Genomic DNA, 57,671 nt, shown 5'->3' on the forward strand with positions numbered 1-57,671 from the left:
AAGAAAAAGTAATAATGTGTATAGTCGGTCAACATTTCTTCCACTGAATTGCCCCATTCATACGATTGGCCATAGTGTTTTTTTTCATATTGATATCTTTCCATCAGCCATCTTGAGTTTTCAACCCGGTACACCCAGGTGCCTACCTCAAAATCTTCCCAATTTTCTCTGGGATCGTGATAAGGTGGAATTTCCCCACGGCAGATTCTGATTCCATCCATTTTTTGTATGGTGATTCTACCAAACTGTTTATCCTCCGTTTCAAAGCAGATAGAGGTTCCATTTTCATCGTATAGGACGGTGGGACTCAGTACTAAATCTGCAACGATGGGAACTTTAATTACTTGTATAAAGGGAATATTCTCTGTCATATATGTTTTGTTCTCAGATTTCTGAAAAGCGTTTTAAATTTCACCTCCCTATTTCCTTCGTTCACCGAGTTTTTATACCCGTTGACCTAAAGACCATAGGCGGAGGGGCTATCGTACTATAATTTTGAATCAACAAATAAGAACAATAAACCACCGAGAGTATAAAGCTTCATCACTAATAATGGATGAATTATTTAGATGAAAAGCTAATATAATAAAATAAGAATATTATGAAAACATTCGTAAAAACATTCGTGGCAGCAGCGTTGATCGCAATAAGTACTTTCGCTATGGCCGCAGATAAACCATCTTCAACATCAGAGAAAGCTATTGTTAATCTATTCACTGCAGATATCGCCCTTAGTCATTATGTTGCGGTTATCACCGAGGGAGAGTCGGCCGGAGTAGATCAATTATTTGCTGCAGATTTCTGCCAAAAAATCCAATCAGGAAATGCAGCAACGAATAACCGTAGGGAAGTCATCAAATTTTTGAAAAAACAAAAAGGGGAGAAGCTCAACTGTAAAGTAAACACCCAGATCATCGAAGAATCGTCAGATTATATGGTCGCAAAGGTAACAATGCAATTTGCGGATTTCACCAAGACAGATCTTGTGACTTTGGTCAATGAGAATGGAAGCTGGAAAGTGTCCAGTTCTGTAAATGCATATAAATAGGACAAAGAATCAATAACTAGTGGTGAGTCAAGTTAGCTCATTGCCTGACTATTAGTGAATCATAAGTTTATAAGTTTAGTTTAGTAGCCACGTCGTGAGATGTGGCTTTTTTGTGTTTCAGCTACTCCTAATCGCAGACACGGACTTTATAAAGTTTCAGGGTCGGTATATATACCTTCTGATTTGGATTGGTCGCATAGATATTATATGTCCACCAACTTTCTTCTGCTTTTGTGTATACCAGACGGTTTATTTTTGCATTCCAGTTTATGGATTTTATATGATGAGCATCAGCTAAGGGTGAGAATGGATCGAATTTTCGTTCTTTTATAGAAAAAATAACTACGCCATCTGTAAACGAAACCAATAAACGATTGTCATCTATCCGAGAGAGATCATGCCCGCCTTGTCCGGGAATTTTTATTGTATTGACGAGAGTTAAGCTTTTTTTAGCATCAGTTAATTTATACGTTCGCAGATCGTCATAGCCAAGTACAAATAATTGCTGTAATCTGTTGTTCCAGACTACACCATGTCCCGAATAAAGTGTGTCCTTGTAGATTGGTTTCTCCGGTTGGTCTAATTGATAAAGCTCCAGAGAGTTACCTTTTGGATGAGTTGAGTTTGCCACAGCTACAAGTTTTCTGGGCAATATGTCCGCTGAATGGGCCATGGGTGTCTTCGCGTAAAACTCAATTTTTTTATCGGCGATATTCAATAAACAGGTTGCACCAGTAGATGATGTAATCAGGATTTTTTTATTCGAAAACACGGGCTTGCATTCATCTATTGACTTGAAATAGTTACTATATTCCTTCGGTATTTGATTGGCGCTTTCTCCGAATTGCCATTTCCAGACCACAGCTGAGCTATCGGAACCAATTGCGGGATTGATAATAAGCACTTTGTCATCTCCACAGGCAACCCAATACCCCTTTTGGATCTGCGTCAATTGTTGGCCATTGCCTAGAAAAGGTATTGCTAAGATGATCCACAACACCAATGTGTCAATTATTCTACCAGGTTTCATGCTTCGTTCGGTTTTAATTTCGTATTTAAAGTTAATTAGATAAGTTGTTTGAAAGCGAATATGATTACAAAAATAATTAGCTTTACTTATGATCATTGATGTTTTACAGATGAAAGAGATTTATTTTTCGTGCCTCAAACCATATATTGAGGATATATACCTATTGGAATCTTGCTGGAATGATGTAATCGTATCATATTCCGATCAACGAAGAGCATATCATACTTTGGTACATTTGCAGCATTTTAGCAATCAATTAGATCTTTGCAAAAATAAATTGTCAGATTATTCCACAGCCTATCTAGCTATGATTTATCATGATATCGTCTATTTTATGATGGATGGTACTAATGAAGAAAAGAGTGCACTTGTGGCTGTGAATCATCTAAATAGACTACAATATCCATCCGATTTGATCAGCGTATGTAGCGAGATGATCTTAGCAACAAAGACACATGCGGGCAATAGTTCGTCTGATATCAATTACTTTATAGATGCCGATATGTCAATACTAGGGGCTGACAGTGTATCTTATGCTAAATATGCCGCCGGCATCCGCAAAGAATATGGAGATTCTATTTATTTTGACCAAGGTAGAAAACAAGTTCTGCAGAGTTTTCTGAATATGGAAAGGATCTTTAAAACAGATTTGTTTTTCGATAGGTATGAAAAACAAGCCCGTTTAAATATTCAACTGGAGATTGTGAGCTTAAGCTAAATTTCCTGTCGCCGATTTACCTCCCCATTTCCGCCATTCACCGAGTTTTCCAGTCCATTAGTCTAAAGCCCGTAGGTGAGGGGTGTATTGTGTTGTAGTTTTGAATCAACAAATAAGAACAACAGAACTAACACAATAGAATAAAGACATTATGAAAACACTAGTAAAAACATTCACAGCAGTCGCTTTAATTGCATTATCTACTTTCGCTATGGCAACGGAAAAAATAGTCGGAAAAACAGAGAAAGCATCAGTTAATCTTTCCACAGCAGGCTTAGCCCTTGACCATTATGTTGCGGTGAAAACAAAGGGCGAATCAGCAGGAATAGAACAATTGTTTACTGAGGATTTCAGCCAAAATGTTCAATCTTCACAGGCAGCAACCAATAGCCGTAATGCTGTGGTCGATTTTTTCAAAAAACAAAAAGGAGAAAAGTTGAATTGTAACGTGAGCGCCCGGATCATCGAAAAATCAGCAGACTATATGATCGCAAAAGTAACCATGAAATTTGAAAATTTTACCATGACGGATCTTGTTACTTTGGTTCGCGAAGGCGTCAGCTGGAAAGTATCCAAATCTATTAACTCGTATAAATAAGCAGGTCGTTTAAAATAAATATATATGTTGGAGAGCCACATCGCGAGATGTGGCTTTTTAGTCGACCTGTACTTATTAATCGGCTACTAATGTTCCGGGTTGACTCAAAATTTTTTGGTTATCTTTTTCTACATCAAGGGTAATATCAGACGCATTTTTTTCGGCAATAATATTCCGATATATTTTGTAAGTATAGTTTCTGTTTGTGAATGTAATGACGTGATTTCCTCCGCTTCCGCCAAACTCCAATTTGCCATTATTAATTATAATATCAGGTTGCGCGTTCTCTTTGTTGCCAATCTTCCAAGAAGCATATCTGTACTTTCCGTTAGCAAGTTCATCTACTCTAATCAGATATTTTTCGGTTCTTATTGTATATACCGGATTTTTAAATTGTTTTAAAGAACTGTGTACGTAATCTTTTTGTTGTTGGATCAATGTTTGTTTTAATTTTTTTTCAAAAGAGCTCTGATAGTTTATGGCGGTTATTTTCCCAATATCACTATCTATCCAAACAGTGCCGTTATCGAGCATGATTCCCCGCCATCCAACTTCCGTCCATTGTTCAGTTTTTGAACCTGCAATCAGATTGAGGAGCTTCTGATCAAAAACTTCATGAGATCGTTGCTTAAATTCTTTTGGAGTTTTAATATCCGGAATGGGATTTTCTCGTTTCAAAGGGTAATTTATTATGGTTGAAATAACATCGAAGTTCTTTTGTTTGAAGAGCGAGATCATATTGTTAATCTTGGCTTTTTTTGAAGCGTTAATTTCGGTATCCTGTGCCTGGCCCAAACCATAAGTCAGTAACAATAGAATTAAAAAGCTAAATTTCATCTGTTGTTTTATTATGCTGTATATATCACCTTTGAAATTACTAAATTATATTATTCATGATCAATTGAGTCCTCTTTCTCTATTTTATTTATTCCATAAATAATAATGTCTGAATTATCCTCATCAATTTTACCCACTACCAATTTAAAGCCGACTCGCTCCAAGAGTTTTTTGGACGTTATATTTTCGCGATGCGTATATGCTTCAATGTATTCAAATCCTGCTTCATTGAAGGCATAATCTAGTATTGCCTTTACGGCTTCACTCATTAATCCTTTCCCTTGAAATTGAGGAAGCAACTCGTAGCCTATCTCCGCATAATTTGTACTTCGGTCGATATTCCATAAGGTTATCGTTCCAATAAATTCACTGGGAGCTATGGTATTGATCGTGAAGTAAAAATTATTTTTTCTGACTAGCTCTATAAACTGCTTGATCTCTTCGAGATTTTTATTGACATCCCGCTCAATATATTTAGCAACTTGTGGATTGGTCCTAAGATAATACATGTCTTGGAGGTCGGACAGTTCGACAGGTTTCAATACTAGTTTGTCTGTTGAAATTTTAGTTCCCATAGCAAATCTGTTTATAATGAATTGACTCAATTTATGAATAAAAATTGTCATTTTATTCGCCAGTGGAGCATCTATTTTCTGCGTTTGATTTCAGCTTTGGTCGATATCTGTAAGTACACTAAAAAGACTGCTTTTCCTATATTGTCAAAAAATTATAAGAGAAAAAGAATACTAGATTTCTGAAGTTGTTAAGCCATATTTCTCTTTGAATGATGAATAAAAATGACTTAAATTTTCAAAACCAAGATCGAGATAGAAACTCGTTGGTTTTTGTCGTTTGTGTTTGATCAAATAATAAGCTTCTTCCAAACGTTTATTCTTTAGCCACAATTTGGGACTACAATCAAAGATCTGAGCAAAATCACGTTTGAAAGAAGATATACTGCGTCCGGTAAGTTTTGCGAATGATTCTAGAGGAACATTAAACATATAGTTGTTGTTCATAAATTCTTCCAGATCGATTTTATAGGTTTTAATGAAATCGAATAGGATATATTTTAAATCAGGGTTACTATCAAGCAAGAGCTCGATGGCCTCCCTGACTTTGATATCAGCAAGTCTGGGTGTTGCCTGTTTTGTTTTATTAATATAAGGAGCAAGCGAAATAAAATAACTGTTGAGGAACTCATTGGGCTCAAAAAATAATTTCTGCTTTCCTCTATATTGTGTATCTATGACAATTTTATTTTCAAAAGCATAACGCTGCAAGGTTTCTTTGTCCAATGTTATTGCAATGAAATTATATTTTCCAGATTTTGAAGGATATTTTATTGTACGGATAAGCTGATTTTTTTTGACCAGAACGACCATATTTTCATGGATAACTGTAAATCCCTGATCATGAAAAGCATGTGTTTCACCGCAGAGCTGAAATCCTAAAAAATGATCCGGATAAAACTCCTCGGATCCCCTATGTTTTTCAAATGCACAGGAATACACCAGCCTATCAAATATGATCTCGTGGGTTGCAGTCATGACACAAATATCATTAAATTAAAGGATTATCTGACTACCCGCGCTTGCAATTTCTTTATCCTGCTCAGGAGTACCTCCGGAGCAGCCAATAGCTCCAATAATGTTGTCTTTCGCGTCTTTAATGACTATTCCTCCAGGTATTGTTAATAAACCATCATTGGAGTTGATCATGCCATAGGAATGGATATCAGCGCCAGCGATAATACTCCCCATAGTGTCACTGTCTACACCAAACATGACCGCAGTTTTTGCTTTTTTTATCGCGAAGTCTATGACACCAAAGACACTGTCAAGTCTTGCTAAAGCCATTAAATGTCCGCCATTGTCTACTACTGCTATGCAGACAGAAATACCTATTTCGTTTGCTTTCACAATAGAAGCATTCAATAGTTGGGTTGCTTGATTATAATTTATATTCATCATATTGGTCCATTATTTTATGAAAAGAGCACAGCAAGGTAGCTGTGCCCATAGGATATTGTTTATTTAACTAACTTTTTGCAGTCCAGGCTTCGACCTGCAGCTGTTTTACAAAATCTTCGGTTTCCTTAGGATAAACATTCCTAAAATTAGAATTTTCGTCCAGCGCTACATCTACAATGCAATCTGCCATGCCCTGTGGATCCAATTGATTATTCAACGATTCAGCGATGCCATCAAATACAGCAGACGGTGTAAAATTGATTTCAGGATCGTACCAGCGGAATATGCTATCCACTCCACGGTCATTGAACCCTGTACCATATACACCGGGATTACATGTCGCGATCTTAATGTTAAAGTCTGCCAGTTCAGTTTTTAATCCTTCTGCAATCGCTTCCATCGCGTGTTTTGATGCACAATAAGCCGCCACATAAGGCACTGTCCAAAGACCGCCCATCGAAGTTGTGAAGACAATCTTGCCCGGCTTTTTCTGGGCAATAAATTTTTTGATAAAGCCTCGTGCGAGTTCAAGACCTCCAAATACATTGACATCAAACATAGCACGGATTAAGTCCATTGGCTGTTCAGCAATTGGTCCGCCTTCCATGATGCCAGCGTTGCTGATCAGGATATCAATATCATATTTGTTGTGGATATAAGCCATATCCCGAGGGTCGGTCACATCTAATTTGTCAACAATAAGATTGATTCCTTTTTCGGTAGCCTCACGTATTAAGTCACTCACCTGTGGGTAAACCTGCGCAGTGGCAATTACTTTGTAGCCCTTGCTTGCCAGATCAAATGCAGCAATTTTTCCAAAACCGCTTGCAGCTCCTGTAATTAATATTGTTTTACTCATTTTTTTAATCTAAATGGTTTAGGCTAAATTACCTGAGTTTGCATGTTGAAAGTGTTTCTGTACGGTTCAATTTTATATTGTTAAATGGTTCAATCTTCCAATGTAAAAACGTATAGCCGTGAAGACGCAGCTAAATTCGGCGCCATCCTGAGATCTGGCTTTTTCTATTTTTCAAGGGAGCAGGTAAGAGATTCTTTTCTAAATAATACTTATTTCATAGCTATATTATTCGTATTTGAAACAGACTTTATTCGCTTTTATCCGAATGAGGTCCGAGTAAAGTCCGTTTAAAGTCCGTTTAAAGTTCCTATGAAATCGCTAGATGATAGGAGCCAATCCATACTTTGTTTCCTCGTTATTTTAAAAAAAGGACAATTTGTAAAATCCACGGGAGGCAATTGCTGCGGCCTGCTCATTTTTTAATTTTCTTCTGAAATAAGCAAAACCGTTTTAGTTTTTTTATATTTGTTTTATTCAATCTTATGGATGTATCAATAGCTAAGCTGTAGACGTGTTGGAGTTTCGATTTTTCGGAATACCGACGCGAATTTATTATCGGATTTTATGGTGATAATAAATGTATTGAATGAACCTAAGATGGATAGAGGATAACCAAATACGATAAAGCTATAGCATTTTTACTTTTCAACGAAGGGGATAGTTCTTGCTATTTTGTCATTACTATGAGAGAAAGGTCCAAGATTTGGTGACCCATTTTTTATATTTTCACCAGAGTGACAATGTATAAACCGAGATATGATCATATTGAAGAGAAGGAAAACCTGTTGGCCCTGCGTTCGGGCTGCCAAACAGCTTTTCGTCAAATTTATACCCTCTACAGTGGCCGAATCTATCTCAACATTCGTAAAATGGTCAAGTCCGAACAGGATGCTGCCGAGCTTTTACAGGAAGTTTTTATAAAAGTATGGGATAAGCGGGAGCTAATTGATCCCGAACAGTCTTTTCGATCCTATCTGTTTCAGATTGCTAAATACACCGTATATAACTTTATCCGTAAAAATAATCTGGAGAAACAGATTCAAGCCTACCTTAGTCAACATAATACGCAATTGTACAGCCATGTAGAAGAGCAATTAGACGAAAAACAGGATGAACAATGGCTCTCCCAGACGATTGAACAGCTTCCACCCCAACGCAGACTGATCTACAAGCTTTGTAAGATCGAAGGTAAAAGCTACGCTGAAGTAAGTACCTTATTAAGAATATCGACTTCCACAATCAATGACCATATTGTAAAGGCTACCAAATATATCAAAGAAAGACACGGTGTTTTGGATAAATCCACGCTGCTAATAGCCTCTTTTATACTTCTCCAACATCATTGATCCCTATTATTTTCTTTAGGCTGAAAAAATATAAAATAAAATTGCAACGGGAGCAGATGATCATTGCTTTTGAAGTGTATTAGCTAAAAAGAAGATAACCAATTGTGGAAAAAAAAGTACTTCAATATACGCTAAGACAGTATATACATGGGGAGCTCAGTGAGGAAAATTCTCGCGCTTTTCTGTCTTATATAAAATCGGGTGAAGACCGAATACTGCTGCAGGAGCTGATCCAGGAAGTCCTGGATGATCCTGTAGATCAGATCTTGCTTCAGGATCCCGAACTTCTGCTGGTATTGGATAACACTTGGGAGCAATTACATCTTCAGATAAATAAACCAAAAGCGAAATCATTGTGGTCCTGGAAACGTATTGCCGCTGTTGCCGCTACTGTCATTGGAATATCGTTTGCTGGCTGGTGGTTTTTTGATGGTGTAAGTGATTCCGTAAATCAACAGTCTAAGCAAGAGTTGATATCGCCAGGAAAACAATCCGCGACCTTAACCCTGGCCAATGGCGATCAGATTCGCTTACAGGAGACCATGAATGGACAGATTGCAGATGAAATGGGCATCAAGATTTCTAAAAGTAATGATGGACAATTGATCTACGAAGTAGGAAAAAATGCGGGTGGTGGGGCTGGCAATCACATATTATCAACAACCAAAGGAGAAACTTATCGGATTAAGTTACCAGATGGTACACAGGTATGGCTCAATGCTGCTTCAGCCCTTAAGTATCCAATGCAGTTTGCCCATAAAGGGAAAAGGGAAGTGGAACTGGTAGGAGAAGCCTATTTTGAGGTAGCAAAGGATCCCAAACATCCTTTTATTGTCAATACATCCGGTCAACAGATCAAAGTACTGGGTACTCATTTTAATGTAAATAGCTACACTGATGAACCTGCATTGCGAACTACACTTTTGGAAGGGAGTGTCGAAGTATCCTCCAGCAACCAAAAACTGCGGTTACTTCCTGGACAACAATCGAGCCTTAACGCCAATGGAACGCTTAAATTACAGCAAGTAGATACAGCTCCAATAATTGCGTGGACCAATCACGAATTTATGTTTGATGAGGATGATATCGAAAGTGTAATGCGCAAAATAGCACGCTGGTATAATGTGGATGTAATCTATCAGGGAAAAAAAACAACAGAGAAGTTCGGCGGAGGGATATCCCGCTTTGATAACGTAAAGCAAGTCTTAAATCTGCTTGAAAATACGGGGGCAGTCCATTTCAGGATTGAAGGGAAAACCCTATATGTTCTTCCGTAATTATTTAATAAATAATTTGATTATAAATACCTAAAAAAGCAACTGATGAATAGAAATATACAAAACGAATAGTCACCACGGTGGGCTATAAGAAAGCAACCAAGATCCCGAAGGACTCGGTTGCTGTTTGGGACAATTAAATTTTAACTATCCAATCTGCATTATATTTCTGTTTTGGACGACTCAAATATACTGCAAATCAAACCTTGCAAATGTATCAAAATTATATCAGAAAAAAGGTGATAGCATATTTGCTATTCCGTAAACTATGGCTTATTATGCGATTGACGACCATAATTATCTTGGTTACTTTTATGCAGGTTAGCGCTTCGACTTTTGCACAAAAGGTAACATTGGAATACTCCAATATGAGCCTTAAAAGAATATTTAAGGACCTCAAGTCACAGACAGGGTACAATTTTCTCTATACAGAACGGCAAATGTCGGCGGCTAAACCTGTCAATATAAAAGTAAAAGACCGCATGTTGTCAGATGTATTGGTTCAGCTTTTTGCAGATCAACCGCTGTCGTATCAGATGGACAGCAAGACAATCGTCATTCGGGACAAGCCCCGGTCTACAAGCATAGGCCCATCAGTACAGCAAGCGACGGTGCCAGTTCAGGCAATGATCAAGGGACGGGTGACCAATGAGCGTGGTGAACCGCTTGCCAACGTTTCCGTTCGCGTAAAAGGAAATGAATCAGCTGGCACTTCCACTGCAGCTGATGGTAGTTTTACGATCAGTAATCTTTCTCCAAAATCCACGCTGATATTTTCCTCTGTCGGGTACGATCAGCAGCTTGTGGAGTTGGCCGCTATGCGTACAGAGGAATTGGGACAGTTACATGTGCTGATGAAAAGTAGCAATAGCCAGCTGGAAGAAGTTATCGTTATCGGATATGGTACCACGACACGGCAGCGCGTTGTCGGTGCCGTCGATCAGATCGGTGCAAAGACCTTTCAGGACCGACCGGTCGGCAACGTCACACAGGCCCTTCAGGGCGCTTCCCCAAGTTTGACCATTCAACAGAAAAGTATGGATCCAAACGATAATTCAATGAACATCAATATCCGGGGAATATCTACGGTAAATAGTAATGCCCCACTAGTAGTGATTGACGGAATTATTACCGAAGGTGGAACACTGAACAAGATCAATCCGGACGATATCGAAACAGTATCTGTACTCAAAGATGCAGGTTCCACAGCCATTTACGGCTCACGATCAGCAAATGGTGTCATCTTGGTAACCACAAAAAGGGGACGCCAAAATCAGAAACCCTCGGTTACAATTGGCACGCAATGGGGTGTGCAACAACCCAAAATCTTGTTTTCCCCAGTTGCTGGCTATGAAAATGCGACCTTACGTAATCTTGCGCTCACCAACTCAGGAATGGATCCACAGTTTTCACCAGAAGCGATTGCTGATCTGTATGCACATCAGGATATCGAAAAATGGAATTTGCCAGAAATCATGAAAAATTCGTTTCAACAAAAATATAATATCAACGTCACGGGTGGTGGTGAAAAAAGTTCTTATTTATTTTCAGGAGGCTTTTATAATCAGCCTAGCAATTTTGTTGGACAGGATTTTGGGATAAAACGCTATAATCTACGGACTAATCTCAGTACTGAGATCGGCCGTTTTAAACTCACCTCAATTTTAGCGTATACACGTAACAACAATATGAGCAATACAGCCGGAAGTGCTATCATCAATGCTTCTCGCCTCCCTTCTTATTATTATTATCGAATGCGGGCAGATAATGGAAAATATCTGGTCAATAACGCACTCACAGATCAAAATCCACTGGCTGAACTTAATGAAGGTGGTTATATTAAAAATGACAATGATTATTTTAACATCAATCTGAATCTCGAGGCAAAGCTGTTCGACGGTCTGAAGCTGCGCGGTATTTTTGGAGCAGATATCTACGCAGACCATCGTTTTATCAGACGGATCCAAGTACCCCTGTATTCCAACCCTGACGCATTGCAGCCACAGGTGTTCGTAAATTCAGATCGTAATACAGAAGATTTTAATGAAAAAGCTTCTTTACTGAATTTTCAGTTATTGCTGGATTATGACAAGACCTTCGGGAGTCATCATGTTTCAGGTTTGATTGGTGCATCCAATGAGTCCTATACGCGTAGACAGAATGAACTTAAAATGAAGTTTACCGATCCAGTGCTGGGAACACCGACTACCGGAACAGTTATCGATCCCGCCAGTGCCCGTGTCACACCAAATGGAACTTTACAGAATAGCATCAACTCAATCTTCGGTCGTGCCGGATATGACTTTGAAAGTAAGTATTTTGCCGAATTCAGCTTTCGCTACGATGGATCTTCCAAGTTTTCAAAAGCAAACCGCTGGGGATTCTTTCCCTCAGGATCACTTGGATGGCGAGCATCGGAAGAGCTTTTTATGAATTGGTATAAGGAGCATGTCGGTAGCCTCAAGATTCGGTCAACCTATGGTGTACTGGGAAATCAGGCCGTGGATGATTATTCATATTATTTTACTTATGAATCCTATCCAAACAGCTATGGATTTAATAATAAGCCAGTAGCTGCCGCGGGATTTAATTATGCCAGTTTGGATTTGCGCTGGGAGAAAACCTATAATTTCAATGTTGGCCTTGATGCAACTTTCTTTCAGGATAAGCTGACAGCAAGCTTTGATTACTTTAAGAAACGAACAGTAGATATTCTGATGTCACCACAAATTCCATCCGTGTTTGGGACCTCATTAAAAAACCAGAATTTGGGCGAAATGAACAATGAAGGCTGGGAGATCAACCTGACCTATCACGCTAAAACAGGCGAGTTTCAGCATCAGATAAACGCCAATATAGGTGACAGTCACAATAAGATTGTCTCCATGCCAGGAGATGACCGGATTTCAACAGTAGATAATATTACCAAATTGACACGTGTCGGTCTACCGTACAATTCCTATTATGGCTACAAAATGGCTGGACTTTTCCAGAATATTTCGGATATCGAGACCTCGGCCCTGCCAAGTGGTATCACAGCCGCGGACTTGCGACCAGGAGATGTCAAATATGTGGATCGCAATAATGATGGAATGATCGATGCACGGGATAGATTTGTCCTGGGTAATGGTTTTCCACGATTTACATTCGGCCTGACCTATAACCTTAGTTATAAGGATTTTGATTTTAGCATGTTCTGGCAAGGTGTTGGTAAACGGGATATGATGATCCGCGGTGAACTGATCGAGCCCTTTCACCAGAATTATTCGTATGCTATTTATCAACATCAACTTGATTACTGGACGCCGACAAATATTGATGGGCAGTGGCCTCGACTTACAGCCAATGGATCTACAGCCTCAACAAACAACTTTGGGAAAGATTCTGATCTCTATCTTTTCAATGGGAAGTATGCACGTCTGAAAAATCTCCAAATAGGATATACATTACCAAAGAATGTCACATCCAAATTGGGGCTACAACGGGTACGCTTTTTTGTTAATGCCCAAAATTTGCTGACATTGAGTAAAAACTCCTGGATAGACCCCGAATCTTCCGAATTTGACTCCAATATGGGAGGTTCAGCCAATAGTGCCCGCAATTATCCAACGTTGAAATATTATGGCGGCGGATTAAATATTCAATTCTAACCATTTATGTGATGAGACTATATAAATTACTTATAGGAGGCTTGAGTTTAATGGCTGTTGTTCATTTCACTTCCTGCAATAAGTTGGATACCTTGCCAACAGATAGATTTACTGATGAGAACTTTTGGGATTACCCAGAAAACGCAGAAAAAATGGTCAATATGGCTTATAATCAGCTCTTCTCAGCCGACCGATTATGGAATGATGAAGCGCTAAGTGATAATATTTTTGAAGGACGGTCAAATACCGACCAGCGCGCTATCCGCAATGGAACTGCTGACCCTACCTTGGGACGTTTTGCTTCGGAATGGTCCGATCTCTATGGCGGGATCAAGACCTGTCACGTTTACCTTGAAAATGTAGATCGTGTCCCCGGAATGGATGCTGTGCTCAAAAAACGTCGGATTGCGGAGGTACGATTTATCCGAGCATTCCTCTACTTTAGATTGGTCAATTTTTACGGCGATGTTCCTTTCTTTACCAAAGACATATCCTTGGAGGAATCTAAAATCGTTCCAAGAACGGCCAAGGCAACCGTCATGGCATTTATCCATCAGGAATTGGATGAATGTATGGCTGATCTGCCCAGCAAAGATGTGTTGCCTACTGATGATAGAGGCCGAATTACAAAAGGCGCGGCTTCGGCTTTTCAGGCACGGGCTTTTCTCTATGAGAGCAACTGGAACAAAGTATTGCAGTATTGTGAGAACTTGATCAAGAAACAAGGGGAATTTGGGACATATGCGCTTTTCGATAGTTATCCGGAATTGTTTACTGCAGCAAAAGAATACAATTCGGAGGTTATTCTGGATTACGGCTATGTACCGCAGTTGAAAACCTGGAATAAACTCTATGATGCCGCCCCGATCTCTGCTCAGGCGCGACTGAACGGCTATGCCCCTTTGCAGAGCCTTGTTGACAACTATATCACCCTTGATGGAAATACTATAAGCACGGATCCTAACTACAACAGTGATAATCCTTACATAAATCGAGACCCACGGATGGCGGCAACTATTGTTTTTCATGGTGGCCAATGGACTGACTTTGATGGGACAGTCCGTAAGATTTTTATCAAACCGGGCTCCGGAGGAACAGATAAAGAGCGCTTGGATGAGTATCAGGGAGCGAGTGCTAATGCTTCTGCAACCGGCTATTATGTAAAGAAATATTACGATGTGACAGCAACGGTAAAATACGATGCCGGGCTCAATATTATTATGTTCAGATATGCTGATATCTTACTGATGTATGCCGAAGCGAAAGAGGCGCTGGGGCAGCTCGATGCCGCAATTTGGGATATGACAATTAAACCTATCCGCAAAAGAGCTGGCTTTGTGGTGGGCACAGCACTGGACTTTCCTATGATCGGTGATCTGAAAACGATCGTACGAAATGAACGAAGAAGCGAACTCGCTTTGGAGGGGCTGCGTTATTATGATATCGTACGTTGGAAAGCAGGTAAAACCTTTCTGGACGGACAGGTAACTGGTGCTAAATATGGTGGTAACAATAGCTATATCAAATTGGATATTAGACGATTTGACGAGAGTAGAGATTATCTATGGTCAGTGCCAAGGACACAGATTGACCTGAATAAAAACCTATTGCCCAATAATCAAGGCTATTCAAACTAAAATTTAATCGAAACAAACCGTTGCAAACGATAACGTGAACAACGTCCGTTTTGAACTACAAAATTAAAGATAAAGACATGAAATGGTATTTTAAAGTTATAGCAATGCTCGCATTGGTTGCGAACATCGTTTCCTGCAAAAAAGACGATATGAAATACTCGGATGCGGATGTAACCGCTGTGGAGAATTTATATGCACCGACAGATGGGAAGGCAGTCAAATTATTGAGTTCGAGTTCTGCGGCTCTGTATTTTGAATGGGAGTCTGCGCTGGTCGCCGATGGGGGAGCGGCCCAATATGAAGTTGTTTTTGATAAGCTAAATGGCGATTTCAGCAAGCCGCTATATACCGTTACTTCCGACAATAATGGGAATTCAAATGGCGCAAATATCAGTCACAAAATATTAAATCAGGTGGCTGCCAAAGCTGGGATAGAACCCGGTGCAAGTGGCGACATCAGTTGGTCCGTATATTCCATACGGGGCATGAAACGAGTGCTGAGTAAAGTGAAAAAAAATCTGAACATCAAAACGCTGGAAGGGTTTGCAGATATTCCAGACGAACTGTTTATTACCGGTGAGGGTGCTGAGAACGGTACAGCCATTGCTCAGGCAATACCGTTTAAGCTTGTTGGTAATGGTGAATATGAGATCTTTACAAAATTGGAAGCCGGTAAAAAATATATCTTTACAGATCGCAAATCGGCGGATGGACGTATATTCTATTCCGAAGATCAAACTAAGATAAAAGAAGAAACGACTGGCAGCAATACCATTGCCAAGACTGCGGTGTATCGAATTCGAATTGATTTCAACGTTTCGACGATTACCTATTCTGAAATCAAAAGCATGGGCGTTTATTTCTCTCCTTCCGGTGCGGTGGTACTGGATCTCCCTTATGAAGGTAAAGGCGTCTGGTCGGCAACAGGTGTTATCAACTTTAAGCAGGAAAGCTGGGGTCGCGACCAACGCTATAAGTTCCAGATGGAAACGGTCAAGGCAGGAAAGGCAGAGACTGTACAATTGGGGACCCAGACAGGTACCGATAGCCCACCAAATAGTTCTTCATCCCCATCGTATTACTTTGTCCGTATATTACCTAATCTTTCGCAATGGGATGACAAATGGAAATTTATGGATGCTGTAGATGGGCGTCCGACCAAAATCTCCATGATCTTACAAGGGGACAAAGATTATACACATGCAGTAGTTCCAAATTAAAAAGAGGAAATGATGAAGAAAATAGTGATAATCTCATCCATGCTGTTCTTACTGTTTGGGTGCACAAAAGTCGAGGATACATATTTATACGACGATACGATTCAGGAATCTTGGACAGAGATCGCTACGCAGGTGTCCGACAAAATGATCTCTGGTTTCTGGAATGAAGCTGGATATTTTAACAACGCCATCAACCAATCGGATCAGGGCTTTCAATACTGGCCCAATGCCCACGCGATGGATGTGGTTATTGACGCCTACCTACGGACGAAGGACGCTAAATACAGCGCCTATTTCAGTAAGTGGTTTGAGGGTGTCAAGGTTAAAAATGGCAACACTTACTATAATGTATTCTATGATGATATGGAGTGGAATGCCTTGACTATGCTGCGACTATATGAGACGACTAAGGAGCAAAAATATCTCGATGCGGTACTACTTTTATGGACTGATATTTTGAAAGCCTGGAATGAACAATATGCTGGCGGTGGATTGGCCTGGCGCAAGGATATGTTATACAGCAAGAATGCTTGTTCTAATGGACCTGCTAGCATTCTTGCGGCTAGACTTTATAATTTAACAAAAAATGAAAACTACCTGACCTGGGCCAAAAAGATCTATGAATGGCAGAAAGCTACCTTATATAACCCTTCTTCAGGTGCTGTGTACGATAATATCAATGGAGAGACAGATGCGGTTGATGTAACCACATTGACCTATAATCAGGGAACTTTTCTTGGTACGGCTGTGGAGCTTTTTAAGATTACCAAAGATCAGATCTATCTGGTGGATGCGCAGAAAATAAGTTATTACACCATTACCCGCTGTGTAGATGTGGGGAATAATATTTTGCGCGATGAAGGTAATGGTGACGGTGCGCTGTTTAAGGGTATATTCATCCGGTATTTTGTTGAATATTTGAATCTGGAGGGAATAGATGCAGATTATCGCACAAAGTTTGAGAAGTTTTTGGTTAACAACGGTAAAATTGCCTGGACCAAAGGAACCAGCTTACCGACGCTATTATTTGGCTCTTCCTGGTCTCAGCCGCCGATTGGTAATAGCGAAATTTCGGCCTATGCCAGTGCTGCTATGCTGTTTGAAGGGCTGGCACGCTATCAGACAAAGTTAAAATAACAGATTGGATACCCTGAAGCCATTAGATGAACATTAGTTCCTGATGGCTTCATTAAAATAATAGATGCAGATGAAACAAATAAACCGGATAACGACGACATTACTTTTGACAGGATTGTGCTATCTGACGGCGCAGGCACAAATAAAAAAAGGCCAATTTTCCGGTCGTGCGCAAAAGACCCTAGATGTGGTCTACGACAAATATGGGGGTGCTGAAAATAAATTATTGATCGAAAAATATCCTTTTGATGAAAATTTTAAAGCAGATTATCTGAATAATAATGAACAAGCAGGGCAGCAGAAAAAATACGCCTATCTCTGGCCCTTCTCGGGGAGTTTCTCTGCCGTAAATGCATTGATGGAGCTGTCTAAGGATAAAGCTGACCATCAGAAAGTATTGGATCAAAAGGTACTGGTAGGACTCCGTGAATATAGAGATGAACAGCGTACACCTGTGGGTTATGCCTCTTATATCAATTCCGCACCAGCGTCAGACCGTTTTTATGATGACAATATATGGTTGGGTATTGATTTTACCGATAGCTATATCCAGACAAAAAAAGCTGATTACCTCAAAAATGCAAAAGAAATATGGGCTTTTGTGAAGAGTGGTGAAGATAACAAGCTTGGCGGTGGTATTTATTGGTGTGAGCAAAAAAAAGAGTCCAAAAATGCCTGTTCGAATGCTCCAGCAGCTGTGTTTGCCCTAAAACTGTTTGAAGCAACCAAAGAGAAGAATTACCTAAATGAAGGTCGACGTCTATATGAATGGACAAAAACAGGTTTGCAAGATCCAGATGACAAGCTATATTGGGATAATATACATCTAAATGGTAAGGTAGATAAAGCTAAATATTCCTATAATTCCGGCCAGATGTTGCAGGCTGCGGCCTTGCTTTATAAACTGACGAAGGAAAAAGAGTATCTGATGGATGCGCAGCAGCTTGCTGAAGCTTGTTTAAGCTATTTTTTTCAAACTAGAGATGGAATTGATTTTCCAATCTTAAAAAATAGTAATGTCTGGTTCCATGCAGTAATGATGCGGGGATATATCAGTTTGTTCGAACAGGATGGGAATAGAAAATACATGGACATTTTTGCGAAAAATCTTGACCTGGCATGGCATAAGATGCGTGATCAGGATGGACTGTTTGATGCTGATTGGACATTGGAGAAACCAAAAAAATCCAAGTGGTTGTTGGATCAATGTGCTTTTGTGGAGATGTACGGCCGCTTAGCAAAATTCGGGTATTAGAAGTTTTTTTTATAGGTGTTGATGTCAGTTTTATTACTGAACAAAAACAAATCATTGCGGCTGATCACAGATGGGTCGTAAGCGTATTTAGGGCCACATTGTGAGATGTGGCCTTTTTAGAGTGCGTAAACATTACTTTCCAATGGTTTTATAAATGAAAGAATAATATTTTATAGTTTTGATTATTAGGGTTATAGGTTTTTACTCAAGTCTAAAGGAAAATATATTGATCTTACGGGGCAGCTCCACGAGGTCCATTAAATTAACCAATTATGAATTCGGAGATTTTAAAATTGAAAAGACAAGTTAGGCTGCTATAGGAGTATGCCTAGTACTTTTTTTGAAAATTCTTGAGACTATAGATACACTCGGACATATAACAGTGAAATCCGATTTCCACCGTCGACTCCGTTTATTTTTGTTAATTCAAAAGCCATCACCTAAGCGCTTATTTATAGGGTTCGTAGGCTTGAGCGTTATTGGATCGATTAAACACTTATAGTCGTTGGCAGGGACTATATTATGTGTTTTACATTGCTTGGTAAGAGTTTTATGTTCAGTTTTTAATTGATTATTGCTGGGTATAAAAGTCATAAGTAGCTTTTGCAATGTCGGCAATAATTTTCTCGTTTGCATCGAAATTTTCCTTTGATTCACTCACAAAAACACTAATAATAAAATGCTCACCATTTGGTAAAAATACAATACCAATGTTGTTTACAGCTGCAGTAATGCCAGTTGTTTTATTTGTTCCGGACCAACCGGTTTTATGAGCCACAATTGTTCCTTTGGGTAATTGCCCTTTTATTCGATTTACCCCAGTTGTTGTTTCTATATTAGTCTTCCAAAAAAAATCATAACTGCTTTTTGAAAGTAAATTGTTCTTATTCTCATAAAACATTTTTATCGTCTCACTTGCAGCTTTTGGGGTAGTCCAATTTTGAAACATATTTTCCCACTTGGCCTGCATCTCTTCTTCATTATATGTGATTTGTATTTCTTTGATATTGTTCTTTTTGAAATAATCTTCAACGGTTTTGGGCGTTCCGATCAGCCGAATCAGTACATCACAAGCCGTATTGTCGCTATGGGAAACGGTATATTGGATTAATTTTTCAATTGTAAAACTTCCACCATTGGGATTTTCATCTCTCAATGGACTCCAAAAATCTGCAGGTAAAAGTTCATCCTTACCTATCTCTATTTTTTTATCCAGAGAAAGGTTTCCTTTGTCAATTTCAGACAGTACAGCCAATGCGATATGGAATTTAAACACACTTTGCATTGGAAACCGCCGATCTCCGTTTAAGGAGATTGTGTCCTGACCATTATTGCCAATGATTGAAACACCAACAATTGCGTCTTTATCTGAAACGATCTGTGCTATTTTATTCCGTAATAAATCTGTCTTTTTATTCGATGTATAGCAACTTACCAATAATAAGAATAAAGGTGCCAATTGTAGTAGTCTTCTCATATTCGATTGTGTTTACATTTTGTTAGTTAAACTTTTACAAGTCAGTTAAATGATTCTTGATGACTCTAAATTATCAAAAAATTGACATACCCTGAATAAATAGTATGTTTAATTCGGATCCTTTCTCTTAGCGTTTACTCGTACAGTAATTATTCTGGAACAAGTACATTGCTGTTTTTGGGATAAATGTTATTTTCGTATAAATGAAAGTAACATGAGTATAGCATTGATATTGAATAGTGGTCGGGCTGAAGAATGGAAGTTCGAGATCAATAAACATTTACCCGAAATAAAAGTTGAGATCTATCCTGAGATCGAAAATAATGACGAGGTTGAGTTTGCACTTTGTTGGAAGCCTGAGGCAGATTATTATACTCATTTTCCCAATCTAAAAGTTATCCAGTCTGGAGGAGCTGGGATAGATCATTTATTCCCTGAATCTATACCTTCACATATCCAGACCTGTAGGATTGTAGACCCCATGTTAAAAAGTGATATGTTTGAGCACGTTTTGACATGTTTGATGCATTCGATGAAGAATTTTTCGGCTTATGCCATAGAAAAAGCGAAACAACATTGGCAGCCCCTGGTATATAAATCTATTGGTCAAACTTGTGTAACGATTTTAGGGTTGGGTGAAATCGGCGGTTATGTAGCTGAAAGGTTAGCCCGGTTGGGTTTCAAGGTAAACGGGTGGTCCTATTCACCTAAAAATCTTCAAGGGGTAAGCTCTTTTACGGGGATTTCGGGACTTAACTTGGCTGTTGAGCAGACGGATTTTATTGTGAATGTTTTGCCATTGACTGATGCGACAAGAGGATTTCTAAATCATGATCTTTTCAGTTTATGCCCCAAAGGAACAGTTCTACTTAACGTCGGTAGGGGCGGACATCTTGTTGATGAAGATTTATTAGAAGCAATCGCTGAGAAGCAAATTGCTAAGGCTTACCTCGATGTATTTCATCAAGAACCATTGGCCCAAGATCATCCGTTCTGGAATAGCAGTTCTGTTTTTATAACTCCACATGTTGCAAGTAGGACAAATATTAGTTCTTCGGTCTTACAGGTAGTGGATAATTATAGAAGAATGACTGAAGGACGACCTTTACTCAACGAAGTTTCTTTGGAAAAAGGTTATTAAAAGTTTGCGCTATGTTCGGAGTGCTCACCGCTCCATTTTCGCTATTCGCCGAGTTTTCCGTAATGTTAGTCTAAAGTCGGTATGCTATGGACCTATTGTGTTGTAGTTTTGATTCAGAATCAACAAGGAAAATGATGCAACAATATCAATATCCTTGCGACAATTAGAAAAGAAACTAAAAAACTAACAATATAAAATAAAGACATTATGAAAGCATTAGTAAAAACATTCGCAGCAGCAGCCTTGATCGCAGTATCTACTTTCGCTATGGCAGCTGAAGGACCAGGTTCAAAATCAACAAAAGCAAACGTTAATCTTTCCACCGCAGACTTTGCCCTAGAACACTATGTTGCGGTCACTACCGAGGGAGAGTCGGCCGGTGTAGAGCAATTATTTACCGAAGATTTCAGCCAAAAGGTTCAATCTTCTTCTAATGGGGGAACACATAGCCGTGAAGAAGTCGTTAAATACTTGAAAAAACAAAAAGGTGAGAAGCTAAACTGTACAGTAACGAGCGATATCATCGAAGAGTCAGCGGATTTTATGGTAGCCAAGGTTACTTTAGCTTTTGAAGAATTCACGAAGACTGATCTTGTGACTTTGGTACGTGAAGGTAATAGCTGGAAAGTATCCAAATCTGTCAATTCTTATAAATAAGAAGCGATCTAGAATAAATATATAAGATGTAAGCCATATCGGAAGATGTGGCTTTTTTACGTCAAAAGGGCCTGATGTTAATCAGACCCTTTCTCTTAGCGTTTACTTGTACAGCAATTTTTATGTTTCCTATCGTTTCCTCTTTTTTGTTTCCTCATCCAATGTTTTTTGGTACCATTGGATTTTCACTGTACTACGCCAAATTGTATGTTGGACCTTTTTCTCGAAAGGTAGCTAATAGCCGTTTTCTACTATAAGAACAGTTGTCATTTTAAAATAGTTTGAGAAATAAATATTTTTTTGAATCGATATATTTAAATTGAAATAGATGTAATTTTACTATGGTATACAAACTGAATTTTTAGGCCAAGGACTGTTTTAAGTTTTACAATATCAAAATCAATAAACATTGTTGTTTAAATTTAGCTCAAATAGGAATATTAAGGTGGAATTATCTTTTTCAAAACAGTATTTCGCGGGAAATATAACAAATAGTTGGGGCAATTGGACTGCTGTTCGTCTGTGCAACAATGTAAAGGATTATTAAATTTTATGGTAAATAGAAATGTTATCAAAAAGCTTTCAGACAATGAGCTTGAAAAGTATATAAAACCGGATAGTAGATCAGTAGCTGATGCGGTTCAATATGCTTATGAGATTTTAAAAGAAAGGGGACGGATCTTTACTCCAGATGAATCAGGGCAGATTGAAGCACTGGTGAATAAGAAGAGAGATGCGGAGTTTGCAGAGGAGAATTCTTGGGACGAAGGAGCTACAACCGATGAAAATGCCATCGAACTATATAAAAATAGTGCAATATTATTTTTTAGTCTATTTTTTGGAGTTATTTTCGGGGCTATACTTCAAGCGCTAAATTTTGTAAAAATAAAAGACATCAAGGGTGCAGTCGCCTCTTTGTTATTTGCAATAGGTTTCACGGTGTTACAGATTTTTATTATTGATTATATCGGCGGAAACTATATGGATATTAGTGACAGTAGCTTTTATATCAGGTTGTTTCTTTCGGGAGTTGGTGCAGTCGGCTTAGCTCTTATTCGCCAGCTAATGTTTCCAAAAGATCTCAAATATAGAGCTAGATCTACCGTAGCAGCGGTTGTGATATCAGTTTTAGTATTGGTGGCTATTTTTATAATTTACACGACAGGCTAACCTAAGTAGAGTAAAAATGACTACGACGGAAATTATTGAATTGATAGAATTTGAATTGAAATTTAAAGAATGGGGGATAACCGAGCAATTCTTGGAAATTCATGCACCAGCTTTATTTGAGAACAAGATACAAATTGGTAATATCGTGATCAACCAAAGTGGAATCAGTGTTTATATTCCAATAGAAAATGAGCGCTTTTATTTGGTAATGTATATAGATTCTAACAAAAAGGAAATTATCAGAATTTCTATAGAACCGCATATTACAATCTATTTTAAGGCGACCTCTGCCGAATTAAGTGAAACCGAACTAAGAAATTATACAAATCTTGAAATCACAGAAAGTTGGAATAAAGGTGATAAAAAAGCATCTCGCAAATCAACTTATAATTTCAGCGGTATTATTATTGAACCCAGTAAAAAGCCAAATGATTTTGCATCTAAATTAGATGAGTTAATTTCTGAACTAAAAAAAGATAAGGTAGGAGTTCGAAAGTTATCGAAGATTGCTGATGGGTATATACAAGTGGATATGGATTCCCATTATGGTAATGGCATGATTGGAGGACCGAACTTGAATGAAGTAAATATAAGAGAATTGAATAATCTGGGGTTGTCAATAGACTTCTATTTTTGTGTATCTGGCTCTCCCTACAAATCTTAAATGATTAACCAGATTGTGAATATTTTACGTTACAGAACTTGATTTATTATTTTTTTTTCGAATAGCTAATACATAACCGATTAGACCTAATAAAATTGAAAAAGATATCTGTAAAATGATGATAAACAGCCATCCGACAATGCCATACTCATATATTTTTTTCTCAAACCCGTCAAAATGAGCTTCCAACCATAGTGGTAAGAGTAATCCGATGATACTATCATATAATCCTAATTTGATGATAGACCACAAAGTTGTTTTGAGATTTTCTTTGGCTCCAATTAAATACGCTAATCCGATATAAATAATTATTGATATGATGGAAAACCATCCATAATCAAAATTAAACCATCTGGATAGGAGCGAACCGACTATTGCCAATAGCGTGACAGCAAATATTGCTTGTTCCAAGTTTTTTTTATATGATTTTTCTATTGGTTGTACTGGTATTTCCATTGTTATCAAATTAATCCCTTAAATATAATAAATCCACCTGCCCATTCCCGTCATTCACCGAATTTTCCTGTCCGTTAGTCTAAGGCCTATAGTGTAAGGGGCTATTGAGACTTAGTTTTGATTCAGAATCGACAAGGAAATAATGCAACAATATCTATATCCTTGCGACAATTAGAAAAGAAACTAACAATATAAAATAAAGACATTATGAACCATCATGAGCGCTTTCAAATGGCGCTCATGATAGCTTTATCGTCAATAAAAACAAGGTCATCAGTATTCACCAGATCGTTAATCTCTTGTTAGACTCTTGATGCGCTGTACGTATGCGTACAATATGTTTATAAACTGTTCATATGCGTACATTTCTTTTTAAAAGAAGATCTTAAAAAAGGCTATTGTAGAGCTTAGGAAGCACAAATGGCCTCGTTGCGGCAACTGGTATAGTATTTGGCACGCGGTTGATAAAACGGATTCTATGTGCTTTTCACCGAGTTTCACCGATCATCGGTCTAACTTCCGTAGACGAAATATATATAGGATCTGATTTTTAGATTAACAAGTAAGAATATATACCATCATGAGCATAGATGGAAACGCTTATGATAGCTTCATCGCAAATAAAAGACAAATTATTTAGATGGAAAACCAACACAACGAAATAGAGACATTATGAAAAGATTAGTAAAAACATTAACAGCAGCAGCCTTATTCGCTGTATCCACATGCACAATAGCAGCTGAGGGACCGGGCTCCAAATCAGAGAAAGTAAGTATCAACCTTTCTACGGCAGACTTCGCCTTGGATCACTATGTTGCGGTAACGACAAAGGGAGAATCAGCGGGTGTGGAGCAGTTGTTTGCCGAAGATTTTAGTCAAAAGATCCAGGCGGCCAATGTATCGACCTACGGACGTAGTACAGTGATCAAATCGTTGAAAAAACAAAAGGGAGAAATCCTGAACTGCAAAGTGAATATCAAGATCGTCGAAAAATCGGCAGATTATATGATTGCAAAAATTGTACTAAAATTTAACAACTTTAGTATGACTGATCTGGTGACTTTGGTCTACGAGAATGACAGTTGGAAGGTATCCAAGTCAATTCATTCCTATCAATAAGAGCCATCTCAATAAATATATAAATGTTGTAGAGCCACATCGCGAGATGTGGCTCTTTTACGTCAAAAGGGCCTGATGTTAATCAGACCCTTTCTCTTAGAGCATGGTCGTACAGCAATCAAAGACTTTTTATCTTCCATAATGAGTTTTGCTTTCGGAAAATAGTATTTTTTATAAAGCAAAAAGTGACTTGATCATTATACGCAAAATGATGTTTCTGCTGTCGGTGGATTCATTGACTATTGCAATACAAAATCCATATTTAAAAAGGGATGGATATTTACTTAAAACATTTTCACGCATTTTTAAGTTCTTATAAGAAAAACTATCATGTGGAAACTATTTTTGGTACTACCGACCTGTTTAATTTTCTGTACATGTTCCAATGCAGCTCAGAATAATAGGAATTATAATGCTAGCAAGGACAATCAAGTTACATCAGCCTCTTTTGAAAAGACTCCTTTACCTGATAGTGCACTCGCATTTATTAAGGAATATTTTCCAAATGTACAGATACTTGAAGTAAAGACAAAGAAATCACCCACCGTTACGGGGACATTTCACGAAGTGATATTGGCTGATCATACAGAAATTGACTTTGGCAAGTTAGGCAACTGGATTGAAGTTCAGGCACCAGAAGGTATTGCGCTGCCTAAAGGTTTTTTTCCAGAGTCCATTCAATCTTATCTGAAAGAAAATTATAATGATATAGGCGTCGAAAGCATAGATAAATCCAACAAAGGGTATAAATTGGAATTAACCAATGACAATAAATTATATTTTGATACCAAAGGACAATTTTTGCGCAGTAAAAAATAAGGCTACTGTTTCCTTGATGACTATATGTAGGTTCAACATGTATCATCAGATCAAACAAGGATGCAAGTATTAGTTCTATTATATAAAGATAAGGATAGGGAGATGGTTACTTAAGCACCAGACCTATTGCAGATCAGAATAATTTGTCGGACTTGGTCTTTTTAATCACTCTTTTTCGAAAATGTATTGATTGAATTTAGTGCATAATAAGCGATTCCATTGTCAGGATATTCTTTTAGGATTTCTTCATAGGTTGACTTTGCTTTTTCTGCTTCCATTGTCTGTGTATAGCAGAAAGCAATATTGCAAAGTGCAATTTCCCGATAGTACATTTTTGAAGCACTTAAAAATGTTATAGCACGATATTTATCTACCCACGCATACTTTGTGAAAAAATCAGCACTTTGCTTAAAATATTCTAGGGCCACTTTGAAGTCCTTTCGTTTTATAGCTTTCATCCCTTTGTTGTGGCTTGTCGGAATTGTCTGATTTAATAGGACAGCTAAGGCCCAAAAGAAAGCTATCCCTATAATAATCCCATGTTTTTGAAAGAAAAATACGGAAATAGCAATAAAACCGGCCAATACTAATGAGATGATTAAGACCGCTGGCCAAGAGACTTGTCGAACAATAGGAACATTTGCGCTCATTGAAGTAAAATATATTGTTGGTTTATATTTTTTTAAATGTACCAAAATTCTATAAAAATACCACGCAGCTGAATGGTTAATTTATGCCGTAAAGCTATATAGCGAGATACGGCTGTAATAAAGACTTAAAAGTTATAGTCTATCCCAAAGCTTATGTACCAGGGCAAGAGCCGGTATTCGGTGGAGGAACGCGAAATGTCTGTGAGCAGCATGTTTCTGAAAGAGCGGGTGTTAAAAATGTTTTTAGCCGTTATGTCAAAACGGGTTTTGTATTTTTTAAGGTCATAAAACACTGAAAAATCCGAAAAATAATAAGTTTGGGCTTTTTGTTGGGGCATGGCTCCAAAGCGATAAGATTCGTTCTTGAGGCTAAACTGCAGATCGTCACTAAAGCGCAAAAAGAGATTCAAAAAAGCTTGACCATTTTTCAAGGTGTTTGTGCTACCTTCTGTACGGTAGCTGTTGGTTTGCAGAAGATATCCTGTATATATATTGAAGCTAGATTTCCAGGAACTCCTGAACGACAGCCCATAATCATATCTGTTTGTGCGAATTCGCCTGCGTCCCAAGCCGGTCACCAAAGTTTCGTAATCAGCAGTGTTGAAGCCTACATCCAAGCGTATATTTCCTTTTAAGGGTTTTAGATAATAATTTAGCTCTCCTTTGTAAGAGGTCAAGGTTTTGTTTTTGAGCAAGAGCTGTTGCACAAGGTTAAAATTGGGGTTGAGGTTGCTTTCTGTTCCAATATAATCAAGCAAAATCTGATGGCCGATATGGAGGTTGGCAAAAAAACGGTCGCTCATATTGCCGTAGGTGTACAGGAGTGTTCCGCCCGAACTGCTCAAGGTAGCTAAGTTATCCATACCCTTTATAAAATTGCGTACACCGGTAGTGTAATAGTTGGGTATAAGTTCAGTAAGTTTGGCGTTCTGCTGTTGAAAAAACAAATCAGTTTCCAGCCGTCCTTTGCGGTGTATGGCCCATTTGCCCGATAGGCCAGGAGAGAGCTGTAGGTTGTTTTTGCGTTTTTGTACCTCAAAATTAACCAACCCACTGTTTACCATACCCACTTGCAGGCGAGGAGTAACTTCCCAGGAGCGATGTTTTACCGTGTATTTGGAAATAAGGTTAGTCTGAAACAAGCGGAGGGTCATTTCATTGGCAAACTTTGGCGGGTATAGCGCCGTGTTGCGCTCCACTTCGGGGTCGGGCAATAGCTGTAGTTGGGTGTTGAGCTGCTGCTGTTGATAAGTTGAGCTTAGCCCAAGTTCAAAAAAATTACCGTTTTGTTGTCGGCTTACATAATGTGTTGTAGCCCCCAGGTAGCGTAGGTTGTTATCTATATGCTGTTGTACCTCGCTCACCGAGTTGGACCCGAAGAGACCTTCGTAATAGTATTGATTGATGCTGTAATCAACTGGCGACCGCTGGTTTATAAAGCGTATGGAGCTGACCAGCGCTTTCCGCTCCGACAATTTGTAGCTATACGTTAGGTTGTGGTTGGTGAGATAGCCTTTGTTTTTGGTGGTTTCTAAGCTGGCTATGTTATTAAAAAGCAGGGTTCCCACCTCGTGGCTGTTCAGAGACCCCAGGGTACCACTATAATTAAGTGTGGTATGGGGGGTGGGTTCGTACTGCAGTTCCAGTTTGGTGAAATAATTGTCAATTTTGCGTGCAAATTCATAGTTTTCGGTGGTGGTAAATTGAATATCCTCTAGGGTATACTCCTGCACGCTATTGCGGTAAAACGACTTTTTAGTGGGGTTGACAAAGCCCAACCATTTGATTTTGAATGCCGATGTAGGATTTAAAATTGTATTTAGTGAAATGAGCTTGTCGTTGTTGAAATTCGTGCGTCGATAATCGAAATTGGGCAGGTTTGGCGTATTGTCAATAAGGGTAGGTGTGCTTACATCCATACCAATTTGCCCAGGTTCGTTGGCCGAACCAGACTGAATAAGGTGGTTGATACTGCTTACGGCATCGTAACCATTGTTGTTGGCGCTGGCCAAGAGGTAATATTTGTTGCGCTTGCCAAAATTCATGAGATTGGCGCTAGCTTGGTAATATTTTGGACCAATTGGCGAACCCTGCAGCCCTACCGAACCCAGCCATTGGTTTTTGCTATCGGCTTTCAGTTGCAGGTTGAGGGCTACCTTGTCTGAGTTTTCAATACCTTTTAATTGTTTGTTGTTGGAATAGCGCTGTAGTACCTGAATTTTTTCAAGCGGCTGCACACTCATATTTTGTGTAAGCAGGCGGTAGCCCTTTTCAAAGAAGTCGTCACCTTCTACCATTACCTTTTCCACCTCTTTGTTGCCGATCTTAATGCTACCATCGGTACCTACGTTAATCCCCGGAATTTTACGTAGCAAATCTTCTACGTTGCGTTCATCGCCCTGCAAAAAAGAGTTTACCGCCAGTTCGATTGTATCTCGGCTATGTAGATAAGGCTGTTTGGCATGCACGATTACCTCTTGTAAACGCTGTACGCCACCGACTTGCATTTGCGCGTCAATAAGGGTGTCTGTTTGTATAGGGGCAATTGTCAGACTAAGCGGTTCAAAGCCAAGTGATTTGAACTGCAAAATGAACTTTCCTCTTTGCGTGGTTTGCAAACGGTAATTTCCCTGGGCATCACTAAAAGAGTAGGCCAGCATTTGGGAATCGGCGGCAAGGCGCAAAGCAATGCGTACACCGCCCAAAGCTCCATCTTTGACACTAACTCTGCCATGTATGACTACCTGTGCCTGTGCAAATACCGGTAACAGGCATACCCCAAGCCACCCTACTAACTGCTTAATTTTTTTCCCACTCATATACTTGCTCTACACTGCCACGAACTTTTTTGCGTTCCACAGTTACACCTTCTATCAGGGGCATTTTGCTCATCATCATGCGCATCCGTTCTTCGTTTTCGAGATCTTCTTTTTTTATGTAGCTCTCCAGGCTGAGCTTAGGCAGCGCATTCATGTATTTTTCGTTAACAGGTACATCGCCTGTGTAGGGGTATTCAATTTCTTTAAGCAGCCAGTATTGAGGGTTGGCCCCTTCGTTGTATAGCATTACGATAAGACCGGGCAGACCACCAAATTTGTAAGGCCCGGCAGGCACCGGAATATCGTTAGTATAATAGGCCACTAGGGTAGTACCGCGGTAAGTGGTGGTGGCCTTGTTGCATATATGTTTGCCTAGGGTATCGATATCGGTGTAGCTAGTGTTCCACACTAGGGGCGGAAAATCGTCGCTAACGAAGTAGTTGCTGCCTTTGAGCGAGCGGGTTTCGAGCAGTTTGGGTGCATTACTTTTTTGGATAATGATGTTTCTATAGGTTTTGCCCATATCTAGTGTAGTCGACATGCTACCACTCAGTTCCTCATCATTGGAATTGTCAGTGGCCTGGGGCTTGGGCTGTGGCAGCGAATCGCGAACGGACGTTTTTACCCCGTCCTGAAAATAAACCTCTTCCCGAAAAGTAGCCATGGGCGATGGTAGGTATTGGTATACCGCCTTTAGCTTTTGTCCATGGGAAACCGTTGTGGCCAGTGATAATAGAAAGAATAAAAAGTATTTGTTCATGATCGTTGGATTTGGAAAAGCGAGGCCTGAGCCCCGCTTAAAGTTTTGCATTTGTAATTAGAATGAAATATATCCTCAGGCTATATCCCTAGTTCGCCATGAGCAAGCATATGTCTATAAACCGCTTTGCAAGTGCTGAAGAATCCTGAACAAGAATTTTCTACATAGGTCTGCGAAGTGAAGGTGTCAATCAGTTGACCACTACCATTGTAAACATTTAGCGTGTAAACACATTTTGTCAACATGTCTTTGCTTTCCTTTGCCGCTTCGGTAGCTTTAACCGGGGTGTTGTTTTTGGCAAGCTTGTAAGTGGTTGTTTTTACATTTGCATTTTCTTTGGGGGCATTTGCGTCCGTGCCGGCAAATGCTGCAGTTGATAGCGCAGCTACGGCTACCAAGCTCATCAATAATTTTTTCATTTTTTTAAGTTTTGTTGTTTAACCATACATGCCTTTTGGGACATGTTTTAATTATCTGAGAATAAAAGTAGGACAAGGAAATAAATTGATGTAGACCGTTTGGAATTCGCAAGGGCTGATCTATTATTCGCGCTTACTTATTCGATTTTAGTTTTTTGTACTTGGTGACTCCTTTGCTCAATTGGGAGAAAGTCCTACAGCAGGCTCACCACGGGGAAATAATATTTATAAACTCAGCATCGCTATTTTGTCTAATACCAAAGGTAAAAGAGGAAACAAAAGGGGGGCGGAGAGGTAGGTAGTCTTAACGATAAGTGAGTTCGGTAAAGATTGAAGCTATTTGTAAAAACGAAAGCAGGGCATAGGCAACGCTTTCGTTTTGTGGTATGCATTACACATTGAACCTATAATAGTGTACTTTGGGTTGTGTGTAATAATTGCGCACAACCGCTAGTTGAAGACGCATAATCTGTGTAGACTGCGCTACATAACAGGACAATAGCTGTAAATACTTACTTTGAAATTACAGCGGATGAATGCTGCAGTCGCTTATGTGGATTCTTTGGTAACCCGAGTTGTATTGTTGGCAAGGCGGTGGGTAGTTGTTTTCATACTTGCATTTTCTTTGGGAGCTTTTGCAGTTGTACCAGCAAATGCCCCAGTTGATAGCGCAGCAATGACTACCATACTCATCAATAATTTTTTTATTGTTTTTAAGTTTTTTGTTTAACCAAATACGCCTTTTGGAGCACGTTTTAATTCTGTGGTAAATAAAATAAGGGTAGGGAATGAACTGACATAAACGATTAGGATCAGTTGGGGATGATTTATTATTCGCAAGTAGCTTTTTTACGTCAAAAGGGCCTGATGTTAATCAGACCCTTTCTCTTAGCGTTTATTTGTACAGTAATTTTTATGTTTCCTATCGTTTCCTCTTTTTTGTTTCGTCATCCAATGTGTTTTGAATACTATTGGATTCTCACTATACGACGCCAATTTTTATGTTGATCCTTCCTTTCGAAAGGTAGCTAATAGCCGCTTTGTACAATAAGAACAATAGCTGATTTAAAATAGTTTTACTGGAGTGAATTATTTTTGATCACCTGAGCTGATTTATCTCTTCCATTAAATCTTGTTCTGTACTTCTGTAAGCTGAGCATTATATCCTATTGTTCTTGGTTCGGGAAGGCCATTATTCCTCAATATGTCAGATCGTATCAAACTCAATTTAATCAGTACTAAGCGCTATTCTTGTGGTAGTAATTTGCATATTTTCCATCCTTATAATAGAATTTCATCCACCTTTAAATCTCAAATCTAATTTCATATAGATAACGAATGAGAAGAACTCGACATTAAAGTCGGTTAAACGTTATATTTCTTTACCCTTTTATTCCCGCCATTTACCGAGTTTTCCAGATCGTTGGTCTAAAGTCCATAGGCTAGGGGCGTATTGTGTCGTAGTTTTGAGTCAACAAATAAGAACTAAAAAACTAACAATATAAAATAAAGACATTATGAACTCATTATTAAAAACATTCGCAGCAGCAGCCTTAATCGCAGTATCAACATTTGCAATGGCAGCAGAAGGTCCAGGTTCAAAACCAGCAAAAGCAAACGTTAACCTTTCCACAGCAGACTTTGCTTTAGAGCACTATGTTGCGGTTACGACAGAAGGCGAGTCGACAGGAGTAGAGCAATTGTTTGCTGAAGATTTCAGCCAAAAGGTTCAATCAGCAAATGCAAAGACCAACAGCCGTAATGAAGTCGTTAAATACTTGAAAAAACAAAAAGGCGAGAAACTAAATTGTACAGTAACTACAGACATTATCGAAGAATCAGCAGATTATATGGTAGCTAAGGTGACCCTTAAATTTGAAAACTTCAGCAAGACTGACCTCGTGACTTTGGTACGTGAAGGTAATAACTGGAAAGTGTCCAGTTCAGTCAACTCCTATAAATAGTCCCCAATAACTAGTTGTCAGCTCCGTCATACCGGGAGCTGACAGCTAGTGAATCATATGTTTATTTAAGGCCACATCGCGAGATGTGGCTTTTTTACATCAGGCTCTTTTCTTCTAACGTTTCACTGCATCGTAATTTTTATGCGGATTTATATAATTTCAAAATATTCGTTTGATTCGAAAACTTGGTTGTCAATCAATATTTTTATTTTTGTCTTTCCTTTTTTGTTGACCGTAGGAACCATAAATTCCATTTCTCCAAGTTTGACGGATATAGGGCTAACCTCAATACCTCCGATCCCGATTCGGTAATAATTTGTCTTTGCACCCCGTACTTTTAATTTGACAATATCTCCAGGAGCTCCTTTGGTAGGATAGAAGCTATCTATACTCAATCCGTTTACTTTTATGACTTTACTATCAGCCTCAAAAAAATTGCCACCATACTTTGCATAGCCTATTTTTACATTGTTATCCCCTTTTAAAAGGGTAAAAGGACATGGAAATACAAGTTCACCATTCTTGGGAAAGCCAAAATATACCTCGAAGTCACCTGATTTTATAACATATTCTTGATTAGGTAGGAAATTCCCTTTTATACGTATCGGGTCTTCATAATAACCAGTCCCAGCGTCTACAGCAGTAATACGAAGGTTTTGAATGATCAATTGGTCATTGATTTTAAGATCGCCGTATACGTTGCTATTGATGGCTATAGGATATTTTCCTTCCGGAATGTCCGCAATATGTACCGGAATATCCTTTTCAAAATTAATCATAGCAAGATCTCCCTCATACTTCCCTATTGCTAATTTATACTTGCTATTGACAAGATATTTGAAAAAATCGAGTCCTTCAAGTTCTGTATGTCCAAAAGGGTGCACTATTTTATACTTTAGCGCTGCTGTTTTCATATCGGGAACCTCAAGATTCCATGTTTCTTTGAGGTAAATTGTATCCTGCCCCCAGATGTAGCCTAATTTATAGGAATGTCCATTAAGCGGGAGGTAAGGAGCATAATAATTGTCTTCATAGCGCAGTACTTTGTCACCTAAAATAATTTTAAAATCGTGATATAAGTAATCTGATAACCCAATAGCCTTCAGCTTGATTGGATCTGTATAATAGTGTGTCCCCGGACTCGGCGGCAATAACCGCGCAGCAATTTTAAAACTTAATAAATATTGCCGCACTTCCTGATAATTTATTTTTTTTGATAACACCATGCGAGCGTCGGCCCCATGGTATAGATTCTTACTGGGCATCGTAAAAGTTAGCGATTCTTTCTCCTTGTCCAGCGTAAAAGGGATTTCGTTGTTCTCACCGTTGTAGGCATTCCCGATAGAGAGTTTAAACAAATCATCTACCTGTTTAAATCGGCCTTTGATCGTGATGATATCACCGGGACTGGCATATTGTATTTTGGAATTGTCTACCCAGATATCATTGACCGTAAAATATACAGGTCTTCCTTCGTATGTATTTTTATCAGTCTTTACATAAAAAATATATTGATAAAATTCACCGATTTTGAAAGTCGATTGGAGGTCATAACTTATTATACCCACTTTTGCTTGTTTACCTAAAGAGATCGTTCTGAAGGTTGTTTCTTCCCTTAATGCAATCTTAAAGCCATAGTCAATTATCTGTTCATCATTTAGATAATGGATTTCGCCATATAAAATGGCGTGATTGTTTCTGAGATCCCCGGCCTCTAGCGTACCTACTGTTATTGGTGTTTTATCGATTACCTGTTCATCCTTCTTACATGAACCAAGAACGAAAAATAAAAGAATGATGTAAGTGAGTTTGATAATGTGCTGCTTCATGGTCTTTGATTATTGGATTTCTAGCAATGTTTTTGCTTCAACTTTTCCATAGTTAGTATCCATCCATACCTTATATTTACCCGGCTTTATTCCTTGAGGAATGTTGATTATTCGTTCATTTTCATTTAAATTATATGCATAAACCTCTTGCCCCCCAATGTAAAATTTAAACTCATTGGACAAGCCTTTACCTTCTAAAATGATAGCGTATTCGCTGGTGATTGTGTGCGGACTGAAATCCGAAATAATAGGCATTTTTATTTCGATGGTTTTCTCTTCGGGGGCATAAAACTTTTTGCTATCATAGTATCCATGGTAATAGGTCTTGATTTTATACTGGCCTGGTCTTAGCTGCGGTATTTTAAAACTAACGAGATTATTTTTCAATTCACTGTTATATACAGCATTTCCGCCGGAAAATTCTAGGTTGTAACCTACTGTATTGTAAAAGTTTCCTGTTAGCTGGGCCGTATCTCCCGAAAAAAATATATTTTGATTGATAGCATCCCAATGTAATCTCTTCACTTCAACTTTCTGTTTGCTGGTGACAGTGGATAATCCACTTGTCAGGGTAACCGCATATTTTCCGTCCTGGAGATTGTCCGGGATAGTCAAATAGGTACTGGCGCCGCTATTCCCGATAAATCCTGTTGCAGCCGAATTGCCCACAAGTATTTTAGAGATTTCATCACCAAAATATTTATAAAAATCAATTCCTGTAGCCTCTATCATGCAGTCAGGATGGGTTAGTGTCGTTGCGAATGTGATATTTTCTCCTGAAGGTTGTTCGAGTAGGATTTTTTTATCGAAATAGATGCTATCGCGGCCATTGGCATATCCCAGTCGAAAAGATTCGCCTTTGAGCTTCGCTATCTGGCGGAAAAATAGATTATTTGTAAAAGGGATGCGTTGGTCATCGATCAATAGAAATAAGTCATCCGCATAACCATATTGGGGTAAACCGATACCATTGATCTGAATCCCCTCATTAAAAGCGAAACTATTTTTACTCGGTTCGGTGATTTTAGCAACTATTTTTGTTTCGATCAGCTGTTTTGAACTTACATATTCACGTCCGTTAAGCGGTTTTTGAAGCGTAATCGCCAATTTGTTTCCATGGTAATATCCACTTTTTGGCAGGGTTACAGCTAAAGTTGTTTTGTTGTCTTTTAGCGTAAAAGCTAACCGTTGTTCGGTATTTCCGTCAGCAATTAAATAGTAATTTTCCTTAAATTGCTTAAAATTTCCTTTGAATAATACGGTCTCTCCAAGATAAGCCAATACAAGTTTGTTGTCTGTGACGTTAATATTGTCCACATTGAAACGGACAGGCTGACTTTTGTAAAAACCTTTAGCAGTCTTGACATAGAATACATATTGATAGATTAAATCTAGATCAAAAGGTTCTTTTACGGTCAAAGTGAAGTCTACTGTTTTGCCATTGATCAATTTTTGTTTGCCAGCGGAGATCTCCTGTAGGATGGTACTTCCGGATTGTTTAGTCTCGGATAAAATAAAGCCTACATCCAAAATTTCTTCCTTATTTGAGGTTGTTATTTCACCATGCATGGTGACTTGGGAATCTTTCACTTCCGAAGGTGCCATAGCAACTACCGTCATTGGCGTGTTAATAACGACGACTTCCTCTGTTTTCTTACAGGCCGATAGCGCTGCAATGATGGAAACGCCAATTTGTATGTGTCGAATGGTTCTTTTCATAATAACTTTTCTATTGAACTTCGAAATAGTCTGGTGATAACAGAATTGTATTTCCCCAGGCCGCGGCTGAAATCCGCACTTTTCCTTTTGTCTGAAAAGCAGGAATGGTAATCGTGACCTCATCTACATTTTTTATGAGCGGGTATACTTGCGTATCGCCAACCCGGATCATATGCGCCAGGCCGATTCCCTTTCCTTTGAGCTGTACAACAGTTCCTGGTAGCCCGGTTTTTGGCGATAAACTGTCGAAAGTCATACCTAAGCTTTTAAATGGCAATGCTTTCGGATGCATATACAGGTGCCATCCGGTTTCCGTAAATTCGTTATACACAATATGTAGTGACTCACTTTCTTGAAAGAATGTCTGGACCTGGAATGTTAATTTACCATCCTCACTACATACCACTGGCATTTTAAAGAAATCGTCCCCATAAATCGTGTACTCAAATCCTTTGATGAAATTTCCAGTGAGCGTTAGGTAGTCGCCCACATAGGCCTCGCTTTTATCAATAGACGTCCAGTCAAACTTTTTGATCTGTATCGTCTTTGTACTTTCGATATTAAAAAATCCGTTGTCCAGACGTAATTTATATTGCCCTTCCGGAATATTCTTGATCGGTATCGAAATGGTTTCCGTTGGATAATCGCCATTTACCTCCATCTCATTAACCTGATATTTGCCAAAAAAATATTTTGTTTGGTACATATCAAAGAATGAATAGAATGAAAAACCATTGACAATAGCGTGCGTATTGGGGTGCGCTACTGCATTGACAAAATATATATCTGCAGCATTGGGGGACCGGATGATATAATCAGCCGAAAATAATACGCTGTCTCTGCCATTTTTATAGCCAATTTTAAAGCTTTTTCCCACTAGCCCTTTCAGGTCTTTGATAGCAATTTCCCGTGTATAAGGAATAGTAATGTTTCCTATGATTATCTGAAAAGACTTGTCATTATCCCCAGAGTATGGTAAACAGGAACCATAGAATCGTATAAGGTCAGTAAAACCATAGGTCAGTATGGCAGGTGGAACGAGTTTACCTAGTAAACTGATTTGAACCAATTGTCTGTTGAAAGAACCATTTGCTGAATTTTTCTGTAGATCTATTGTTAGCTTTTTACCATGTTGGGAGCCGTCGACATCTGGGATTTTAAACGTTAGGCTCTTACCGTCTGAGGCGATTTGATAGTCAATTTGTTGGGTTTTATCTAATCTACCATACAATTTGTAGCTACCATCCAGCATTGAAAAACGACCTTTGAGATGCACTACTTCACCTGGCATTCCCAAGATCTCCGAGGGTGATTCTACCTGCATACCATCCATCTGAAATGAATTCAATGAGCCTTTGAAGAAGCCATTTTTAGTCTTGACATAAAAAGCGTAGGAATAGACTGTATTCATGTCAAAATTTTCTTCAGGTTTATAGATGAAAACGACATCCTTATCGTTCATTTTCTTACCTACCGGAATTTCCAACTCTGGCCTGGCATATCCGCTGTTCTCTTTGATACTCAATATAAAACCATATTCTAGAATATTGGGAAGCATAGCCATTTCACCCACCGTTCCATGGAGGACGATCGAAGATTCCGTCATTTTTTCAAAGCTTCCGGTGATTGCACTTATTTGGGTGTTCGTGGGAGGCTCCGTCTTATTTTCTTTCTTGCAGGCCGTCAAGATGCAGCATAATATTGCTATTAACTGCACAAATTTTGTTGTCCCCGCTTTAGCGTACATTTTCATAAATTTTTTGGTTATAATAATTCAAATGCCTCTTTGCATTCAATCCAATCCGTTTTGTATTGTGCACTGATGCGCACCTTTCCTTTGAAGAAGACATCCCTGGGTATAAATACTTGCGGTTGGTCTATTGTTCCACCCACTGAGATCAAGCGGACACCACCCATAAAAATCGCGCAGTAGCCTAGCCCTTTTCCCTTTAATGTGATAACATCACCAGGCTTAGCCGATTTTGGATAAAAATCATCAAAGATAGGAGCGAGGACTTCAACTTGATGTTCGGTGGGGAATACATGCTGTTTGCCATGATCGTCATTGTACATCACCGTAATTTTTACTTTTCCAGGCTTAATATTGGGGATATCGAGGGTAGCGCTACCATTGGAAACCTGCAAGCTCTCATCTCCCTGATCCCCTAATCTGGCATAGTAGTGATCTCCCGCAATGAAATTACCCGGAATTTTTATCTGTGCACCATAATATCCTTTTGATGAGCTTGCTCCGCTTATATTTAGGGACTTTACGACAATTTTTTCTTTACTTTCAAATCTGGCAAAAGGTCCCTCCATAATAAAAGGATAGCTTCCATCTGGTATATCACTGATCGTTATTTTATCATCGCCGTTCCATGTTGCATTGTAACTGGCGCTTTTACCGCCTACACTCATCGTTGGCATAAAACTATAATTATAGGGAATAATACCTGTGACAGGAATCGACCGCCCTGGATGAACAAAAGATCGACGGATAACCAAATCTGTAGGTTTTGGGGTATTAAGAGTAATCTTCTTGTCGAAAATAACGGTATCCCGCCCATTATAGTAACCGATTCTATAGGCCATTTTGGGCTGATCATAGATCATGTCACTCAGTAATAACTCTTGATAATAAGGGAACAGCTTATCACCAATGATGACATAAAATGACGAAGCCCGATCGGGGGGGAGCCCTACTCCCGACAGGCGCAGGTAATCATTGTAATTATAATTATATTGCGTGGGTGGGGTGAGTGTTCCCAATATGCTAACCGATGCCAGACCGATATCGCTATTTAAATTTGTTACGCTTTGGATTGGACTTAGATAGAAACTGAGATCTACGCCATGGCGATACCCGCTTGGTACCGTAAATGTTATTTTCTTATTTGTGGCGTCGATATTATAATCTATTTCTATTGGGCTGTTGTAATCGCAACGAAGCTTATAGTTTTCCTTTTTTATATCTTTGAAGTCACCGCTTACTGTGATTGTCTCCCCAGCGGTTGCTAATAAGCCAGTTTGATAGTCTATAAAAACATTTGATAACTGAAACTTGACGGTTTCACCATAATAGGTACTTTTGTCCGTTTCGATATAAAATCTATATTCTCCCCGACCAGTTTCGAGGACTTCCGCTGGCGGTTCAATTTTCTTCAGTACCTTACCCATCTGAATGGTCGTTCCCAATGAATATTTTTTTTCCTCTTGAGACGATCCAAAACCAGATTTCAATACGAACCCATGATCCTTTATTTTTTCACTATTGAGATACAATACACGGCCCGCAAACACGATACTCTTCCTGTTGGCAGCATCAACGCCTATAGTTTCTAATTTTAGGGGCTGATTTTCTACTGGCGTGGGTTGTTCGCTCTTTTTGCAACTAAAGCAAATCATTAAAATTAAAAAATAGAGACCAAGTGTTTTCCCTTGGGATTTATTCACCTTGCTAGGAGGAGTACTTTTCATTTTTTTATTTGGCTAAATAAGTAGCCAAAGATATAATTATTTTTTTTATCTGCAGTATCTCACCTGCCCAATCCCGTCATTCACCGAGTTTTCCTGTCCGTTAGTCTAAAGCCCATAGGTCAGGGGCATATTGTGTCGTAGTTTTGAGTCAACAAATAAGAACAACAGAACTAACACAATAAAATAAAGACATTATGACAACGCTAGTAAAAACATTCACAGCAGCAGCTTTAATCGCAGTATCCACTTTCGCTATGGCCGCAGAAGGTCCAGGTTCAAAATCAGCGAAAGCAAACGTTAACCTATCTACAGCAGACTTTGCTTTAGAGCACTATGTTGCGGTAACGACAGAAGGTCAATCAGCAGGAGTGGAGCAATTGTTTTCGGAGGATTTCAATCAAAAGATCCAATCGGCAAATGCACAGTCTCATAGCCGTGAAGCAGTGGTTAAATCTCTGAAAAAACAAAAAGGTGAGCGCTTGAATTGCGTAGTAAGTACCGATATTATTGAAGAGTCAGCAGATTATATGGTGGCTAAAGTAACTTTGAAATTTGAAGACTTTACCAAGACTGATCTGGTAACTTTGGTACGTGAAGGGAATAACTGGAAAGTATCCAAATCGATCAATTCATATAAATAAGAGCCATCTCGAATAAATATATAAATGTTGTAGAGCCACGTCGAGAGATGTGGCTTTTATTTTTTTTCGTATTATTGTGAGTTGATAGCCATACCTATAGAAATGAGAGTATATAAATAATTAAAATGAAAAAAAATAAAATGCTATGGGTTCTTATAAAGTATTGTTTGTTTTTATTTTCCCTTTATACTCTTGTAAATCTTTTTTCAGGTGAAATTAAGTTTTCCGAAATTCCATCGTATGTACTAAGTCTCATAATACGACTTTTTGTTTGCATTTTTATTGCCTTTATTATCCATTTTATCCTAGTTAAACTATTTCGATTTAAATAGATTTTGAGTTGGGTAATATGGCACAATACAATATAAAATAGCTAATAGACAGAGCGTCGTTGACAATGGGATTAAATAATAAAAATGAATGAAAAAGTTTAAATATTATCAATCCATTGGTATTTTAATCCTATTAAGCGGTTTCTTTTCCTCTTGCGACTTTATCGCTGCTGGGAGTAATTTAATGGCAGAACGATATGAATTTGAAATAACGCAGGATTCTCTGATCAAAAAGATAACTGCTTATAATAATATGAATCTCCAAGATTCGTTATTTAAAATCGGTACGGGCAATCCATATTTTTACGAAGGTTATATTAATGATTCAAAAAATAATGATATCTATTGGGTATTAATTCCGGTTCCACCTGATCCCCTCACCGAATTATTGCTTATCTCCGTAGAAAATAAGCAGTCCGGAGAGATAACACCTGTTAATAACAAACCTAAAAACGAAGAAGAGATCAATGATAGAAAAATTGCTATAGAAAATTTTAAAAAAAAGGTATTGGATAATATTGGATTGCGGTACAAACATACGGGGAACGCGATGAACAAGGTTTATTGAACCTGTTAAGTTATTGAAGTATGGCGAACGCATTGAAGCTGAGAGACAGATGGAGTGTTTTTTGTCAACTTATTTGACAAAAGTTTCTGTTTTGCCTTTTATCAATTTTTTGATCTGCCCATACCTAACGAAAAGTTTATCCTATTCTTTTTCATGGTATTATTTATTGCTTTATTTCAACTCATTACTTGCCTAAATGGTTTTGATTCCTCCTTCATATGGCACTTGCTGGTACCAGCACTGCTAGCTGTTATTTATATCGTAATCAGCGTATCAGTTGTATTCCGTTACCTATATAATCAAAAGAAGATTGGGCGTTAAAATGGAAATTATCTATTCAATATTTATATATTAGCAGGTTTTTATAGTCTATATTGCACTATAGGACTTCCAAGTTTCTTTTCGATAGTTATGCTTACACTATTTTTTATATTCAATGTGCTCAGATGCATATCACATTTGAAAAACCTAGATTAGACTGAATACTTATTGTTTACAGCAATAAGCAAAATAAATTCCCATCTCAGCTATCCGTTCCTGTCATTTACCAAGCTTTCCCAACACTTGGTCTGTTTTCAAACTAAGGTTTATTATTTAAATAATTAATCGATGAAAAAGATATTTATTTTTATTTTATATTAGAGCATGATGAGACATTGCTTACTTATTGTACTATCGTTTTTAATATTTTGTTTTAATGCAGTTGCCCAAAATAAGGACATCCTGAATTTAACAAATGCTTTTATTGATACCGTTAAATCCAATGCATATTCCAGGGCCAATGTAAATTGGGATTCTGTTGCTCCGATTATCATCAAGAAAAGTTGTGGTATCAAAGAAGCTAAAGATTTGCTCCCCTTATTCAAGATGGTTCTGAGCGATCTTCAGGATGTGCATTCCTCTCTACAATATCATGAGACCGATACGAGCATTAAAGAAGATTTTATGGTTCAGTTGAGGCAGATGGCGAAGATGACTGATGCAGATGCAGGCCTGCCTCCCAAAAATTATCAATCTTATATGATTGATAAAAAATATGCTTATATAAATATTCCTCCAGTTCGGTTGGAGCAGGCAAAATATATAGACACTATTGGAAAACAACTCAAATTTTTGGATGATAATAATCCCCAAGCTTGGATAATAGACCTTACCGAAAACAGTGGCGGAGCCAATTACCCCATGATATGGCATTTTGCGTCATTAATTGATGTCGATTACAGCTATTCAGATGTTTTGAATACGGGGGAGGAAAAAAAGATTTCGGTAGTTCTTAAACCAGAAGGCGAACAAGCTAAGCAAGTATATGATATTTTAGAGCTAGATCCCAAAAAACGTCCGCCCATTAAATTGAAGAATACGCAAGTTCCCATTGTTATTTTGACCAGTTATTATACCGCTAGTGCTGCCGAGGCATTTTTATTACATTTTAAAGGACAGAAAAATGTGATAACTGTTGGTCAAAAGACATACGGTCTCACATCGACCAATCAATATTATGAGATTGGGAATAATTTTTCTCTGGATTTGACTATAAGTGTTTTAAAAGACCGTAATGGGAAAAAATATAAAATTAACGAAGGAGTGAATCCTGATTTTCTTTTGCCATTTGATCATTCAAATATTAAAACCACGAATCAATTATTAGAAGCGGTGATTAATAGTAAGAAAGACTACATTGAAAAAGCTTTGGAAATTATAAGCAAGCCAAGTAATTTCTCTTTATGAAAATATATAGATTCACATAAAGTACTTTTACAGCAAATGATCATTAATAATTTTAGGAGAAGCGCTTGGCAATTTAGGAGAAAAATTAGAAGTAAACTTGATGAAATTATTGCTAATAAGTGGTTTAATAACCCTCAAGGTAGTTTTGTAGCAAGATGAAGAACTTAAATTTAGGTGAAGAAATCGGAGAAGATTAGGGAAAGGGTTAGTTGCAAGTGGTTGTTCGGAACTTCCGAACAACCACATAGCATGGCGCATTATGCAACAAAAAATGATTTTGCGGCTATTTTAATTTTCCAAAACTTTACGCTCTCTACTGCGGAATTCTTTCAATTCACTAATAAAATCATTTAGTGATTCTTGCTGTACATGGTCCATTACCACAATTTTATACCAATTGTTATCTTCGTCGTGCGAATCCGGAATTAAGCCAAATTTAACTGCTAGCTCTTTGGGCAAATCAGCTGATTTTATGGTAATGATATTCATATGTGAATCCCTATAAAAGCCAATTCCCAATTTTTCGAGTTCCTGACAACATACTTCTGTCCGGTAGTTCAGAATCTTCATTTTCTCTAACCATTGATGTGGGCCATAGGTCTGCAAAATCATCCAAATTGCCACAGCGTTTGCTCCAGAGCGACTTCCGCTCAAAGTGGTATCCATTCCATTGACATATTTCGCTTCTTTGGTAAAAACATTGTCTATCAATCCTTTTCTCGTGATAAATATACCAGTTCCATAAGGGGCTTGGAGCATTTTATGGGCATCCATGGTCACCGATGAGACGTGTTTATTGTTGAAACCGATATTATGGTTTTGATTGACAATTGGATAGATAAATCCCCCAAATGCCGCATCTATATGAAGTTTAAAATTAAGATCATATTTTATGAAAACTGAGGCATAATCATCTGGATTATCAACGCTTCCAAACATGGTGGTACCTGCATTTGAAATAACGATAGCATACTTTTTGCCATTTTTCACAGCTTCATAGACATACTTATCCAGTTGATCCGGCAGAATTTCTCTGGTATCAAAATCGACCGGAACAAGGACAAGATCAATATTCAATAAATTTGCAGCTTTATTGACCGAATAATGTGTGTCTTGCGATGCAATTAGGAAAATTTCATTACAACTGGCATTAAATGTATTGATGAAGAAATTTCTGTACATCCAACATGCTTGTATATTGGCTTCTGTACCTCCAGAGGTAACATATCCATCGCAATCTTCTTGAGATTGTAATATATCTTTACTTAAGATTTGAATGACATCTTTTTCAATATCTTGGGTGCCTTGAAAAAAAGGCTCCGATTCTCCGACAGTATGACAACCAATATGGTTAGGATTCTGAACAATTGTCTGCAGGAAAGGAGCTTCCTTTAAAAATTCAGCCTGTTCATAAAAAACTCTTCCATCCAATTTTGTTCCGGGAAGCCCTAATACGGGACTTTGGCTATAATTGATATTCTTAGCAAGTGCTTTGGATATTAGTTCTTTTTGAATCTCAACTCCAATTTTTTTCCAGTATTTATATTCTTTCATTTGGTGTTTTAAATTATTAACTTCATTTAGTCAAAATATAAAGCCGATTGTAAAAGTCATTAATTAGATGAAATTTTCAAACTGTTATTTTTAAAACAAGAAAAAAAATGATTTAGTGGATTTTTTACTGATAAATATTTGGAAAAAAGCGGAAAATTGACTTACCTCTGATACGATGCTCTTGCTGGATAGCGTGCGTAAATCATACTGAAATCTCCTGCTTCCAGTTTTGCATATCCTATAGTTTTATCATCTGAATAGATGTCAGCAGTTGGATGTCTAGTCTTTTTACCTCCCCATTCTCCCCATTCACCGAGTTTTCCTGTCTGTTAGTCTAAAGGCCATAGGCTAGGGGTATATTGTGTCGTAGTTTTGATTCAACAAATAAGAACAACAGAACTAACAATATAAAATAAAGACATTATGAAAACTCTAGTAAAAACATTCACAGCAGCAGCTTTAATTGCAGTATCTACTTTCGCTATGGCAGCTGAAGGACCAGGTTCTAAATCAGCAAAAGCAAACGTTAACCTTTCCACAGCAGACTTGGCCCTTGACCATTATGTTGCGGTAACGACCGAAGGAGAGTCAGCAGGCGTAGAGCAGATATTTGCTACCGATTTCAGCCAAAAGGTTCAATCAGCAAATGCAAAGACCAACAACCGCGATCAAGTTGTTAAATACTTGAAAAAACAAAAAGGCGAGAAGCTAAACTGTACAGTAAATACCGATATCATCGAAGAATCAGGCGATTATATGGTAGCCAAGGTGACAATGAAATTTGAAAACTTTACCAAGACAGATCTTGTGACTTTGGTACGCGAAGGTAATGAATGGAAAGTGTCCAAATCGATCAATTCATATAAATAAGAGCCATCTCGAATAAATATATAAATGTTGTAGAGCTACGTCGAGAGATGTGGCTTTTTTACTTCAAAAGGGCCTGATTCTCATCAGACCCTTTCTCTTAGCGCTTACTTGTACAGTAATTTTTATGTTTCCTATCGTTTCCTCTTTTTTGTTTCGTCATCCAATGCTTTTAAGGACTATTGGATTTTCACTGTACGACGCCAATTTTTATGTTGATCCTTTCTTTCGAAAGGTAGCTAATAGCCGTTTTGTATAATAAGAACAACAGTCGATTTGAAATAGTTTTATTGGAGTAAATTATTTTTGATAACTTGAATGAGTTATTTACAATGGAGGAGAACTTATACCATCATAAACTATTATCACATTATATCTCCAATTGGGGCGATGAATATCGTTCACTTATCTGGGAAAAAGGTCCTTATAAAGATTTGGGGGATCAATTTCGGGTATTGGAATTTCCGCCAACGCCGGAACGAAATATGTGGACTTATGCCACCTGTGGTATGTCTCATTTTGAGGATCAACTCTGTTTGGAACTACACATCTTTTCGGATGAGCAAGACCAAACTCTAGTTGAGTCATTAATTGTGATAGCTCATTTTCATAGATTCCGCACACGTTTGGGACACTGGCACACCATCAATTGGGGAAGGGGATGGCGACTGAATTCTTCCTGCTCTTTTGCGTTGCTCTCTCAACCTTATTTGGATGGGGGCAAACTGGAAATCCTTGATCTTGAAGATGGCAAGTCTGTTTTTTTCTATTGGCTCGTGCCAATTACCAAAGAAGAACTTGTGTTCAAAAAGGAATATGGAGCAGACAGGCTCGAGGAAATATTTAAAGAAAAAGGATTAAATTATTTAGATCCTTGTAGGAGTTCCCTGGTTTGAATAAAGGAGTTATTTCGGGTGCACCTATTCGTGTGGATCTGTTTGAGGGGGGCGGGAAACTACCAGTTTATTAATGCACAAGGGTATAGTCGTTGGCTCAAGAATACCTTAGATATGCGTATGCAAAAGAAAGAAATTAGATGTTTAATAAAGTATGAAAATGTCGCACAAGGGATCTATAACTATAAAGTTTTCTTACCATTAAAAAATGGTTGGAGCAATAATAGCTTAGTTACTTGTACAAATTGTGGGGAATTGTTTGTAATTGACTGGGAAAATCCAGAAACGGAAAATCTAAGTGTAAAACAAATTGCTGGTTCAACTTTATGTCCAACTTGTAATGTTGTTTTATCTATGTATTTGGCAGATTATCCTGCTACAATAAGAATTTCAGAAAATCAATTTAGTAGTTTCAATGATAAAGCTGTTTTCAATCAAGAGGAAGAATCGGAAATTGTAGAATTTTATGAATTAAGGCCATCACAAAAGAGCTTAAACTGATGAATAAGCCATATCTCGAGCACGGATATAAAAGTGGCAGTATTTTTTTAGATTTGCATATAAAGGATTCAAAAGACCATAAAAAGGTTATAGAAACTAAAATTTCTATTGATTTTATTAATATTCAGTCTGTAGAATTTCGTGAAGTATAAGACTGTGGATGGTAAATAAGCATGCAGCATAATTGTTGACTTGGAGTGCAACATTTTTAGCACTAATAAATACACAGTTCACTCCGAAAGTATGCTATAAGAGTTCCTATTCTAAATTGCGATCCCTAATCACCTAAAGATAATAAATTTTACCTCCCCATTCCCTCCATTCACCGAGTTTTCCTGATCGTTAGTCTAAAGCCCATAGGCCAGGGGCATATTGTGTCGTAGTTTTGAGTCAACAAATAAGAACAGATATAAACTAACAATATAAAATAAAGACATTATGAAAACGCTAGTAAAAACATTCGCAGCAGCAGCCTTAATCGCAGTATCCACTTTCGCTATGGCAGCTGAAGGACCGGTATCAAAATCGGCAAAAGCAAACGTTACCCTTTCCACAGCAGACTTTGCCTTAGACCATTATGTTGCGGTCACTACCGAAGGAGAGTCAGCAGGTGTAGAACAACTGTTTGCCGAGGACTTCAGCCAAAAAGTTCAAGCTTCTAATACACAAACCCATAGCCGTAGCGCGTTGATCAAATCTTTGAAAAAACAAAAAGGAGAGAAGTTAAACTGTACAGTAACTACAGACATCATCGAAGAGTCAGCAGATTATATGATTGCCAAAGTAACTTTGAAATTTGAAAACTTCACCAAGACAGACCTTGTGACTTTGGTACGTGAAGGTAATGTGTGGAAAGTGTCCAAATCGATCAATTCGTATAAATAGTATCTTATCACTGGTGGTTTGCCAGTCATAAAAAGACAAACCACTAGTGAATCATATGTTTATTTAAGGCCACGTCGCGAGATGTGGCTTTTCCGTTTTTGGGACAACAAAGCAGAGACTTTTCGGTTGTTTCGCTCTACCGATAACATACTCCCAATATGCTTTCACCGACCCACCCATGAAAGCTAGGTTTGTGTAAATATTAAAAACACAACATTATGGCAAATCAATTTCTTCTTAAAAAGACAATGGCTGCAATGCGCAATTTGTGCGCATGTGAAATTACGGCATTGCAAGACGGAACTTATCAAGGAGTTCAATTATTAGGGTATTATCAGGTAGGAGATACACCTGAACCTATTGTGTATCATTATTTTGAATCGGATACGACTACAGAGAATGGAGGGAGTATTGTCGCTTTACCTCAGGGACGGTTGATACATCAATTTAAAAATGCATTGCTTGATGTACGCTATTTTGGAGCCAAAGGCGACGGGCTGCAAGATGATACCCAATATATCCAGAACGCCATAGATACCCAAAAGGATATTTATTTTCCCAATACAGGAAATTCTTATATGATCAAAGCGCATAATAGCAGGAGAGGCCCGATTGAAGCGGGATATCTTACGAATGCGCTGTTGGATGAAGGAGGGATTGGTGTTCAATCTAATCAAACCCTGTTGTTTGAGCCTGGGGCATCTTTAAAGGCCATCCCAACAAATCACAATGCTTATCATGTTATTAAGATTGTAAACAAGACCAATGTGACTGTTCTGAACGCAACTATTTACGGTGAAAGGAACGAACATTTTTACAGGGTTGAGGGAAAAACAGATACTGATCCCTTGATTCAGAAAAATACGGCTTATGCAGTTGATACTTATCTGGTGGACAAATCTAATCGTTTTCTAAGAATAACGCAGGGTGGAACATCGCCAAATACTGATATTGTATATCCCGTCGGAACAACCGTAGGCAGCACGATTGTCTGGGGTGATATTAAATTTGTGATTGTAGGTGTGTATGGTGAAAATGGTTATGGCGTAGCCATTTTAGGAAGCTCTAATGTATTGCTCAAAGACTGTCGGGCGCAGGATTTCTGGGGAGACGGATTTAATATACAAGTTTATCAGGGAAATAATTATGATGTTAGTCTAGAAGGGTGCCATGCCTATAATAATAGGAGACAAGGACTCTCTATTGAAGGTCTTGTTCGTGGGCGTGTTTCTAATAGTATTTTTGAAAAAACAAACGGAACTGCACCACAGTCCGGTATCGATATAGAACCCTGGAGCGCATCTAATCATTGTCGAGATATTCTCGTTGAAAATTGTCTATTCAAAGATTGTAGTGGAGCTGGTTTTATTGTAGATGGGTTTGGTCCAGGAGGAGTAAAAGATATTACTTTTCGCAATTGCGTCAGTGAGGCAAATTATGTAGGATTTAATATTGAGCGGCAAGCCGAGAACGTCACCATCGATAATATTGTTTTTAGAAATATCACCATGTGGGAAGGCAATATTCGAGGAGCGGTCAATCTTCAACTGCGGAACAGTAACCTGGAAGACTTCTATATGCGTACATCAGAAGATATTTATACCGATGATCTTTACACAACTAGGAGGATCACAGTAAACCACTGTCACCTCAAAAACTCTACTGTTGAGGTTGGAGTGAATACAGATAACTTTATTTTTACTAACAATACTGTGTTGGCATCTGCCACCGATCGCGACGCGACTTTGATCTTGAGAGGTGGAAGTTCTGTTATTTCGAAAAATACAGTGGTAGAGCTCACTAAGCCTTTCGTTTTGACTACCAATCAGAATCCGCCCAAAAGTACGAGTATCCTAAACAATGATTTTATTAATCTTGCAAGCACCTGTTTAGATATACAGTCTTATAACTTCGTTAGCGGAAACAAGTTTTTATATAACACAGCTCCAGTCAATGGTCTTAATCTTATTTCCATTCGATTGGGAGGCAGTCGAAACAATCTTTCTTTTAATGAACTGCAGGTGAATACACGCGAGGGCCTGCCAGATACGCGCAGTATCAATTTGATTGAAATGATTGGCTATAATGATATATATAATAGTTATAATACCATAGCTCACAATCATCTCTCGTCCCCCTATTTGTCTCAAGGGGATGGAAATATACAACTCAGTATTATTCCTTTTCAGACTTATATGGGAGTAAACGGTCTGGGAAGTAGATTGAGAAATATATATAAGGATCATAAGGGACATATTCAGGTTCGGAGTTTGGGTACCATTCCCGCTGGGACACAGGAGGGAGATATTGTATGTGTCAATAGCGAAAACCGTACTTTATATGAGGTAATAACTCCCCCTGTGATCAACTTTACGAATTGGACAGTCACTACTCCAGCAGTTGTGCGAAAGGTGATTTTTAGCGATATGCTGCCTTAGTCCATTGAATTTAAAAAGTGAGATTGTTTATAAAGCCACGTCGTGAGATGTGGCTTTTTCTGTTTTGGGACAACAAAGCGGAGACTTTTCGGCTGTTTCGCTCTACCGATAACATAGCCTTAGTTTCCCTCATTTAGGCACCCACTGAAGCCTAAGTTTGTGTAAGAATTTAAAACAACAACATTATGGCAAATCAATTTCTTATTAAAAACACCATGGCAGATATGCGTGCTTTATCTGCAGCTGAAATTACAGCATTAACTAATGGTACTTATTCTGGTGTACAGCTTTTAGGCTACTACCAAGCAGGGGATACCCCCACTCCAATTGAATACTATCTTTCCACTACAACAGACGCTGACAATGGTGGGAATGTGATCCTAGTAGGAGGCAAGGTACTTGAGCATAAGTTTGTTGGAAATGTAAACATTCGATACTTCGGCGCAAAAGGCGATTTTATTCAAGATGATACTCAAGTAATACAAAATGCGTTGACCTATTCTAATAGAGATGTGGTCTCATCAGTTTACTTTCCAACGGGACATTATCTTATCACCGATACTTTAATTCCTCCAAGTGATTGTATGTTATATGGTGACGGGAATAGATCACATCTCGAATTTCGGCACGAGGGAGCATTAATATCTAAGACTGTAAAATGGATGTTTAGATTATATAACCACAAGAATATTTCATTCCAAAACTTGCAGTTGGATGGGGGAGCTACGACTAACAGACTCCCTGTATCAATAAATAATCCTATAAGCAAATGGAATGTTGATGGTGCTGAGTTTTTGATCTATTTTAATCCTATCCATGACGGAGCAGTAGATAATATCAGCATTACCAATTGCTGTATCAAACGCTCTTGGAGTTCGGGTATCCAGAGTTATGGAAGATCCGCAGAATGCTATCCACATCCGTTGACAACCAATATCCGTATTACAGACTGTTATTTCACTGAGACCGGTCATCACGGTGTCGGATTTAATGAGGTCGTTAATGCGACTGTATCCAACAATAATTTCGTCAATGTAGGTCGATGCATGCCGGAGCCAACAAATATGTATGGCAGCGGTCTGGCAGTCGATTGTTCTGGCGGATGTCAGGATATCGTTGTATCCAATAATACAGTAGATGGAGCGGCTGGTGGATTTAAATGTGAAAGTCATGTCGTTCCTGTAAGCACTAGTTTTCCTGACGGAATCAACTATTCACGACGTATTATCTTCTCTAACAATACCATTAAAAATCTCTATTTGGATTCCGTCATGGGCACCTCCAACTTTTTTATTATTTTCTATGGAATTAGATTGGCTGGAGATAGTTGTATAGCAACCAACAATACCATTGTAAAACCGCAGGGACATGGTGTTCTGATCTCCAATAATGGTTCCAACTGTACCGTATCTGACAACAAGATTATTGAACCACAACGCAGCGGTATTGAAGTAGGTTCCAGTGAGGGGTTTAATACGATTTCAGACAATCGGATTATCAAACCTGTATTACAGGGAATCACAGTAAATGGCAGCAATACTATTGTCAAAGGCAACATGGTTACTAATGCTGGCAATACGGGTATCAGATTGCTTAAAGGTGATAACTGCCAATTTATTGGCAATACTGTAGTCGATTCGGTTGGGGATGGTATCAGTGTGATACCTACTGGTACCTTTACTTGCGATCATGTTGATGTTGTTGATAATATCTGTTATGATTCTCGTACGGGTAATGATCGGACCCAGATTACAGGAATTAGCGCTAACGCTGGTTCGGTGACCAATGTTAAATCTGTAAACAATAGATGCTTTAATAATATTAATACCCAGGTGTCCGTTGCTAATAGTGCCAGACGGAATCAGGAGATTGGCTCGAATGCCTGGCAGACACAGACAAGCAATGGCCTTGCTAGTGTGGCCGGAGAATGGCAGGTAGGGGATGTGCTAAAAAATGTCAATGCAGTGGTGCAACATACCGATCCCCAGCTAAAGTACACCTACGGCTGGTATAACAATGCACCAGACGGACGCAATTTTATACCTTTTGGTTTTCTGGGCGAGTATACGGGTATCGGTAGTCCTGAAGGTGTTGTTACGGCCAGACAAGGATCAAGATATAATGAAATCAACGAGTCAGGAGTCTCATCCATTTGGATTAAAAGAAATGGTGGTGGAAGCATTGGCTGGATCAATGTTTTTCAAAATGCTGCTGTTGCTAATAAAGGGCTGGTATCTCAATCTTCTGGTGTGGCCAACAGTGCGCTACCCAATGCCACGGATCTAGCTTCGGCAATCGCATTGGTCAATGATCTAAAATTAATCTTAAATAGCAAGTTGCAGGCCGATCGTAATAGTGGGCAACAGGTAAGTTAAATAGTATATAATTTATATTGTAGAGCCACGTCGAGAGATGTGGCTTTTTTACGTCAAAAGGGCCTGATTCTTCATCAGACCCTTTCTCTTAGCGTTTACTTGTACAGTAATTTTTGTGTTTCTTATCGTTTCCTCTTTTTTGTTTCGTCATCCAATGTTTTTAAAGACAATTGGACTTTCACTGTACGACGCCAATTTTTATGTTGAACCTTTCTTTCGAAAGGAAGCTTGTTGCCGTTTTGTATGGTAAGAACAACAGTCGATTTGAAATAGTTTTATTGGAGTAAATTATTTTTGATAAATTGTAGTAACTGAACTGAAATTTTTGATAAATAATTGAATAGTCATTGTAATTAGATGTGAATCTTATTCTGAGTACAGTTTTTTGAACGAGCAAAGGAAACTATTTGCTAAATTTAGTCTGGTTTCCGCCCCCATAAAAAGGGTTGTTTTCTCAATTGCTGTTCATACTGTTCTTTGTTTATAAACGGCCATAGATGGTGATCTCCTGTATTTTTAAATTCATCATGCTGTTCTTTTCGTTCATTTAGTTTCACCACATAATGTTGTCCCAAGGTCAGCGCTGTAAATAACAAGTCTTTAAATGATAGCCGAAATAGTGGATTTGTATGATCAAAGTAAGGCCATTCGTATTCAAAATCTGAGTATAGAAATAAAATGTATCTACTAATATCGTCTAGCGCTTCATCGGAAAGCTTGTAGTTATCGGTCAGTGTATGGTTTTCTAGGTCGCTGTAAAGGCACCAGCATAGTTCAAGCATTGGCCTAATAATAGGATCATCAGATTTTGCCTCTTTTGAACGATAATATTGTTCAGGCAGCCAGCCGAATGAGATGTCCTCAGTAATTGATCCTTCAAATTCGTCATTACTAATAAGTCCGACTACTAAGTGGCGTAAATGGTAAGCAAGCTTTTTTCTGCGTTCTAAGTCAACCATAATAACATGTTTTACGAAATTGAATATAGTTTTTAAAGCTACTTTCTCCTACCAGGGGAGTATTTACGAGTGTAAAAATAATGAAAAATTGCTTTTTGTTCAGCAGTAAAGAATGCTTTCATTTGACTTCCACCTTCCCATTCCCGCCATTTACCGAGTTTTCCTGATCGTTGGTCTAAAGCCCGTAGGTTAGGGGCGTATTGTGTCGTAGTTTTGAGTCAACAAATAAGAACAAAAGAACTAACACAATAAAATAAAGACATTATGAAAACGCTAGTAAAAACATTCGCAGCAGCAACTTTAATCGCAGTATCCACATTTGCTATGGCAGCTGAAGGACCAGGTTCCAAATCAGCAAAAGCAAACGTTAACCTTTCCACAGCAGATTTCGCTTTAGAGCACTATGTTGCGGTAACTACGGAGGGAGAATCAGCAGGCGTAGAGCAGTTATTTGCTGAAGATTTCAACCAAAAGATCCAGTCTTCCAATGCGCAATCTCATGGCCGTGAGGCAGTGGTTAAATCTCTGAAAAAACAAAAGGGGGAGAAATTGAACTGTGCAGTAAGCACCGAAATCCTTGAAGAGTCAGCAGACTATATGGTGGCTAAGGTGACCTTGAAATTTGAGAACTTCACCAAGACTGATCTGGTTACCTTGGAGCGCGAAGGCAACAACTGGAAAGTCTCCAAATCAATCAATTCGTATAAATAGTACCTTATCACTGGTGGTTTGCCAGTCATAAAAAGGCAAACCACTAGTGAATCATATGTTTATTTAAGGCCACGTCGTGAGATGTGGCTTTTTTTATGCTTGAATATTTTAAGTGCGAGTATTACTGTTTTTGCATAATCCCAAATTGCTTATTTTGATTATTCTCCGTCCTTTGGCCGGCATAGGTTTCAAAAATATGTTTTGTGGTTGCTTTCAGTGAGCGCATTGTTTGAATGGGGTGGTAGCCTGGAGCTGTGAAAAATTCGATTTCGTTATCAATCTTTGAGTACCAAATAGTCCCCATATCTTTTATTCCTAGCGTATCGGGTCTGGTGATTTTACGGAAGTGCTCGAGTTTTTCTTGATCCAATCCGATCACTCGATAGCGTTGAGTTTTATCTTGGCAGTCAACCTGGATATATCTTTCTCCGTTCCAGCACATGCAATCCTCTGGAGTTAAATAATGCACTGTAAAAAAGATCGCGATAATCAGCGAAGCAATCCCTGAAAATCTTAGGACATATTTATTATTTCCAATAAAAGACCTTTTTTCTGGTTGAATAGTAAACTTTTCTCCATCATCCAATTCTTCTGAAAAAGTTGTGGGATTATTTTCCGTTAGAAATACTTCTTCTAATTCTACTTTATTTTCCTCTTCACATATAGCTGAGGAATGATTGCTTTCATTTTTCTTAGCTACTGTAGCATTCGCTACCTCTTCTGGATTCGTTAGATCATTTGAAATAGCATCTTTGTTGTCACCCGGACAATTTTCATTATTACAATTATGATCATCTGATTCTTTGTCTCGATGTAAGCTATGTTTGCTGGAAATCGTTGTATCCGGCTGTAATGAATTCCAATAATTAAAGTCATAAGGACGCGGCTGAAAATTGATCAGTATAGCGAGAAATTTTACGACATCTCGTTCGGGGCTGCGTTTTGTGTCACCAATTATAAAATTTCTTAATGCCCTGAATTTATCCGTTTCCGAAACTTTCACTATTTCTTTTAACGACTTACCAAGTAACTTTTGCTGTTTCTTTTCAACTTTTTCTCTGAAAAAATCGGTGAATACGACTTCATCTTCAGGTGATAATCCTTTCTCGAAACATTGTATAGACCAATTCTTAAGATCTCCTGTCGAAGGCCATTCGCGGGAAAAATCAAGCTGTCTATTCTCCTTTAAATCTAGGTAGCCGTCTCTTACAGCCTTTTGAAAATACTCAAACATGATTCCAAAATTAACATCTTTTCATTAATGGAAAATACGGGAAACCGTATTCAAAAACATCTTAAAAATCATCTTGACCATTTGGAAAATATTGGAAAACCGTTGTAGACTTTTGAAACATTATGAAATGTCATGAAGTGCTGGAAATGTTTGATAAAAAGGGTTTTAACGGCTATAACTTTGTTTTCGAAATCAGATGATAGTCGATTAGTTTATGAGGCTAAGATACTAAACTGATTTCACAATGAGAAGATCTCGCGGTAGACATTCGCCGGTTTGGGAAGCAGCTTCTGCCTCCCGCGATTGACACTCTTACTTCCCAAAAAATTCAGAAGGCCTTCTGAAAACATTTGTAGCAATCCCGTGCACGGAGCACGCGGACCTACCAGGTTTTTGAACTTTTTTAATTTTTTGAGCAATGATTAGTTTTTTGTTATATCTATTATTTGGAATCGGTCAACCGTCTAACCCTCAACCAAACCCAGAGCATCCAACTGTGCAAACTTTCGGTGATGGTGGAGAAACCAGCACACCTATTCCTCCTCGTCCAACAAAACCTTAATTGGATATGTATAGTAAAAAGGCAGCGTTAGCTGCCTTTTCTTTTTATCGTCAATTCTTTGATTTACCTTCATATTTTCAGTAATTTCGAAGAAAACAAGCCATCTTGAAACCGTTATACATATTACTATTTGTTATTACTTTTGTTTCTTGTTCTAAAAAAGAAACGAAACAATCCCTATCTTCCGAAAACCCCTACTATGATCAAGCGTATGCTTTTCTTGATAAAGGAAAGAATGATAGTGCCTTTTTTTATTTTAGTAAGGCAAAAGACCTGTTTATAGAAGTAAACGACAGCATAAATATTGCGAATTGTTTTATCGTAATGGCGATAATAGAAAAAGATCAGGGGGATAATTTTGGCGCACAGGAATCTTCATTAAAAGCTATGGATTACCTGGATGAAAAAAATCCCAAACACCATCTTTATATAGGGTCAAATTACAATAGTTTAGCTACGGCAACCTATAACTTAAAAGAATACCAAAAAGCAATCGACTTCTACAAAAAAGCATTGAAGTTTTCAACAGACACTGCGACTGCGGTGGCTATAAAGAATAACTTAGCTTTAAGTTACCAATATCTTAAACGTTACAAAGAGGCATTTGATATATATATAAATTTGTTCCAGCAAACAAAAAATAATCCAAGTGAGCATGCTCGGGTAATATCAAATTTTGCAAAAGCTAAATGGCAACATGATAGCTCATACGTTGCCGTGCCCGATTATCTTAAATCATTGCAAATTCGAAAGCAAAGCGGTGATTTATTGGGACAGAATGCAAGTTTAGCTCATTTGGCGGATTACTATATTAAGGAAAAACCAGATTCTGCTTTATTCTATGCGCTTCAACAATATGAAATTACTAAAAAGTTACATAATGCAAATGATCAAATCAGAGCATTGTACAGATTAATTCTACTTAGTCCCCCCAATAAATCCAAGCAATATTTTCAGCGATACAAATATCTTAATGATAGCGTCCAAGATGCCCGTGCTGCCGCCAAAAATCAATTTGCGCTGATCCGCTATGAGGTAGAAAAAAATAAAGCCGATAATCTCCGTTTAGAAAAAGAAAATGCTGAAAAACAAAGCCGTCTTATCCGACAGCGTGTCATTACAGGGGCAAGCATCTTTTTACTCTTGTTGGCAGTAGGAGGTGGTACCCTCTGGTACAAACGACGCAAGCAACGGCTCGAACTCGAAGCTGAGAACAAGGTCAAAGAGACCCAGCTTCACCTCTCCAAGAAGATCCATGATGTCGTTGCCAATGGTATCTATCGTGTCATGTCCGAGATCGAACATAGCGAAGATGTGGATCGCGATGGTGTACTCGACAAACTTGAAAACATGTACCATCAGTCACGTGATATTTCGCATAATGTCGAACAGCAGACCATCACCGAGATCCCGTACAATGAACAGCTGGCCTCCTTGCTCAAGTCTTTTGCTGCAGACCATCGCCGTGTACTGATCGCTGGTAACGATGCTGAGCAATGGACCGATGTCAGTAAGCGTATTAAAGAAGAGGTAAAGCATGTGCTGCAGGAACTTATGGTCAATATGAAGAAGCATAGCCAGGCCGAGCAAGTTGTGGTACGCTTTGAAAAATTGGATCAGCAACTCACTATATATTATAAAGATAACGGTGTCGGGATGCCCGCCGAAAAATCTCAGGGAAAAGGGCTGGCAAAT

At 38.4% G+C, this 57,671-nt stretch carries 49 protein-coding genes (2 of these 49 only partly in view); 28 read left to right on the forward strand and 21 right to left on the reverse strand.

Annotated elements, in window-relative coordinates:
* Positions 1 to 371: the beginning of a hypothetical protein gene (locus tag M2408_RS24035; protein WP_259187123.1), read on the reverse strand. 397 nt of this gene lie to the left of the window's left edge; only the first 371 of its 768 coding nucleotides appear in the window; the start codon lies at positions 369 to 371; its stop codon lies beyond the left edge, outside the window.
* Positions 372 to 601: 230 nt separating this feature from the next.
* Here M2408_RS24035 and M2408_RS24040 point away from each other — a divergent pair, with 230 nt between their 5' ends.
* Positions 602 to 1,048: a nuclear transport factor 2 family protein gene (locus tag M2408_RS24040; RefSeq protein WP_259187124.1), complete on the forward strand. Its 447-nt coding sequence runs from the start codon at positions 602 to 604 to the stop codon at positions 1,046 to 1,048.
* A 127-nt stretch (positions 1,049 to 1,175) separates the two neighbouring features.
* On the opposite strand, the gene M2408_RS24045 is transcribed toward M2408_RS24040, so the two are convergent.
* On the reverse strand, positions 1,176 to 2,078 hold the full coding sequence (locus M2408_RS24045; RefSeq protein WP_259187125.1) for a DUF6528 family protein: 903 nt from the start codon (positions 2,076 to 2,078) through the stop codon (positions 1,176 to 1,178).
* A 109-nt stretch (positions 2,079 to 2,187) separates the two neighbouring features.
* Here M2408_RS24045 and M2408_RS24050 point away from each other — a divergent pair, with 109 nt between their 5' ends.
* Both M2408_RS24050 and M2408_RS24055 read left to right on the forward strand, forming a co-directional pair.
* Entirely contained in the window at positions 2,188 to 2,796 is a 609-nt protein-coding gene (locus M2408_RS24050) for a hypothetical protein (protein WP_259187126.1), read from the forward strand.
* Positions 2,797 to 2,947: 151 nt separating this feature from the next.
* Positions 2,948 to 3,394 (forward strand): nuclear transport factor 2 family protein, encoded by a 447-nt coding sequence (locus M2408_RS24055; protein ID WP_259187127.1) that lies wholly within the window; start codon positions 2,948 to 2,950, stop codon positions 3,392 to 3,394.
* A 75-nt stretch (positions 3,395 to 3,469) separates the two neighbouring features.
* Here M2408_RS24055 and M2408_RS24060 read toward each other — a convergent pair whose 3' ends face one another.
* The 5 genes from M2408_RS24060 to M2408_RS24080 all read right to left on the reverse strand — a co-directional run bounded on the left by M2408_RS24060 (position 3,470) and on the right by M2408_RS24080 (position 7,063).
* Positions 3,470 to 4,072, reverse strand: coding sequence for a hypothetical protein (locus tag M2408_RS24060; protein WP_259187128.1), 603 nt, complete (start codon positions 4,070 to 4,072; stop codon positions 3,470 to 3,472).
* Between the two features lie 209 nt (positions 4,073 to 4,281).
* Positions 4,282 to 4,806, reverse strand: coding sequence for a GNAT family N-acetyltransferase (locus M2408_RS24065; RefSeq protein ID WP_259187129.1), 525 nt, complete (start codon positions 4,804 to 4,806; stop codon positions 4,282 to 4,284).
* A 171-nt stretch (positions 4,807 to 4,977) separates the two neighbouring features.
* A complete protein-coding gene (locus M2408_RS24070; protein WP_259187130.1) occupies positions 4,978 to 5,781 on the reverse strand; it encodes an AraC family transcriptional regulator in 804 nt (267 codons plus the stop codon).
* Between the two features lie 18 nt (positions 5,782 to 5,799).
* On the reverse strand, positions 5,800 to 6,204 hold the full coding sequence (locus tag M2408_RS24075; protein WP_208642553.1) for a heme-binding protein: 405 nt from the start codon (positions 6,202 to 6,204) through the stop codon (positions 5,800 to 5,802).
* A gap of 67 nt (positions 6,205 to 6,271) precedes the next feature.
* Entirely contained in the window at positions 6,272 to 7,063 is a 792-nt protein-coding gene (locus M2408_RS24080) for an SDR family oxidoreductase (RefSeq protein ID WP_259187131.1), read from the reverse strand.
* Positions 7,064 to 7,803: 740 nt separating this feature from the next.
* Between M2408_RS24080 and M2408_RS24085 the strand changes: the two genes are divergently transcribed.
* The 7 genes from M2408_RS24085 to M2408_RS24115 all read left to right on the forward strand — a co-directional run bounded on the left by M2408_RS24085 (position 7,804) and on the right by M2408_RS24115 (position 18,585).
* Positions 7,804 to 8,409 carry an RNA polymerase sigma factor gene (locus M2408_RS24085; protein WP_120259707.1) on the forward strand — a complete coding sequence of 202 codons (606 nt, stop codon included), beginning with the start codon at positions 7,804 to 7,806 and terminating at the stop codon, positions 8,407 to 8,409.
* 104 nt (positions 8,410 to 8,513) lie between these two features.
* Positions 8,514 to 9,686, forward strand: coding sequence for a FecR family protein (locus M2408_RS24090; protein WP_259187132.1), 1,173 nt, complete (start codon positions 8,514 to 8,516; stop codon positions 9,684 to 9,686).
* Between the two features lie 239 nt (positions 9,687 to 9,925).
* Complete coding sequence (locus M2408_RS24095) at positions 9,926 to 13,336, forward strand: TonB-dependent receptor (protein WP_259187133.1); 3,411 nt, start codon at positions 9,926 to 9,928, stop codon at positions 13,334 to 13,336.
* 11 nt (positions 13,337 to 13,347) lie between these two features.
* Entirely contained in the window at positions 13,348 to 14,973 is a 1,626-nt protein-coding gene (locus M2408_RS24100; protein WP_259187134.1) for a RagB/SusD family nutrient uptake outer membrane protein, read from the forward strand.
* A gap of 77 nt (positions 14,974 to 15,050) precedes the next feature.
* Complete coding sequence (locus M2408_RS24105; protein WP_259187135.1) at positions 15,051 to 16,193, forward strand: SusE domain-containing protein; 1,143 nt, start codon at positions 15,051 to 15,053, stop codon at positions 16,191 to 16,193.
* 9 nt (positions 16,194 to 16,202) lie between these two features.
* Positions 16,203 to 17,330 carry a glycoside hydrolase family 76 protein gene (locus tag M2408_RS24110; RefSeq protein ID WP_259187136.1) on the forward strand — a complete coding sequence of 376 codons (1,128 nt, stop codon included), beginning with the start codon at positions 16,203 to 16,205 and terminating at the stop codon, positions 17,328 to 17,330.
* A gap of 70 nt (positions 17,331 to 17,400) precedes the next feature.
* Positions 17,401 to 18,585 (forward strand): glycoside hydrolase family 76 protein, encoded by a 1,185-nt coding sequence (locus M2408_RS24115; protein ID WP_259187137.1) that lies wholly within the window; start codon positions 17,401 to 17,403, stop codon positions 18,583 to 18,585.
* A gap of 571 nt (positions 18,586 to 19,156) precedes the next feature.
* Here M2408_RS24115 and bla read toward each other — a convergent pair.
* The gene (bla, locus tag M2408_RS24120) at positions 19,157 to 20,062 is read right to left on the reverse strand and encodes a class A beta-lactamase, subclass A2 (RefSeq protein WP_259187138.1); all 906 of its coding nucleotides are present in this window, start codon (positions 20,060 to 20,062) and stop codon (positions 19,157 to 19,159) included.
* Positions 20,063 to 20,276: 214 nt separating this feature from the next.
* Between bla and M2408_RS24125 the strand changes: the two genes are divergently transcribed.
* From M2408_RS24125 to M2408_RS24140, 4 genes are all read left to right on the forward strand, one after another.
* The gene (locus M2408_RS24125; RefSeq protein ID WP_259187139.1) at positions 20,277 to 21,203 is read left to right on the forward strand and encodes a glyoxylate/hydroxypyruvate reductase A; all 927 of its coding nucleotides are present in this window, start codon (positions 20,277 to 20,279) and stop codon (positions 21,201 to 21,203) included.
* A 207-nt stretch (positions 21,204 to 21,410) separates the two neighbouring features.
* Positions 21,411 to 21,860 (forward strand): nuclear transport factor 2 family protein, encoded by a 450-nt coding sequence (locus M2408_RS24130; RefSeq protein ID WP_259187140.1) that lies wholly within the window; start codon positions 21,411 to 21,413, stop codon positions 21,858 to 21,860.
* A 552-nt stretch (positions 21,861 to 22,412) separates the two neighbouring features.
* Positions 22,413 to 23,030, forward strand: coding sequence for a hypothetical protein (locus M2408_RS24135; RefSeq protein WP_259187141.1), 618 nt, complete (start codon positions 22,413 to 22,415; stop codon positions 23,028 to 23,030).
* A 16-nt stretch (positions 23,031 to 23,046) separates the two neighbouring features.
* Positions 23,047 to 23,694 carry a DUF4279 domain-containing protein gene (locus M2408_RS24140; protein ID WP_259187142.1) on the forward strand — a complete coding sequence of 216 codons (648 nt, stop codon included), beginning with the start codon at positions 23,047 to 23,049 and terminating at the stop codon, positions 23,692 to 23,694.
* Between the two features lie 24 nt (positions 23,695 to 23,718).
* Here the strand turns inward: M2408_RS24140 and M2408_RS24145 are convergent, their stop codons facing one another.
* Positions 23,719 to 24,150, reverse strand: coding sequence for a hypothetical protein (locus M2408_RS24145; protein WP_259187143.1), 432 nt, complete (start codon positions 24,148 to 24,150; stop codon positions 23,719 to 23,721).
* A 672-nt stretch (positions 24,151 to 24,822) separates the two neighbouring features.
* Here M2408_RS24145 and M2408_RS24150 point away from each other — a divergent pair.
* Together M2408_RS24150 and M2408_RS24155 are read left to right on the forward strand one after the other, a co-directional pair.
* Positions 24,823 to 25,269 carry a nuclear transport factor 2 family protein gene (locus M2408_RS24150; RefSeq protein ID WP_259187144.1) on the forward strand — a complete coding sequence of 149 codons (447 nt, stop codon included), beginning with the start codon at positions 24,823 to 24,825 and terminating at the stop codon, positions 25,267 to 25,269.
* Positions 25,270 to 25,599: 330 nt separating this feature from the next.
* The gene (locus M2408_RS24155; protein ID WP_259187145.1) at positions 25,600 to 26,088 is read left to right on the forward strand and encodes a PepSY-like domain-containing protein; all 489 of its coding nucleotides are present in this window, start codon (positions 25,600 to 25,602) and stop codon (positions 26,086 to 26,088) included.
* Positions 26,089 to 26,249: 161 nt separating this feature from the next.
* On the opposite strand, the gene M2408_RS24160 is transcribed toward M2408_RS24155, so the two are convergent.
* The 5 genes from M2408_RS24160 to M2408_RS24180 form a co-directional block, all read right to left on the reverse strand.
* Positions 26,250 to 26,738, reverse strand: coding sequence for a tol-pal system YbgF family protein (locus M2408_RS24160; RefSeq protein ID WP_259187146.1), 489 nt, complete (start codon positions 26,736 to 26,738; stop codon positions 26,250 to 26,252).
* Positions 26,739 to 26,863: 125 nt separating this feature from the next.
* Positions 26,864 to 29,557, reverse strand: a complete 2,694-nt coding sequence (locus M2408_RS24165) for a carboxypeptidase-like regulatory domain-containing protein (protein ID WP_259187147.1) — start codon at positions 29,555 to 29,557, stop codon at positions 26,864 to 26,866.
* A complete protein-coding gene (locus M2408_RS24170) occupies positions 29,538 to 30,317 on the reverse strand; it encodes a GLPGLI family protein (protein ID WP_259187148.1) in 780 nt (259 codons plus the stop codon). Before M2408_RS24170 ends, M2408_RS24165 begins: the two co-directional genes overlap by 20 nt.
* Positions 30,318 to 30,397: 80 nt before the next feature.
* Positions 30,398 to 30,721, reverse strand: coding sequence for a hypothetical protein (locus M2408_RS24175; protein ID WP_259187149.1), 324 nt, complete (start codon positions 30,719 to 30,721; stop codon positions 30,398 to 30,400).
* Positions 30,722 to 31,285: 564 nt separating this feature from the next.
* The gene (locus M2408_RS24180) at positions 31,286 to 31,429 is read right to left on the reverse strand and encodes a hypothetical protein (RefSeq protein WP_259187150.1); all 144 of its coding nucleotides are present in this window, start codon (positions 31,427 to 31,429) and stop codon (positions 31,286 to 31,288) included.
* Positions 31,430 to 32,253: 824 nt separating this feature from the next.
* On the opposite strand from M2408_RS24180, the gene M2408_RS24185 reads away from it, so the two are divergent.
* Positions 32,254 to 32,700, forward strand: coding sequence for a nuclear transport factor 2 family protein (locus M2408_RS24185; RefSeq protein ID WP_259187151.1), 447 nt, complete (start codon positions 32,254 to 32,256; stop codon positions 32,698 to 32,700).
* A gap of 149 nt (positions 32,701 to 32,849) precedes the next feature.
* Here the strand turns inward: M2408_RS24185 and M2408_RS24190 are convergent, their stop codons facing one another.
* Genes M2408_RS24190 through M2408_RS24205 form a run of 4 tightly spaced genes read right to left on the reverse strand, consistent with a single transcriptional unit; the run spans position 32,850 to position 39,725 of the window.
* Positions 32,850 to 34,529, reverse strand: a complete 1,680-nt coding sequence (locus M2408_RS24190) for a hypothetical protein (protein WP_259187152.1) — start codon at positions 34,527 to 34,529, stop codon at positions 32,850 to 32,852.
* Positions 34,530 to 34,538: 9 nt separating this feature from the next.
* Positions 34,539 to 36,248, reverse strand: coding sequence for an IPT/TIG domain-containing protein (locus M2408_RS24195; protein ID WP_259187153.1), 1,710 nt, complete (start codon positions 36,246 to 36,248; stop codon positions 34,539 to 34,541).
* A 10-nt stretch (positions 36,249 to 36,258) separates the two neighbouring features.
* The gene (locus M2408_RS24200; protein WP_259187154.1) at positions 36,259 to 37,995 is read right to left on the reverse strand and encodes a DUF4873 domain-containing protein; all 1,737 of its coding nucleotides are present in this window, start codon (positions 37,993 to 37,995) and stop codon (positions 36,259 to 36,261) included.
* A 17-nt stretch (positions 37,996 to 38,012) separates the two neighbouring features.
* A complete protein-coding gene (locus M2408_RS24205; RefSeq protein ID WP_259187155.1) occupies positions 38,013 to 39,725 on the reverse strand; it encodes a hypothetical protein in 1,713 nt (570 codons plus the stop codon).
* Between the two features lie 194 nt (positions 39,726 to 39,919).
* Between M2408_RS24205 and M2408_RS24210 the strand changes: the two genes are divergently transcribed.
* The 3 genes from M2408_RS24210 (at position 39,920) to M2408_RS24220 (ending at position 42,994) form a co-directional block, all read left to right on the forward strand.
* Complete coding sequence (locus M2408_RS24210; protein WP_259187156.1) at positions 39,920 to 40,366, forward strand: nuclear transport factor 2 family protein; 447 nt, start codon at positions 39,920 to 39,922, stop codon at positions 40,364 to 40,366.
* Between the two features lie 420 nt (positions 40,367 to 40,786).
* On the forward strand, positions 40,787 to 41,266 hold the full coding sequence (locus M2408_RS24215; RefSeq protein ID WP_259187157.1) for a hypothetical protein: 480 nt from the start codon (positions 40,787 to 40,789) through the stop codon (positions 41,264 to 41,266).
* A 945-nt stretch (positions 41,267 to 42,211) separates the two neighbouring features.
* On the forward strand, positions 42,212 to 42,994 hold the full coding sequence (locus M2408_RS24220) for a S41 family peptidase (protein WP_259187158.1): 783 nt from the start codon (positions 42,212 to 42,214) through the stop codon (positions 42,992 to 42,994).
* A gap of 288 nt (positions 42,995 to 43,282) precedes the next feature.
* Here the strand turns inward: M2408_RS24220 and M2408_RS24225 are convergent, their stop codons facing one another.
* Positions 43,283 to 44,548 carry a pyridoxal-dependent decarboxylase gene (locus M2408_RS24225; RefSeq protein WP_259187159.1) on the reverse strand — a complete coding sequence of 422 codons (1,266 nt, stop codon included), beginning with the start codon at positions 44,546 to 44,548 and terminating at the stop codon, positions 43,283 to 43,285.
* A 423-nt stretch (positions 44,549 to 44,971) separates the two neighbouring features.
* On the opposite strand from M2408_RS24225, the gene M2408_RS24230 reads away from it, so the two are divergent.
* From M2408_RS24230 to M2408_RS24255, 6 genes are all read left to right on the forward strand, one after another.
* Positions 44,972 to 45,418 carry a nuclear transport factor 2 family protein gene (locus M2408_RS24230; RefSeq protein WP_259187160.1) on the forward strand — a complete coding sequence of 149 codons (447 nt, stop codon included), beginning with the start codon at positions 44,972 to 44,974 and terminating at the stop codon, positions 45,416 to 45,418.
* Between the two features lie 329 nt (positions 45,419 to 45,747).
* The gene (locus tag M2408_RS24235) at positions 45,748 to 46,311 is read left to right on the forward strand and encodes a suppressor of fused domain protein (RefSeq protein ID WP_259187161.1); all 564 of its coding nucleotides are present in this window, start codon (positions 45,748 to 45,750) and stop codon (positions 46,309 to 46,311) included.
* 120 nt (positions 46,312 to 46,431) lie between these two features.
* The gene (locus tag M2408_RS24240) at positions 46,432 to 46,812 is read left to right on the forward strand and encodes a hypothetical protein (protein ID WP_259187162.1); all 381 of its coding nucleotides are present in this window, start codon (positions 46,432 to 46,434) and stop codon (positions 46,810 to 46,812) included.
* Positions 46,813 to 47,250: 438 nt separating this feature from the next.
* Complete coding sequence (locus tag M2408_RS24245; RefSeq protein WP_259187163.1) at positions 47,251 to 47,697, forward strand: nuclear transport factor 2 family protein; 447 nt, start codon at positions 47,251 to 47,253, stop codon at positions 47,695 to 47,697.
* Between the two features lie 218 nt (positions 47,698 to 47,915).
* A complete protein-coding gene (locus M2408_RS24250) occupies positions 47,916 to 50,135 on the forward strand; it encodes a right-handed parallel beta-helix repeat-containing protein (protein WP_259187164.1) in 2,220 nt (739 codons plus the stop codon).
* Positions 50,136 to 50,320: 185 nt separating this feature from the next.
* Entirely contained in the window at positions 50,321 to 52,510 is a 2,190-nt protein-coding gene (locus M2408_RS24255) for a right-handed parallel beta-helix repeat-containing protein (protein WP_259187165.1), read from the forward strand.
* A 416-nt stretch (positions 52,511 to 52,926) separates the two neighbouring features.
* On the opposite strand, the gene M2408_RS24260 is transcribed toward M2408_RS24255, so the two are convergent.
* Positions 52,927 to 53,469: a hypothetical protein gene (locus M2408_RS24260; RefSeq protein WP_259187166.1), complete on the reverse strand. Its 543-nt coding sequence runs from the start codon at positions 53,467 to 53,469 to the stop codon at positions 52,927 to 52,929.
* A gap of 264 nt (positions 53,470 to 53,733) precedes the next feature.
* Here M2408_RS24260 and M2408_RS24265 point away from each other — a divergent pair, with 264 nt between their 5' ends.
* Complete coding sequence (locus tag M2408_RS24265; protein WP_259187167.1) at positions 53,734 to 54,180, forward strand: nuclear transport factor 2 family protein; 447 nt, start codon at positions 53,734 to 53,736, stop codon at positions 54,178 to 54,180.
* 121 nt (positions 54,181 to 54,301) lie between these two features.
* Here M2408_RS24265 and M2408_RS24270 read toward each other — a convergent pair whose 3' ends face one another.
* Positions 54,302 to 55,414, reverse strand: a complete 1,113-nt coding sequence (locus tag M2408_RS24270; RefSeq protein ID WP_259187168.1) for a hypothetical protein — start codon at positions 55,412 to 55,414, stop codon at positions 54,302 to 54,304.
* Between the two features lie 667 nt (positions 55,415 to 56,081).
* On the opposite strand from M2408_RS24270, the gene M2408_RS24275 reads away from it, so the two are divergent.
* Positions 56,082 to 57,671, forward strand: partial view of an ATP-binding protein gene (locus tag M2408_RS24275; protein WP_259187169.1) — the 5' portion only. The gene runs 93 nt beyond the window's last position; only the first 1,590 of its 1,683 coding nucleotides appear in the window; it begins with the start codon at positions 56,082 to 56,084; its stop codon lies off the right edge, out of view.

This window comes from Sphingobacterium sp. BIGb0165 (assembly GCF_024810095.1).
Classification (GTDB): domain Bacteria; phylum Bacteroidota; class Bacteroidia; order Sphingobacteriales; family Sphingobacteriaceae; genus Sphingobacterium; species Sphingobacterium detergens.

Coding starts and splice junctions, on each gene's coding strand:
- M2408_RS24040 (WP_259187124.1), top strand. CDS start 602: ATGAAAACATTCGTAAAAACATTCGTGGCAGCAGCGTTGATCGCAATA.
- M2408_RS24045 (WP_259187125.1), bottom strand. CDS start 2,078: ATGAAACCTGGTAGAATAATTGACACATTGGTGTTGTGGATCATCTTA.
- M2408_RS24050 (WP_259187126.1), top strand. CDS start 2,188: ATGAAAGAGATTTATTTTTCGTGCCTCAAACCATATATTGAGGATATA.
- M2408_RS24055 (WP_259187127.1), top strand. CDS start 2,948: ATGAAAACACTAGTAAAAACATTCACAGCAGTCGCTTTAATTGCATTA.
- M2408_RS24065 (WP_259187129.1), bottom strand. CDS start 4,806: ATGGGAACTAAAATTTCAACAGACAAACTAGTATTGAAACCTGTCGAA.
- M2408_RS24070 (WP_259187130.1), bottom strand. CDS start 5,781: ATGACTGCAACCCACGAGATCATATTTGATAGGCTGGTGTATTCCTGT.
- M2408_RS24075 (WP_208642553.1), bottom strand. CDS start 6,204: ATGATGAATATAAATTATAATCAAGCAACCCAACTATTGAATGCTTCT.
- M2408_RS24080 (WP_259187131.1), bottom strand. CDS start 7,063: ATGAGTAAAACAATATTAATTACAGGAGCTGCAAGCGGTTTTGGAAAA.
- M2408_RS24085 (WP_120259707.1), top strand. CDS start 7,804: ATGTATAAACCGAGATATGATCATATTGAAGAGAAGGAAAACCTGTTG.
- M2408_RS24100 (WP_259187134.1), top strand. CDS start 13,348: ATGAGACTATATAAATTACTTATAGGAGGCTTGAGTTTAATGGCTGTT.
- M2408_RS24105 (WP_259187135.1), top strand. CDS start 15,051: ATGAAATGGTATTTTAAAGTTATAGCAATGCTCGCATTGGTTGCGAAC.
- M2408_RS24110 (WP_259187136.1), top strand. CDS start 16,203: ATGATGAAGAAAATAGTGATAATCTCATCCATGCTGTTCTTACTGTTT.
- M2408_RS24115 (WP_259187137.1), top strand. CDS start 17,401: ATGAAACAAATAAACCGGATAACGACGACATTACTTTTGACAGGATTG.
- bla (WP_259187138.1), bottom strand. CDS start 20,062: ATGAGAAGACTACTACAATTGGCACCTTTATTCTTATTATTGGTAAGT.
- M2408_RS24125 (WP_259187139.1), top strand. CDS start 20,277: ATGAGTATAGCATTGATATTGAATAGTGGTCGGGCTGAAGAATGGAAG.
- M2408_RS24130 (WP_259187140.1), top strand. CDS start 21,411: ATGAAAGCATTAGTAAAAACATTCGCAGCAGCAGCCTTGATCGCAGTA.
- M2408_RS24135 (WP_259187141.1), top strand. CDS start 22,413: ATGGTAAATAGAAATGTTATCAAAAAGCTTTCAGACAATGAGCTTGAA.
- M2408_RS24140 (WP_259187142.1), top strand. CDS start 23,047: ATGACTACGACGGAAATTATTGAATTGATAGAATTTGAATTGAAATTT.
- M2408_RS24145 (WP_259187143.1), bottom strand. CDS start 24,150: ATGGAAATACCAGTACAACCAATAGAAAAATCATATAAAAAAAACTTG.
- M2408_RS24150 (WP_259187144.1), top strand. CDS start 24,823: ATGAAAAGATTAGTAAAAACATTAACAGCAGCAGCCTTATTCGCTGTA.
- M2408_RS24155 (WP_259187145.1), top strand. CDS start 25,600: ATGTGGAAACTATTTTTGGTACTACCGACCTGTTTAATTTTCTGTACA.
- M2408_RS24160 (WP_259187146.1), bottom strand. CDS start 26,738: ATGAGCGCAAATGTTCCTATTGTTCGACAAGTCTCTTGGCCAGCGGTC.
- M2408_RS24165 (WP_259187147.1), bottom strand. CDS start 29,557: ATGAGTGGGAAAAAAATTAAGCAGTTAGTAGGGTGGCTTGGGGTATGC.
- M2408_RS24170 (WP_259187148.1), bottom strand. CDS start 30,317: ATGAACAAATACTTTTTATTCTTTCTATTATCACTGGCCACAACGGTT.
- M2408_RS24175 (WP_259187149.1), bottom strand. CDS start 30,721: ATGAGCTTGGTAGCCGTAGCTGCGCTATCAACTGCAGCATTTGCCGGC.
- M2408_RS24180 (WP_259187150.1), bottom strand. CDS start 31,429: ATGAGTATGGTAGTCATTGCTGCGCTATCAACTGGGGCATTTGCTGGT.
- M2408_RS24185 (WP_259187151.1), top strand. CDS start 32,254: ATGAACTCATTATTAAAAACATTCGCAGCAGCAGCCTTAATCGCAGTA.
- M2408_RS24190 (WP_259187152.1), bottom strand. CDS start 34,529: ATGAAGCAGCACATTATCAAACTCACTTACATCATTCTTTTATTTTTC.
- M2408_RS24195 (WP_259187153.1), bottom strand. CDS start 36,248: ATGAAAAGAACCATTCGACACATACAAATTGGCGTTTCCATCATTGCA.
- M2408_RS24200 (WP_259187154.1), bottom strand. CDS start 37,995: ATGTACGCTAAAGCGGGGACAACAAAATTTGTGCAGTTAATAGCAATA.
- M2408_RS24205 (WP_259187155.1), bottom strand. CDS start 39,725: ATGAAAAGTACTCCTCCTAGCAAGGTGAATAAATCCCAAGGGAAAACA.
- M2408_RS24210 (WP_259187156.1), top strand. CDS start 39,920: ATGACAACGCTAGTAAAAACATTCACAGCAGCAGCTTTAATCGCAGTA.
- M2408_RS24215 (WP_259187157.1), top strand. CDS start 40,787: ATGAAAAAGTTTAAATATTATCAATCCATTGGTATTTTAATCCTATTA.
- M2408_RS24220 (WP_259187158.1), top strand. CDS start 42,212: ATGGTTCAGTTGAGGCAGATGGCGAAGATGACTGATGCAGATGCAGGC.
- M2408_RS24225 (WP_259187159.1), bottom strand. CDS start 44,548: ATGAAAGAATATAAATACTGGAAAAAAATTGGAGTTGAGATTCAAAAA.
- M2408_RS24230 (WP_259187160.1), top strand. CDS start 44,972: ATGAAAACTCTAGTAAAAACATTCACAGCAGCAGCTTTAATTGCAGTA.
- M2408_RS24235 (WP_259187161.1), top strand. CDS start 45,748: ATGGAGGAGAACTTATACCATCATAAACTATTATCACATTATATCTCC.
- M2408_RS24240 (WP_259187162.1), top strand. CDS start 46,432: ATGCAAAAGAAAGAAATTAGATGTTTAATAAAGTATGAAAATGTCGCA.
- M2408_RS24245 (WP_259187163.1), top strand. CDS start 47,251: ATGAAAACGCTAGTAAAAACATTCGCAGCAGCAGCCTTAATCGCAGTA.
- M2408_RS24250 (WP_259187164.1), top strand. CDS start 47,916: ATGGCAAATCAATTTCTTCTTAAAAAGACAATGGCTGCAATGCGCAAT.
- M2408_RS24255 (WP_259187165.1), top strand. CDS start 50,321: ATGGCAAATCAATTTCTTATTAAAAACACCATGGCAGATATGCGTGCT.
- M2408_RS24260 (WP_259187166.1), bottom strand. CDS start 53,469: ATGGTTGACTTAGAACGCAGAAAAAAGCTTGCTTACCATTTACGCCAC.
- M2408_RS24265 (WP_259187167.1), top strand. CDS start 53,734: ATGAAAACGCTAGTAAAAACATTCGCAGCAGCAACTTTAATCGCAGTA.
- M2408_RS24270 (WP_259187168.1), bottom strand. CDS start 55,414: ATGTTTGAGTATTTTCAAAAGGCTGTAAGAGACGGCTACCTAGATTTA.